The sequence below is a fragment of the Allorhizobium ampelinum S4 genome, from assembly GCF_000016285.1.
GTDB classification, from domain to species: domain Bacteria; phylum Pseudomonadota; class Alphaproteobacteria; order Rhizobiales; family Rhizobiaceae; genus Allorhizobium; species Allorhizobium ampelinum.
In genome coordinates, this window is record NC_011988.1 from 992,672 (window position 1) to 1,042,500 (window position 49,829).

General features: G+C 57.9%; 46 protein-coding genes (2 of these 46 running past the window's edge). 15 read left to right on the plus strand and 31 right to left on the minus strand.

Going from position 1 to position 49,829, the window contains the following annotated elements; all coding sequences use genetic code 11:
* The 3 genes from AVI_RS21510 to AVI_RS21520 all read left to right on the plus strand — a co-directional run.
* A protein-coding gene (locus tag AVI_RS21510) for an ornithine cyclodeaminase (protein WP_012654246.1) crosses the window boundary here: on the plus strand, positions 1-544 show its 3' portion. Its footprint begins 512 nt before the window's first position; only the last 544 of its 1,056 coding nucleotides appear in the window; its start codon lies beyond the left edge, outside the window; the stop codon is at positions 542-544.
* Between the two features lie 86 nt (positions 545-630).
* On the plus strand, positions 631-789 hold the full coding sequence (locus AVI_RS29745) for a YqaE/Pmp3 family membrane protein (RefSeq protein WP_012654247.1): 159 nt from the start codon (positions 631-633) through the stop codon (positions 787-789).
* Positions 790-921: 132 nt separating this feature from the next.
* Positions 922-2,037: a glycoside hydrolase family 88/105 protein gene (locus tag AVI_RS21520; RefSeq protein WP_012654248.1), complete on the plus strand. Its 1,116-nt coding sequence runs from the start codon at positions 922-924 to the stop codon at positions 2,035-2,037.
* Positions 2,038-2,059: 22 nt separating this feature from the next.
* On the opposite strand, the gene AVI_RS21525 is transcribed toward AVI_RS21520, so the two are convergent.
* From AVI_RS21525 to exbB, 3 genes are read right to left on the minus strand one after another with little or no spacing between them, the layout of a single operon-like run.
* Positions 2,060-3,013, minus strand: coding sequence for an energy transducer TonB (locus AVI_RS21525; RefSeq protein WP_012654249.1), 954 nt, complete (start codon positions 3,011-3,013; stop codon positions 2,060-2,062).
* The gene (gene exbD / locus AVI_RS21530; RefSeq protein WP_012654250.1) at positions 3,010-3,477 is read right to left on the minus strand and encodes a TonB system transport protein ExbD; all 468 of its coding nucleotides are present in this window, start codon (positions 3,475-3,477) and stop codon (positions 3,010-3,012) included. The genes AVI_RS21525 and exbD overlap by 4 nt, the downstream gene beginning before the upstream one ends.
* Positions 3,478-3,481: 4 nt before the next feature.
* The gene (gene exbB / locus AVI_RS21535; protein ID WP_012654251.1) at positions 3,482-4,507 is read right to left on the minus strand and encodes a tonB-system energizer ExbB; all 1,026 of its coding nucleotides are present in this window, start codon (positions 4,505-4,507) and stop codon (positions 3,482-3,484) included.
* Between the two features lie 423 nt (positions 4,508-4,930).
* Here exbB and AVI_RS29750 point away from each other — a divergent pair, with 423 nt between their 5' ends.
* The gene (locus AVI_RS29750) at positions 4,931-5,095 is read left to right on the plus strand and encodes a DUF1328 domain-containing protein (protein WP_041698999.1); all 165 of its coding nucleotides are present in this window, start codon (positions 4,931-4,933) and stop codon (positions 5,093-5,095) included.
* 179 nt (positions 5,096-5,274) lie between these two features.
* Here AVI_RS29750 and AVI_RS21545 read toward each other — a convergent pair whose 3' ends face one another.
* A complete protein-coding gene (locus AVI_RS21545; protein WP_012654253.1) occupies positions 5,275-6,048 on the minus strand; it encodes a Crp/Fnr family transcriptional regulator in 774 nt (257 codons plus the stop codon).
* 141 nt (positions 6,049-6,189) lie between these two features.
* Here AVI_RS21545 and AVI_RS21550 point away from each other — a divergent pair, with 141 nt between their 5' ends.
* The gene (locus tag AVI_RS21550; RefSeq protein WP_012654254.1) at positions 6,190-6,618 is read left to right on the plus strand and encodes a response regulator; all 429 of its coding nucleotides are present in this window, start codon (positions 6,190-6,192) and stop codon (positions 6,616-6,618) included.
* A gap of 52 nt (positions 6,619-6,670) precedes the next feature.
* Here AVI_RS21550 and AVI_RS21555 read toward each other — a convergent pair whose 3' ends face one another.
* Both AVI_RS21555 and AVI_RS30340 read right to left on the minus strand, forming a co-directional pair.
* Positions 6,671-7,237: an RNA polymerase sigma factor gene (locus AVI_RS21555; RefSeq protein WP_012654255.1), complete on the minus strand. Its 567-nt coding sequence runs from the start codon at positions 7,235-7,237 to the stop codon at positions 6,671-6,673.
* Positions 7,234-7,449 (minus strand): NepR family anti-sigma factor, encoded by a 216-nt coding sequence (locus AVI_RS30340; protein WP_070167055.1) that lies wholly within the window; start codon positions 7,447-7,449, stop codon positions 7,234-7,236. The genes AVI_RS21555 and AVI_RS30340 overlap by 4 nt, the downstream gene beginning before the upstream one ends.
* A 419-nt stretch (positions 7,450-7,868) precedes the next feature.
* On the opposite strand from AVI_RS30340, the gene AVI_RS29755 reads away from it, so the two are divergent.
* Positions 7,869-8,033 carry a DUF1328 domain-containing protein gene (locus AVI_RS29755; RefSeq protein ID WP_012654256.1) on the plus strand — a complete coding sequence of 55 codons (165 nt, stop codon included), beginning with the start codon at positions 7,869-7,871 and terminating at the stop codon, positions 8,031-8,033.
* 142 nt (positions 8,034-8,175) lie between these two features.
* Here AVI_RS29755 and AVI_RS21570 read toward each other — a convergent pair whose 3' ends face one another.
* The 4 genes from AVI_RS21570 to AVI_RS21585 all read right to left on the minus strand — a co-directional run bounded on the left by AVI_RS21570 (position 8,176) and on the right by AVI_RS21585 (position 11,942).
* On the minus strand, positions 8,176-8,490 hold the full coding sequence (locus tag AVI_RS21570) for a hypothetical protein (RefSeq protein WP_071208028.1): 315 nt from the start codon (positions 8,488-8,490) through the stop codon (positions 8,176-8,178).
* A gap of 162 nt (positions 8,491-8,652) precedes the next feature.
* Positions 8,653-9,720, minus strand: coding sequence for a zinc-binding metallopeptidase family protein (locus AVI_RS21575; RefSeq protein WP_012654258.1), 1,068 nt, complete (start codon positions 9,718-9,720; stop codon positions 8,653-8,655).
* Between the two features lie 254 nt (positions 9,721-9,974).
* Entirely contained in the window at positions 9,975-10,970 is a 996-nt protein-coding gene (locus AVI_RS21580) for a sensor histidine kinase (protein WP_012654259.1), read from the minus strand.
* 177 nt (positions 10,971-11,147) lie between these two features.
* Positions 11,148-11,942 (minus strand): response regulator, encoded by a 795-nt coding sequence (locus AVI_RS21585; protein ID WP_012654260.1) that lies wholly within the window; start codon positions 11,940-11,942, stop codon positions 11,148-11,150.
* A gap of 751 nt (positions 11,943-12,693) precedes the next feature.
* On the opposite strand from AVI_RS21585, the gene AVI_RS21590 reads away from it, so the two are divergent.
* Positions 12,694-12,888: a NepR family anti-sigma factor gene (locus tag AVI_RS21590; protein ID WP_049777363.1), complete on the plus strand. Its 195-nt coding sequence runs from the start codon at positions 12,694-12,696 to the stop codon at positions 12,886-12,888.
* 135 nt (positions 12,889-13,023) lie between these two features.
* On the opposite strand, the gene AVI_RS21595 is transcribed toward AVI_RS21590, so the two are convergent.
* The 3 genes from AVI_RS21595 to AVI_RS21605 form a co-directional block, all read right to left on the minus strand.
* On the minus strand, positions 13,024-13,536 hold the full coding sequence (locus AVI_RS21595) for a Dps family protein (protein ID WP_012654262.1): 513 nt from the start codon (positions 13,534-13,536) through the stop codon (positions 13,024-13,026).
* Between the two features lie 110 nt (positions 13,537-13,646).
* The gene (locus tag AVI_RS21600; protein ID WP_012654263.1) at positions 13,647-14,081 is read right to left on the minus strand and encodes a hypothetical protein; all 435 of its coding nucleotides are present in this window, start codon (positions 14,079-14,081) and stop codon (positions 13,647-13,649) included.
* 3 nt (positions 14,082-14,084) lie between these two features.
* Positions 14,085-14,384: an ElaB/YgaM/YqjD family protein gene (locus AVI_RS21605; protein WP_012654264.1), complete on the minus strand. Its 300-nt coding sequence runs from the start codon at positions 14,382-14,384 to the stop codon at positions 14,085-14,087.
* Positions 14,385-14,670: 286 nt separating this feature from the next.
* Here AVI_RS21605 and AVI_RS21615 point away from each other — a divergent pair, with 286 nt between their 5' ends.
* Entirely contained in the window at positions 14,671-14,868 is a 198-nt protein-coding gene (locus AVI_RS21615) for a CsbD family protein (protein ID WP_012654265.1), read from the plus strand.
* 96 nt (positions 14,869-14,964) lie between these two features.
* Here AVI_RS21615 and AVI_RS21620 read toward each other — a convergent pair whose 3' ends face one another.
* Positions 14,965-16,581 carry a cisplatin damage response ATP-dependent DNA ligase gene (locus tag AVI_RS21620; protein WP_041698642.1) on the minus strand — a complete coding sequence of 539 codons (1,617 nt, stop codon included), beginning with the start codon at positions 16,579-16,581 and terminating at the stop codon, positions 14,965-14,967.
* Entirely contained in the window at positions 16,581-17,591 is a 1,011-nt protein-coding gene (locus tag AVI_RS21625) for a ligase-associated DNA damage response exonuclease (protein WP_041699007.1), read from the minus strand. Before AVI_RS21625 ends, AVI_RS21620 begins: the two co-directional genes overlap by 1 nt.
* Positions 17,592-17,740: 149 nt before the next feature.
* Here AVI_RS21625 and AVI_RS21630 point away from each other — a divergent pair, with 149 nt between their 5' ends.
* The gene (locus tag AVI_RS21630; RefSeq protein ID WP_012654268.1) at positions 17,741-17,977 is read left to right on the plus strand and encodes an Lrp/AsnC ligand binding domain-containing protein; all 237 of its coding nucleotides are present in this window, start codon (positions 17,741-17,743) and stop codon (positions 17,975-17,977) included.
* 22 nt (positions 17,978-17,999) lie between these two features.
* Here the strand turns inward: AVI_RS21630 and AVI_RS21635 are convergent, their stop codons facing one another.
* Both AVI_RS21635 and purU read right to left on the minus strand, forming a co-directional pair.
* On the minus strand, positions 18,000-20,924 hold the full coding sequence (locus tag AVI_RS21635; protein ID WP_012654269.1) for an aminotransferase: 2,925 nt from the start codon (positions 20,922-20,924) through the stop codon (positions 18,000-18,002).
* Between the two features lie 278 nt (positions 20,925-21,202).
* Positions 21,203-22,087, minus strand: coding sequence for a formyltetrahydrofolate deformylase (gene purU, locus AVI_RS21640; RefSeq protein WP_012654270.1), 885 nt, complete (start codon positions 22,085-22,087; stop codon positions 21,203-21,205).
* A gap of 414 nt (positions 22,088-22,501) precedes the next feature.
* Between purU and AVI_RS21645 the strand changes: the two genes are divergently transcribed.
* Positions 22,502-23,539 carry a glycoside hydrolase family 5 protein gene (locus tag AVI_RS21645; protein ID WP_234895301.1) on the plus strand — a complete coding sequence of 346 codons (1,038 nt, stop codon included), beginning with the start codon at positions 22,502-22,504 and terminating at the stop codon, positions 23,537-23,539.
* On the opposite strand, the gene AVI_RS21650 is transcribed toward AVI_RS21645, so the two are convergent.
* The gene (locus AVI_RS21650) at positions 23,482-24,792 is read right to left on the minus strand and encodes a hypothetical protein (RefSeq protein WP_049777364.1); all 1,311 of its coding nucleotides are present in this window, start codon (positions 24,790-24,792) and stop codon (positions 23,482-23,484) included. The genes AVI_RS21645 and AVI_RS21650 overlap by 58 nt on opposite strands.
* Positions 24,789-26,996 carry a GumC family protein gene (locus AVI_RS21655; protein WP_187152394.1) on the minus strand — a complete coding sequence of 736 codons (2,208 nt, stop codon included), beginning with the start codon at positions 26,994-26,996 and terminating at the stop codon, positions 24,789-24,791. The genes AVI_RS21650 and AVI_RS21655 overlap by 4 nt, the downstream gene beginning before the upstream one ends.
* Positions 26,997-27,269: 273 nt before the next feature.
* Here AVI_RS21655 and AVI_RS21660 point away from each other — a divergent pair, with 273 nt between their 5' ends.
* The 4 genes from AVI_RS21660 to AVI_RS21675 all read left to right on the plus strand — a co-directional run bounded on the left by AVI_RS21660 (position 27,270) and on the right by AVI_RS21675 (position 33,255).
* Positions 27,270-28,463, plus strand: coding sequence for a glycosyltransferase family 4 protein (locus tag AVI_RS21660; RefSeq protein WP_012654274.1), 1,194 nt, complete (start codon positions 27,270-27,272; stop codon positions 28,461-28,463).
* Positions 28,460-29,611: a GumK N-terminal domain-containing glycosyltransferase gene (locus AVI_RS21665; RefSeq protein ID WP_012654275.1), complete on the plus strand. Its 1,152-nt coding sequence runs from the start codon at positions 28,460-28,462 to the stop codon at positions 29,609-29,611. The genes AVI_RS21660 and AVI_RS21665 overlap by 4 nt, the downstream gene beginning before the upstream one ends.
* 54 nt (positions 29,612-29,665) lie before the next feature.
* Positions 29,666-31,186 carry a lipopolysaccharide biosynthesis protein gene (locus tag AVI_RS21670; protein WP_012654276.1) on the plus strand — a complete coding sequence of 507 codons (1,521 nt, stop codon included), beginning with the start codon at positions 29,666-29,668 and terminating at the stop codon, positions 31,184-31,186.
* Positions 31,187-31,344: 158 nt separating this feature from the next.
* Positions 31,345-33,255 (plus strand): alpha/beta fold hydrolase, encoded by a 1,911-nt coding sequence (locus AVI_RS21675; RefSeq protein WP_012654277.1) that lies wholly within the window; start codon positions 31,345-31,347, stop codon positions 33,253-33,255.
* Here the strand turns inward: AVI_RS21675 and AVI_RS21680 are convergent.
* The 7 genes from AVI_RS21680 to epmA all read right to left on the minus strand — a co-directional run bounded on the left by AVI_RS21680 (position 33,235) and on the right by epmA (position 41,432).
* On the minus strand, positions 33,235-35,697 hold the full coding sequence (locus AVI_RS21680) for a glycosyl hydrolase 2 galactose-binding domain-containing protein (RefSeq protein WP_012654278.1): 2,463 nt from the start codon (positions 35,695-35,697) through the stop codon (positions 33,235-33,237). The genes AVI_RS21675 and AVI_RS21680 overlap by 21 nt on opposite strands.
* Before the next feature lie 54 nt (positions 35,698-35,751).
* A complete protein-coding gene (locus AVI_RS21685; RefSeq protein WP_012654279.1) occupies positions 35,752-36,714 on the minus strand; it encodes a DUF1839 family protein in 963 nt (320 codons plus the stop codon).
* 2 nt (positions 36,715-36,716) lie between these two features.
* Positions 36,717-37,625, minus strand: a complete 909-nt coding sequence (locus tag AVI_RS21690) for an amino acid--[acyl-carrier-protein] ligase (protein WP_012654280.1) — start codon at positions 37,623-37,625, stop codon at positions 36,717-36,719.
* Between the two features lie 4 nt (positions 37,626-37,629).
* Positions 37,630-38,829, minus strand: coding sequence for an acyl-CoA dehydrogenase family protein (locus tag AVI_RS21695; protein ID WP_012654281.1), 1,200 nt, complete (start codon positions 38,827-38,829; stop codon positions 37,630-37,632).
* Positions 38,829-39,080, minus strand: coding sequence for an acyl carrier protein (locus tag AVI_RS21700; protein WP_012654282.1), 252 nt, complete (start codon positions 39,078-39,080; stop codon positions 38,829-38,831). The genes AVI_RS21695 and AVI_RS21700 overlap by 1 nt, the downstream gene beginning before the upstream one ends.
* Positions 39,081-39,312: 232 nt before the next feature.
* Positions 39,313-40,362 carry a lysine-2,3-aminomutase-like protein gene (locus AVI_RS21705; RefSeq protein WP_012654283.1) on the minus strand — a complete coding sequence of 350 codons (1,050 nt, stop codon included), beginning with the start codon at positions 40,360-40,362 and terminating at the stop codon, positions 39,313-39,315.
* The gene (epmA, locus tag AVI_RS21710; RefSeq protein ID WP_012654284.1) at positions 40,359-41,432 is read right to left on the minus strand and encodes an EF-P lysine aminoacylase EpmA; all 1,074 of its coding nucleotides are present in this window, start codon (positions 41,430-41,432) and stop codon (positions 40,359-40,361) included. Before epmA ends, AVI_RS21705 begins: the two co-directional genes overlap by 4 nt.
* A gap of 162 nt (positions 41,433-41,594) precedes the next feature.
* Between epmA and efp the strand changes: the two genes are divergently transcribed.
* Positions 41,595-42,164, plus strand: a complete 570-nt coding sequence (gene efp / locus AVI_RS21715) for an elongation factor P (protein ID WP_012654285.1) — start codon at positions 41,595-41,597, stop codon at positions 42,162-42,164.
* 220 nt (positions 42,165-42,384) lie between these two features.
* Here the strand turns inward: efp and AVI_RS21720 are convergent, their stop codons facing one another.
* From AVI_RS21720 to AVI_RS21740, 5 genes are all read right to left on the minus strand, one after another.
* Positions 42,385-43,836, minus strand: a complete 1,452-nt coding sequence (locus AVI_RS21720; RefSeq protein ID WP_012654286.1) for an efflux transporter outer membrane subunit — start codon at positions 43,834-43,836, stop codon at positions 42,385-42,387.
* Positions 43,837-43,946: 110 nt separating this feature from the next.
* Complete coding sequence (locus AVI_RS21725) at positions 43,947-47,081, minus strand: efflux RND transporter permease subunit (protein WP_012654287.1); 3,135 nt, start codon at positions 47,079-47,081, stop codon at positions 43,947-43,949.
* 44 nt (positions 47,082-47,125) lie between these two features.
* Entirely contained in the window at positions 47,126-48,361 is a 1,236-nt protein-coding gene (locus AVI_RS21730) for an efflux RND transporter periplasmic adaptor subunit (protein WP_012654288.1), read from the minus strand.
* 172 nt (positions 48,362-48,533) lie between these two features.
* Entirely contained in the window at positions 48,534-49,202 is a 669-nt protein-coding gene (locus AVI_RS21735; RefSeq protein WP_012654289.1) for a TetR/AcrR family transcriptional regulator, read from the minus strand.
* Between the two features lie 5 nt (positions 49,203-49,207).
* Positions 49,208-49,829 carry the 3' portion of a phosphoribosylaminoimidazolesuccinocarboxamide synthase gene (locus AVI_RS21740; RefSeq protein WP_012654290.1) on the minus strand. It continues 329 nt past the right edge of the window, so only the last 622 of its 951 coding nucleotides appear in the window; the start codon falls outside the window, past its right edge; the stop codon is at positions 49,208-49,210.

The following is a 49,829-nucleotide window of genomic DNA, read 5'->3' on the forward strand; positions in this document are numbered from 1 at the left end:
TCGCAGCGCCAGCGACAAATGCCTGCGCAACCTTGAGGGAAGCGGATTGGCGATAACGCTGTGCCATTCCTCGCAGGAGGCGGTCGAGGGCGCGGATATCATCACCACCGTCACCGCCGACAAGCAATGCGCCACCATTCTCACCGACAACATGGTCGGCCCCGGTGTTCATATCAACGCCGTGGGTGGGGATTGCCCCGGCAAAACCGAATTGCACCGCGATATCCTCCATCGCGCCGATATTTTCGTCGAATATCCTCCTCAGACCCGGATCGAGGGGGAGATCCAGCAAATGGCTCCCGATCATCCCGTCACAGAACTGTGGCAGGTCATGACCGGCACGGCCAAGGGACGTAGCGATTCGCGCCAGATCACCTTGTTCGATTCGGTCGGCTTTGCCATCGAGGATTTTTCGGCCCTGCGCTATGTGCGCAGCAAGCTGGCCGCGACCGGGCTTTTCACCGAATTGGACCTGCTGGCCGACCCCGATGAGCCCCGCGATCTCTATGGCATGGTGCTGCGCAGCAAGGCTTCTGTCGGTTGATGACTAAAATTTCATGATCGACGGTATGGATCCTTTTGCCTTGATCCCCATTTCTGCATGGAGTCAAGTTTTACAAAGGATCTATCATGGACGTCGTTCGCATTCTGTTTGCCATTCTTCTGCCCCCGGTCGGCGTTTTTCTCCAGGTCGGTATCGGTCTGCAATTCTGGTTGAATATTCTTCTGACATTGTGCGGCTATATCCCCGGCATCATCCATGCCATCTGGGTGATTCTGCGCAGGTAGCATCCTGAAGTGACGCATTGACGGTTACCGGCTGGCGACATGGCGATTGACAATGGGGCCAAGCCGGATGACCTTGGCGCCCGTGGCAACGGTTGGAGGACCGAAGCCTGTATCGCTTGGGAGGCCTGCCGTATGACTGTCGATCTGGTCGAGTATTTCGACGCCTATGCCCGTGATTATCAGCCTTATAAGGGTGGCAGTTGGTGCTATGAGGACGGTTGTCTCTATGCTGGGCTGATCGCCCTACATGAGGCGACCGGTGATACCAGATGGTCGGCGCATCTGAAGCGGCTGGTCGATGACCAGCTGGATGATCAGGGCCAGATGCGTGATTACGTGCTGACCGAGTATAATATCGACAATATCCTGCCGGGCCGGGCGCTGATTTTCCTGCTGAAAACGACCGGTGACAATCGTTACCAGGTTGCGGCAGACCGGCTTGCCCGGCAATTGCAAAGCCATCCGCGTCTTGGCGCCGGACCTTATTGGCACAAGCTGCGCTATCCCCATCAAGTCTGGTTGGATGGGCTCTATATGGGCCTCGCCTTCAAGGCCGAATACGGAAAGTTGGCTGGCGAGGAGTCTATGGTCCGCGATGCGCTCGAGGAATTGCTGGTGACGCTCGAGCTAACCTCGGATGGTGTGAGCGGGCTTTATCGCCACGGCTACGACGAGGAACGGCTGCAAGCCTGGGCCGATCCGCAAACCGGCCTGTCGCCCGCCCATTGGGCACGGGCGATCGGCTGGCTGGCGATGGCCATGGTCGATCTCTATGGCCTGGTGCCAGAGGGAGCGGATAAGTCGATGCTGGCCGAAAAGCTTGGTGAACTTCTCACCCGGCTTTCACACTTGCGCACCGGGGATGGCCGCTGGTTGCAGGTCATCGATCAGCCCGATCTTACCGGCAATTATCCTGAAAGCTCCGCGACGGCGATGTTCGCCTATGCCTCTCTGAAGGCAGCGCGGCTCGGGATCGCGGGAGCAACGGCAGAGGTCGGGTCAGAGGCATTGGAGAGCCTTCACCGTCATGCGCTTGGTCCCAATGCCTCTGGCCGGATCGTGATGAAGCAGATTTGCTGTGTGGCCGGACTGGGCGGGTTTGGCGGCGTCTACCGGGATGGAACGCCTGCCTATTACCTGTCCGAAGCGTTGAACGACGACGATATCAAGGGTGTTGGCCCATTGATGATGGCTGAAGCGGAGCGTCTGCGTTGCGCGACACACTCCGCATCTCCCGCACTGGCCTGACGGGAGCTGCCTTTTTCGGTTGTTATTTGAGATTGAAGCGGAACGGCACCGTAATCGTCTTGCTGACACCTGGCGGAGGTGCTGGCACCGGCGACGAACGTTTTATGGCATCGACCGTTGCCTGATCCAGATTTGGAAACCCTGAAGACCGGGAAATCGACACCGAGAGAACATTGCCGCTGTCATCGATCTGGAAGCGGGCATAGGCCGTGCCTTCCTCCTTGTTGGCGCGGGCTTCGCTTGGATAGCGCTTGCGTCGCTCAAGATAGGCCGCCAACCGTGCCTGCCATTTTTGCGGGCTGACGCTCGATGAAAACAGACCAGAACTGGTGGTGGAGGCTGCCGTCCTGTCCGATTGCGTCACCTCTGCCTGGGCCTCGCGCTGGGCTTTCTGGGCCTGCGGCTGCGGGGTGGCTTTCGGTTGCTTCTTTTTAACCGGCGTCGTGTCTGCGGTCTCCACCGGCTTTTGCACAGGGCGAGTTACGGGCAGCGGCACTTCCACATTTTCCAGTTCCTTGGTTACCTGTTCCTCGACCGTCGGTTCTTCCACCGGTTTTGGCTCGGGTTCCGGTGGTGGTTCGGGCTGTACTTCCGCGACTTCGGGTGGCGGAGGTGGCGTTTCCTCAACTTTTTCAGGTGGTGTCGGTTCCGGGGGCTGCACCTCGGGCGGCTGTGGAACGGGTGGCGGTTCGACCGGCTGTGGTGGCTTCTCAACCGCCTCGGATTTTACCTCTTCGGCATCCTGCTGATCGGGCGTGATCTGGTTTTCTTCGACCTTGGTAGCGACCGGCTCGGGAGCCAGTTCGATCATGATGGCAGCAGGCGGAGCACCGTCGGCCAACGGTTCTTCCGGCTGTTGCAGCATCAGCGCCACGGCACCGGCATGGGCGGCAAACACCAGGGTTCCGGCTGTACACCAGAGCAGCCAATCGAGGGCGGAACTGCGCCGCCCCGTCGGGTCCGCTTGCCTGCTCATTGGCCGTTGGTATCCTCTGCGGGCGGCGTAATGCTGGTCGCCTGCGGCAATGTTTCGACGCCGACCAGGGCAATCTTCAGATAGCCAGCGTCGCGCAGCAGGTTCATCACCGTCATGAATTCGCCGTAGCCGACATTCTTATCGGCGCGCAGGAAAATCCGCGTGTCTTTATTGCCCTTGGAGACCTGTTCCAGCACAGTCGGCAGCCTGTCGCGGCTGACTGTGTCATTGCCAAGCGCCAAGCTGAGATCCTGTTTCAGGGTGAGATAGACCGGTTCGTCCGGTCGTTTGGCCGGTGCGGCGCTGGAGGCGGGGAGGTCGACATTGACATCCACAGTCGCCAGCGGCGCCGCCACCATGAAAATGATCAGCAGAACCAGCATGACATCAATGAAGGGCGTGACATTGATCTCGTGGTTTTCAACCAGATCGTCGCTCGAATTTTCGCGGATACCTCCAGCCATCGGATTACTCCGTCACCACCTTGAGGCGGGCGGCGCGCACATCGGCCGGCACCTTGCGGAAATCGAGATCCCGGCTGACCAGCCGTTCCACCGCTGTTGCCGCATCCAGCAATTGCTGGCGATAGCCGGTCACCGCGCGGGCAAACACGTTATAGATCACCACGGCGGGAATGGCGGCAACCAGGCCGATGGCCGTGGCCAGCAGCGCCTCGGCAATACCAGGCGCGACGACGGCAAGATTGGTGGTCTGCGATTGCGAAATACCAATGAAGGAATTCATGATGCCCCAGACGGTGCCGAACAGACCGACAAAGGGGCCGATGGAGCCGATGGTGGCAAGAATGCCGGTTCCGGCTGTCATGCGGCGTCCGGCGCGCGATTCGATCCGCGACAGAGCCGAGCTTACTCGTTCCTTGACGCCGTCATTGCCAGCATAATCGAGCGCAGGCTCTGATAGTTTCAACTCGCGTGCAGCGATCAGCAGCATGTCCGGCACGGTGCCACGCCGTTTCTGCAATGCGCCTGCCGCTTGCGAGAGGGATCGCGCCTCTTGCAACACAGCCAGACCGCGCCGCAGCCTCGCCTTTGAGCCGGAGAGCTGAAGAGTTTTGACAAGGAGGATGGTCCAGGTTGCAACGGAGGCAAGGCCAAGGGCAATCATCACTGACTTCACGACCCAATCGGCGGCCATGAACATGCCAACAGGGGAAAGATCGTGGGGAATATCGGAGCGCTGGACTGCGGCGGCGGGAGCGTCCACTGCGACGCCTTCTGTGGGGGAGGGTGCTGGAGCTGGCGTGCCGTTATCCGCTGGTGGGGCTGTCAAATTGGTGGGTGCCGCAGGCGTCTCTTGTACCGGCGTTTGCGCAGGCATGGCTGTGGCTGGTTCGCTTGTGGTTTGCGCGGGTGCCGTCCCTTGCTGGGCCAAGGCGGCGGACGAACTCATCAGCGTGCCGGTTATCAGCAGACCCGAGCCAATAACCACGGTCATGCTCACGCGAGCGAGCGAAGAGGAGCGACGATACGCCATCAAACAACCTTCCGATCCAAATCCATTGCCAGCATGTCCCGCGCATGGCGGGGCAGTGCCTTTAATTGTTTGTCGATATTAAAGTTGAGTTATGTTTTCAAGTATAATCTTGCCAAGGATGCATTTTCCCTGAGCTTGCCCCAGAGCTTGCCAGGGAAAAGTGGTTTCCGGTTTTCCCGGTCAGGCAAGCTCACACAGAAGATCAGAGATGCTGCCTGGTTCAGAATGAAGCGGGCAGTCTCTCGGGCTTGCCAAGGGAAAAGTGGCTCCCGGTTTTCCCGATCAACGGGCATGGAGCATGGCGGATTGTTGCCTGCGAAGACCATGGAAAATTGCCCATGCCGGGTGTCGCTCATTGCCAATGACGGAACATTTTCAGTCGCTTGCCGTTCTCCTGCCGATAATTCTTTCAAGGAGCCTGTCATGCTGCACTGGATTTTGATTTTTCTGCTGATTGCTGCCGTTGCCAGCCTTCTGGGCTTTCGGGGCGTGGCGGGCGCTTCTGCCGGTATTGCGAAAATCCTGATCTTTATCGTGTTGGTAATCTTCATCATCGCCTTGGTCAGCGGCATTGTCATCGTCGCATAAAATACAGGTATTACAATAGACTTGCCTTATCCTGCGTCCTTCGGCGTGGGAGAAGATGCCCGTTCCTTGCCCCCCAAGGCGGGCGAAGCCGAAGTCCGCCGGATCTCCAGCTGACGGACTTCGGTTTCTTTATGAGAAACGGCAGATAGTGTATCGATTGATCTCAACAAAAATGCCGCTCATATAAATGGACGGCGCATGACGCCATCGGGCGTCCAGTTTGCGGCAGCCTGAAGACCGGCGCTGTCGAGGATCTCGCACCCACGGTCCAGCCAGCGGATCAGGCCACGGGCAGTCAGCTTTTTCAATGTTTTGTTGGTGTGAACGATCGAAAGGCCGAGCGTGTCGGCGACGTGGACCTGGGTGATCGGCAAATAGGGTTTCTCCGCGTCGATGAGCCCAGCCACCCGGCCGCGATCATCCAGGAAAGCCAGCAGATAGGCAGCGCGTTCCAGTGCGGTGCGCCGGCCAATGCTGATCAGATGATCGTCCAGCATGCTTTCTTCGCGTGACGCAATCCAGGTCAGGTCGTAGCCAAGGCCTGGATGTTTTTCGAAAAGAGAAAAAAGCCGCTCTCGCTCAAAGACGCAGAGCCGCATGGGTGTCAGCGCTTCGACGGAATGGGCCATTTCATCGAAAACCGCGCCCTGCAAACCGATCATATCACCCGGAACCACGTAATTCAGAATCTGCCGGCGACCATCCTCCAGAATTTTATAGCGAAACCCCCAGCCGGTCAGGGTTGTGTAAAGATGGGCGCTATGGCTGCCTTCAACAAGGATTGTCGTCCCTGCGTCAGCATGAAATTCACCCTTTCGGAACGCGCGAACGAACTCAAGTTCGCCGGGTGTAAACTCCCGGAAATGATCGTTGAGGCGGATGGGGCAGACCAGACAGGCCGTGTGAATTCCGTTCTTGAGCCGTTCTCCATGTCTTGCCGGTTCCTCTGGCATTCCGCCTCCTTATTTGCTTTTATTTTCAGTAAAGTATCAGGTGGAGCAAATGTTCCTGATTGAGGAGGGGTGACATGTCTTTTTTAAATGACCCGAAGCGATGAAGCACCGATAAGGGCTTTTAAGCAAAAAGGTTAATCAATGACTGAAAAGCCGCTGCATGTACTCGTTGCTGAAAAGCAGGCCTTGATCGCGATCGAGATCGAGGTCGTGCTCACGGAAGTGGCAGGCGGCAAAATCACCGTTTGCCTCCCTCGCGATATGCCATTGAGATTGAGCGAAACCCGCTATGATGTGGTGCTGATCGATGCGACCATCATGCCGGAGCAGAACCGCACGCGGTTCGATCTTATTCGAAGTCATGATGCCGGAGTGGTGTTTCTGACCTCCTTCGACGAGGTGCCGGGGTTTAACCAGCCGGAACCGGGCTTTGCGCTCCTGACGAAGCCGTTTGACGAGCAACGGCTCCTGGCTGCGGTGTTCGAAGCGGCGGCCAATCGAGATCCGATGGGCACAGGTTCAGAGACAAAGATCAAGGGGAATGGCGCCGATCAGGGGCCGAACAGATGACAAGCAGATCTCTCCCAATCGGCGCGACCCGCGCGCCGATTGGGAGATGTTGTTATACCGCGAATGCGCGTTTCGTTACCGCAGCGTCATGGGCGTCGGGTCCGAAATCACCTTCTCCGCTCACACCAAGAATCTCCTGCAGGCGGTTTCGCGCCCGGTTGATCCGGCTCTTGATGGTGCCGACGGCGCAACCGCAAATTTCCGCCGCTTCCTCATAGGCGAAACCGGAGGCACCGACCAGAATAATGGCTTCGCGCTGGTCGCTCGGCAGTTGATCGAGCGCCTTTTTGAAGTCCTGAAGGTCGAGCGAACCGTATTGCTGAGGATGAACAGCCAGCTGTGAGGTGAAAATGCCGTCTGGGTCCGAGACCTCGCGGCCGCGCTTGCGCATTTGCGAATAGAATTCATTGCGCAGAATGGTGAACAACCAGGCTTTCATATTGGTGCCTGGTTCGAAATGATCCTGCTTTGCCCAGGCTTTCATGATCGTATCCTGGACAAGATCATCCGCGACGTGATGGCGTCCGGCAAGCGAGACGGCAAACGCACGTAGATTGGGCAGGGCAGCCAGCATATCTCTCTTGAAGCCGCGATCATCCGATTGCTTTTCAAGGGTCATCGAGCAGTGTCCTTCCTGTCGCACTGTTTCCCCGCATTTTGTTCGGCGGCATCCAGACGCTCAAGCAAGTCCATGAAACGGTCCGGAATTCCTTCTTCCTGGACGGAATCATAGAATTGCCGGAGCTTGCTGCTGATCGTGCCGTGTGCCTCAGCCGGGATTCCCCCGGTTCCATCCTCTCCTGCGTCACGATGATTATGCTGGTTGTTCATGATGTCTCTGACGGTTGATTTTAATGTGAGACTTAACGGACCATATCTGAGAAGGTTCCGCTTCTCCCCGCATATTTTTTCTCCGGGTTCGTCTCTAGCGTCAGACATGAGGCAAGGAGGAAATTATGCTGAAAATATAACGTGTTAAATTGAAATGTCGCATATCGAGAACAAGATGTCGAGTGACAGCATTTCATCAAATTAAGGTGAAATGATAACGGTCCTCAATTGCCGGCTGTCGGCGACAGCGATCTATGGGCCCAGCTCGGTGTGCTGCGCTTTGGGCGGGCAAGAAATTATCGAGAAGATCCAGACTGTCGCTAACCGGTTTGCGACAAAAAGTAACGTCTTGACGAGGTGGATGGAACTTTGGCCCCAGATTTTCGTTTCTAAATCAGTTGATAACGGAGTTCAAATCCATGCTGTATTATTCTCTCGTCTTTCTCGTCGTCGCTCTTATCGCCGCCGCATTGGGTTTTGGTGGTATTGCTGGCGCTTCGGCCGGTATTGCAAAGATCCTGTTCTTTGTCTTCATCGTGCTCTTCCTGATTTCGCTGGTGAGCCGTCTGTTCAGGCGCGCCTGATCCCTGCGAACTGGTAACAACGACAGGGCCCGGCAAATTGCCGGGCCCTATTGCGTTTTATCACCGGATGGAAAGCACAGTGAGTTTGAAAAAGCTCACACTGCCCTCGGGTGTCCAGGGGATTATGGATATCTGGAAGACTTTAGAAGCGGTTATTGTCCAAGGCCACAGCCTGCACTTGTTTTTGAGAACCGCCCTGGCTTTTCAACGCTTGCAGTTCGCGCGCCCCCATGATGGAGCGAATGCCGGTTTTTCCTGCAAGCAGGCTGGGTGCGACGGGAACACAATCCCCATACATCTTCAGGGCATAACCTTCCAGACGACGCAATTTCTCCGGCAGATCTGCCCGGCACAGGTTTGCATCGGCATAGTCGATCACGGCGACAGGCCGGTCTATGCAATCCGTTCGTTCGGGATGACAAGCAACAATCACCATTATTGCCGCAAAGCTCATCATGGCCAATCTCCTTACCCTTGAAAAGGGTAACGGCCTGGCTATTCGCTTGTTCCTGATGGGGCTGGCGGGAGAAGGGCAACACGGGCATGCTGTCGCTAAAATATCACAGTGATCAGCTGCGCGTACCCGGGGAACCCGATGGTTCCCCGGTGCAGGTCGATTTCAGAAGCCGGCTTTATGCGTGGCCCCATGAATGAGGTCGTGGATATATTGAAGTTTCACCAAGACGGGTTCCGACAGCACGAAGGGATAGAGATCCGGCTGGCCCATGCTGCGGTTGATACTGTTGACGGCGACAGTCAGCGGGACCCATGCATCGATCAGGGCTCTGACGCCATCCACTCTATAGGGGTCGAAATCGACTTTGACGGTCAGATTTTGTTCATCGATGATCGGACGGGTGCGCAGGCCGAACGCGTAGGCCGTTTCCAGGGCATCGACAATATGGATGTAGTGAGCCCAGGTTTCGGCGAAATCTTCCCAGGGGTGGCTGGCGGCATAGGCGCTGATGAAGCTGCCCTCCCAACCCGGAACCGGTCCATTGGCATAATGCCGTTGCAGGGCTTCGCCATAATCTTCTTCGTCATTGCCGAAAATTGCCCGGCATTGCTCGAGTTGGTTGCCGTCGCGCACCAGGACATTCCAGTAGTAATGACCGACTTCGTGGCGGAAATGGCCGATCAGGGTTCGAAACGGTTCGCCCAGCGCGACACGCCTTGCTTCGCGCTCCGCATCGGAACCCTCGGCGATATTCAGGGTGATCAGGCCGGAATCATGGCCGGTCATGACGGGCTGGCCGCCGGTGCGGGCTGAATCGTCTTCCAGGAACTCGAAGGCCAGCCCGTCTGTCGTCGCATCAGTGCGCGTGACCAACGGCAGGCCGAAGCGCTGGAGTGAATAAAACAGCACATGCTTGGCATTCTCGATCTTGCGCCAGTTTTCGAGATTGTCGCTGCTGGAGAGATCAGGAATAACCAGATTATGGCGGCAGGCGAGGCAAAATTCCTCACCATCCTCCACCAGCCAATTGCAGGCATCATGGCGCGCATTGGCGCAGAGCCGGATAAAACCCTGCTGCGGCACGCCATCGATCAGCGCGGCATTGCTGGAATCAATGGCGATAAACCCGTTATCGGATGGGCGAAAACCCAACAGGGAATGGCAGGACAGGCATTGGGTGTTATCGAAGAACACCATGTTTCTGCAATTGGAACAATTAAAGAGGCGCATCAGGGCTCCATGGCTCGCTCCTGCACAGTCGCTCGCAAACCGGAATAGTGTTGCGACAGGATTATGCAGCAGGTTTGAATTGTCTCGCAAGTGGACTTGCATCGTTTCCGACGCACCGTATTGCGGCGGGGTGCAGTGTCGCGGCGTGTAAACGCATTCGCATACACAAAATCCGCACTCACGAAAGCCCGCACCCACAAAAGATTGGCGAGAGGAATAGGTTCCCTGCTCAGGGACCGTAGCGTGAAATACAGTTATTCATGCAGCTCGACTGGAAATGTCAGCTCATAATAGACGCTGTCCTTATCGAACCGGTGGACGACATGGCCGTTGACGGAAGCGGGCACAACACGTTCGAGCACCGTGCTACCAAATCGTCCCCTGGCGCGTTCCAGATCTTCGCCAGACAGTGTTTCAATCGGCTCGTTCCAGGTCACCCGGATTTCCTCGCCATTGCGTGTCCATTGCTGATGACAGGCGACCTCTATTTTCTTGCGTTGGCTGATGAAGTCGCCGTGGCTGACCGCGTTGACGATCAGTTCATGCAGGGCGAGCCCGATATGCAGGGATGCATTGGGTGACAGCAGAACATTATCACCGGACACCTGAACGAGATTTGCCGTTTCCGGCACGTATTTTTCCAATTGCTGGCGGACCAGATCCTGAAAATAAGCGCCGCGCCAACTGGAATCGGTAATCAGGTCCTGCGACATCGACAGTGCATGCAGCCTACCGCGAAACTTGCCCAGAAACTGGTCGAGCGTTCCGGAATAACGAGCCGTCTGAAAAGCAATACTTTGAATGATCGCCAGCAGGTTTTTCGAACGGTGGCTGACCTCACGCAACAGCGCGCGCAATAGGCGTTCGCGGCGCTTTTCTTCGGTCCGGTCCACCAGGATCGTCATCATGCAGACCTCTTCCGGGCTGATGCGGATCATCCGGCAGCGAAATTCAAACACCGTATCGTCGCCCGGTTCGACATTCAGTTCCGCACCCTGGTCCGCCTCCACCAGCCCGGCTTTCAACTCCCGCAACTGGGCGCCGATTTCGGGTCCGAAAATCGAATCGTCACTGGGTTCTTCGCCATGGGCAAGCGGCCAACGCTGGGGCAGGGATGTAATGCAGATATAGCGCCCGTCCATGTCCTGAAGGGTCAGGCTTGCGCCAATATCCAGCAGGGCCGTGATAAAGAACTCACGCAAGGGCCTGTCAGCACGCTGCGGTTCGAACCATGTCAACCGATTTACCAAGTGCTTCTCTCCAGCGGCGGTAGCCCTTTTTCAAGGGCGCGCGGCATCCATGCGCCTGCATAGTTTCACCAACATCGCAATGACGATCCGTTTTATCCGGCGCCTCGTGCTTCGACGCTATCTCTTCATTGACTGCGATGCCAAACCGAACCGGTCCAAAATCGCATGGTCAAGCCGTCAGGCATCCTGTTTGGCATGTTCGTTGAAGAACAGTGCCTGGCTGATCAGTGCCTTGACCATATCGGGATTGAACGGCTTGGTGACGAGAAAAGCAGGTTCCGGCCGCTCGCCGGTCAGCAAACGTTCCGGGAAGGCGGTAATGAAGATCACCGGTACGGTATCCACCTTCAGGATATCGTTGATGGCGTCGATGCCGGAGCTTCCATCGGCTAGCTGGATGTCGGCAAGCACCATTTTCGGGTTGGTTCGGCCATAAAGCTCAACGGCTTCCTTGTGGGTCCGGGCAATGCCGGTGACGCGATGACCGAGATCTTCCACCATCTGCTCAATATCGAGCGCGATCAGCGGTTCGTCTTCGATGATCATGATGTCGGTTGCCACCTGGCGGGAGATTTCCACGGCGGCCTGGTTGAACAGACCCCGGAAGTCGCTGTCGCTGACGCCGAGCACTTCCGCAGCTTCCTCATAGGTAAAGCCTTCGACTGAGATCAGCAGGAACGCGTGGCGCTCACGCGGAGGAACGGCCAACAGATTAGAAGCGGCCCGTTTTTCCCAGGCAAAAGGCGAGGTCATTGGCCGGATTTCGACATGGGTCGAGCCAAAAATCGTGACAAACAGTTTATAAAGTGAAACCCGATCACTGCTGGCTTCGGGATAGACCGAAAGATCGGCGATCAGAGCCTCCAGAACAGCGGCGACATAGGCGTCGCCCGATGTCTGCGAGCCCGTGACAGCTCGGGCATATCGCCTCAAATAAGGAATATGAGCAGCGACGCGGGTGGTAAGGGACATTCAGCTTCTCCAGTTTGCACGAATGCAGCATAAACTCGCTAGCAAACGCGGGGATCCAAAAAAAGTTCCAAATTTCGTCCGGCTATTTGCCCGATCCGTGCGGGGTGCCGGTCGATATCGATCCATTCTATCCACTTCATGCCCTGCACTTATATTACGGTGCAAAGAGACCGATGTGTCCCCGCCTCGAAGAGATCGCAATATATCAAATCTGTCAAAGGCTTGAGATATTTGCAAAGGGTATGACGAGCGATCTTCGATGATTTTCGTCTTTATGGGCAAGGCAAACCACTGTCGCGAGACTGGGAAAAGAATGGGCAGGCGTTAAAATCAGATGATGCTCACGAGCTTATGCCAGTGGACCGGTGAAGTTCAAGACGCAAATCCTGCGGCAATCCTTTCCTGCCAAAATCATTGAAGGCTTTTCGGTCACTAGGGATAAAAGGGTTTTGATTCGACCAACAACCCCTGGATTTCTAGAATTGCTATAGATATCCACAGTGGTTTAAACAAGCAGCGATATTCATTCTGATGTTCAGGGTCAATGCATCGGATGCCGTTGATTTATATGTTCGAATGTTCGGATCTCTATTTGACAAAGATCAAGAAATCCATGCCCGACATTATGCTATTATCTTGTTTGTAACTGTCTTGGATACAAAAAACCAGGATTGCTCTTGCTGCGATCTATTTCTTGATAGAATGCATATCATATAACAAGCTCCCTCTCCAGGCCGCAGGCATTGACATCATGTCCGAAAAAAAGTCCTCGAAATCCGTCAAAGCACCGGCAAAGCAGAGCCAGGCCAATGCCATGATCGCGGCGCGTTTGAAAACCTATTACGATGAGCTTGTCGAGGAGGGGACCCCGGATCACTTTCTGGACCTGCTGGAGAGGCTCGATGCTGCCGAGCAGGCGGCGAAGTCCAAGTCGGATAAAGCCTGAAACCGGTGTTCACGACACACGAGGTGACGGGAAATATAGAAAAAGCGTCATGTGTTTTGCAAATCACATGACGCTTTTGTTGTTCAAACCGGTCTTTTCGGTGAAACTGGCTCCGGCATTTTTCTGAAAATGCTCTTATGAAGCGATAATCGCCCGCAACATCCACAATGCTTTTTCGTGGAAGGTCAGGCGCGCTGTCAGCATGTCTGATGTAACCAGATCGCCAGCTTCGTCGGCAGCCTCGCCGACCTCGCGCATCTGGCGCACGGCAGCCTCGTGGTCTGCGATCAGATCTTTGACCATGTCGATGGCGGCGTGATGCTGGGTCTCGCCAGTCTTTGGCGCGAAATTGCTGCTGCTTTGCAGGTTGACTGGGGCAAGATGCCCGAGGGCACGAATACGCTCGGCAATAATGTCGACAGCGGCAAACAGCGTGTTGTAATGCTCTTCCGTCAGTTCGTGGATCGGCTTGAACAGCGGGCCAACCACGTTCCAGTGATAGACCTGGGTCTTGATTGTCAGCGCATAAGTGGCTGCCAGGATTTTGGAGAGATCCTTGGAGGCCTGCTCGCGGTATTTGTCTTCGAGACCGATGCTGATTTTTTCGTCGCGGGCTCTGGGCTTCAATACTTCTGCAACTTTGGCCATGGATTTGGTCCTTTCGGTTAAAAACAAGGCGACAAAGAACACCGCCGAAACAGGGCTCCGTCGTCTGTTGAGGTTATGACTGCACTTAACAACTGTTATTGGATTTGCCGTTACTTACGGCCGATCCCTTGGCTGCGCGCAAACAGATAGGCCAGCATGCCGACCGCCGCGACCCCGACGATGGGGTTGACCTTCAGCATTCCGGGCAAGCGTCCCATCAGGCCCATGGTCAATGGATCGGTCGCTGCCAGCGTCGCGGTTTGAAGAAATGCTCGCCTGCGCGCCTCACGGCGATTGATGATGGAGACGACCGCTAGCGTGATCAGACCGATCAACACCGCAATACCTGCAATCACCAGCCCGGCCGGACCTGCACCGATTTCAGCTGCCAGGAAGATCCAGCCGGACACGATGGCTGCGACGATGGCAATCAGAAAGCAAAACCCGGCAATAGCGCCAGCGATGGCGTTGCGCCGAGCCTTGTCGATTCTTGGCTTCACGCCTTCTGCGGCCACCAGTGTCAGACGTGTGAGCAAACCGAACATTGATTAGCGCCGCGACAGCAGAGCGAAAATGAAGCCGAGACCGGCGGCAATCGCGACCGACTGCAAAGGCTTTGCCCGAATTTTATCTTCCAGATCCTGTTCCAGCGCGGAAACGCTGCTGCGTGCGGAGCTGATCGCATCCGATGCCTTGTCGCCGACCTGATGCAAGGTTGCACTGCCGAGGGAGGCGAGCGTGCTCGTTAGCGAGGCAACGTCCTGCTTGAGCTGCTCGATCTGTGCTTCGAGTTCCTTAGACCGTGCTTCTGCTTCCAAATCGTTGACGGCTTCATTGATATCGACCATGGACGAACTCCTTCTGGATTTTAAGGCTGCGCAAACCGTTATCCCGTCTGCGGCTCGAACTCTATCAACAAACGTTGCTCAGGCCCAAGGGTTCCATTTTTCAACTATTTTCGGATCACCTATCTTGCATGGGATGATTGTGTTGACCCCTGTGCAAGCGCGCCCGATCGTCATAATCGGAACCTTCCAGGTTGCATGACGTTAATCTCATGCTACCATGCTCGGACCGCTGATATTTGACGGCGGCACGGGCTTCTTGAAATCGCCAATCGCAGAGGAGACCGCGATGAACTGGAACCGTGTTGAAGGCAATTGGGAACAATTCAAGGGCAAGGCCCAGGCTCAATGGGGCAAGCTGACCGGCGACGACCTGAATGTTATTGCTGGTAATCGCAAACAATTGAGCGGCAAATTGCAGGAACTCTATGGAAAAGGCCAGGATGAGGCCGACCGAGAGATCGACGATTGGGTCAAACGCCACTAATATACCCTAACCGCAGTCTGGCGACATGATGTCGTCTTGCGGGTGCGGCGCTGGAAACCATGATGGTTCTGGCGCCGCTTTTTTATGACGTTATGGTCATGCTGGCAGCATATGCAGCAGCGTTTCCAGGCGGTCAGCATCACGCGGAAGTTTGTCGCTCCGCAGCCGCGAAATCCGGGGAAAGCGCATGGCGACGCCGGATTTGTGCCGGGTGGACCGGTTCAGCCCTTCAAACGCCACCTCCACCACAAACCCATGATCCGGCTCGGCGCGGATTGAGCGCACGGGTCCGAACCGGTCGATGGTATTGTTGCGCACATATTTATCGAGAATTTCCAGCTCCTGATCGGTAAAGCCGAAATAGGCCTTGCCCACCGGCACCAGTTGGCTGCCGCCTTCCGGCATCTGCATCCAGACCCCGAAGGTAAAATCGGAATAATAGCTGGAGCGCTTGCCATGGCCGCGCTGGGCATACATCAGCACCGCATCCACATTCAGCGGCTGCTTTTTCCACTTGAACCACGGCCCTTTGGCGCGCCCCGCCTGGTAGATGCTGTCGCGGCGCTTGATCATTACCCCTTCGATGACCGGATCGGGCGGGGCGTGCCGCAGCGCGTCCAACTCATCCCAGTTGGAAAACGAGATCAGCGGCGAGAGATCGAATCGGGTGGCGGGGGCTTTTTCGACAATCTCTGCAAGTAACCCCCGGCGTACCTCATAGCCGAGGTTTCGCACATCCTGGTCGCCGGTAAACAGCAGATCATAGGCGCGGATGAAGGCCGGATAATCGCTGAGCATTTTCGTCGTGACGCTTTTGCGGTTCAGCCGTTGCTGAAGATCGGAAAAGCTGCGGGTCGGCTGGTTGGAGCGGGCGGTGCCGCCGACCAGCAATTCGCCATCGATCACCCCATCGAAATTCGCTGCCGCGACAATATCGGGAAAAGCCCCGGAAATGTCGTCGCCGGAGCGGGAATAGAGGCGGCAGGTGTCTCCATGGCGCGAAAGCTGCACCCGGATACCGTCCCATTTCCACTCGGCGGCGAAATCGGCGGGATCGAGACCATCCAGATCACCATTGCCGACCGGAGTGGACAGCATGACCGAATGAAAGATTGCCGGTGTCGCCAGCACAGGCTTGTCTGCGCCGCCCTCAAGCCAGGCAAACAGGCTCTCATAGGGTGGCTCCAGCCCGTGCCACAGCGTCTCGATCTCACCGACATCCTTGCCTGACATCTCGGAAAGCGCCTGTTTGGCAAGCCTTGCCGACACCCCGATTCGCAAGCCGCCGGTCGCCAGTTTGAGAAAGGCAAAGCGGCCGGACGTGTCGAGCTGGTCGAGCAGGTCGCGCACGGCTCCCCGCACCTGGGTGCGGCCAAGTGATTGCATGAGGGCGACGACCTCGCCAAGGCTTGGTTCGGCTATTTCGGCCTTTTCACCGCGGTCCTGATCCCAGACCAGCGAAATGGTTTCGGCGAGATCGCCGACATAATCATAGGAATAACCGAAGAGAACTGGGTCCATCCGCTCCAGCACGAGTTCTTTCAGGAGGGCTGGTTTGACCGTCTTCAGATCGAGCGTTCCGGCCAGAACGCCCAGCGCATAGCCCCGGTCCGGGTCCGGGACGCTGGCGAAGTAATCGGCCAACAGCTTGAGCTTGCCATTGCGGCTCGGGGTCAGGACGAGGCGGTCGAGAAGCGTAGCAAAGGCGCGCATCAATCGCCCTCGTCTTCATAGCCGACCAGATGCAGCGGCTTGGCGGCGATACCGTTCAACTCGCACCAGCGCACCAAAGCCTCTTCGCGTCCATGCGTGACCCAGACGGCACCGGGTTGCAATTCGCTAATCGTCTCGATCAGTTCCGGCCAGTCGCAATGATCGGAGATCACCAGTGGCAATTCGACGCCACGCTGCTTGGCCCTTTGCCGCACCATCATCCAGCCAGAAGCGAAAATCGGCAATGGGTCGTGAAAGCGTCGCGCCCAGCGATCGGCAAAAGCCGAAGGAGGCCCAATGACGATGGCGCCTTCGAAATGGTTGGAGCCGCCGCTTTCCACCGTTGCGGGGTGCAACTCTCCCAGCTCTATGCCCTGGCTCTGGTAATAGTCGCAGAGCTTGGCGAGCGCACCATGAATATAGATCGGTCTGTCATAGCCCGCCTGGCGGATCAGCGAGATCACCCGCTGCGCCTTGCCCAGCGCATAGGCCCCGACAAGATGGCTGCGCTGCGGAAACTGTTCCAGCGACCGCAAAAGCTTGCCGATTTCCAGCGCCGGATCGGGATGGTGAAAGACCGGCAGCGCAAAGGTTGCCTCAGTGATGAACACATCGCAAGGCACCGGCACGAAGGCCGCACAGGTGGCATCGGGCCGACGCTTGTAGTCGCCGGAAACGACAATGCGGGTGCCCTCCCGCTCGATAGAAATCTGCGCCGACCCCAGAACATGTCCGGCTGGATGAAAACCGACGGCGACGCCGTCCAGCGTGACGGTTTCCCCAAAATCGACCGCCTGCGAAGACCCGGCAAAGTCCGCGCCGTAGCGCAACGCCATGATGTCAAGCGTCTGCCGCGTGGCCAGCACTTTATCATGGCCAGCGCGGGCATGGTCGGAATGGCCATGAGTAATCAGCGCCCGTGCCACCGGCCTTACCGGATCGACATAGAAATCGCCGATCGGGCAATAGAGACCGGCAGGAGTGGGATAAAGCAGGGCCTCGGGCTTGATCATGATGCTAAAATAGGGCGGGAGGTGCAAGAAGTGTAGGGGATTGCAGGATGACACCCCACTTGCATTTGCGGTATCGAATAGAAAAAGTGTAGGCACTACCTGCGCGGCCTACAGATCTTTTGACCACTATATCAGGACCAATTTCCATGAAGCCTATTTTCGTTCAGCTGCAATGTGTTCCCGGCAAGACCTATGAGGTGGCCGATGCGATCTATAAGGCGGAGATCGTCTCAGAACTTTATTCCACCTCGGGCGAATATGATCTGCTGATGAAGGTCTATATCGAGGATGGGCAGGACGTTGGCAAATTCGTCAACGAACAGATTTCGGCCGTACCCGGCGTGGTCCGTTCGCTGACGACAATGACGTTTACCGCTTTCTAAGCGTCATCAGGCGAAGCCTGTGCTACCAGCCTTCGGTCAGGACCTTGTCCAGCATGGCGACGAAGAAGCTGGCGCTTTCATAGGTCAGGCAGAGCGGCGGCTTGATCTTCAGGACGTTGAGATGGTCGCCGGTCGGCTGCATGATGATGCCGAGGTCGAGCAGCCGTTCGCAGATCGCGGCGGTTTCTTGAGCCGCCGGTTCCAGCGTATGGCGGTCGCGGACCAGTTCGAGGCCAAGATAAAGCCCCATGCCGTGTACGGCACCGGCCAGGGGATGGATGGCAACCAGATCCTCCAGTTTTTCACGCAGGAAATCGCCGACATCGCGGGCGTTGTCCTGCAAGTTTTCGTCACGCATGATGTCCAGCACCGTCATGCCGATCACTGAACTGACCGGGCTGCCGCCGGAGGACGAGAAAAAGTAGCCGTCCTGCTCAAAGGCATCGGCAATCGCCTTCGTGGTGATGACGGCGCCGAGCGGTTGGCCATTGCCCATGCCCTTGGCGATGGTGATGATATCAGGGATGACGCCCTGCTGCTCGAAACCCCAGAAATGATGGCCGAGACGGCCATAGCCGACCTGAACTTCATCGGCGATGCACAGCCCGCCGCGCGCCCGGATCAAGGGATAGACGCCCTGGAGATAGCCGGGTGGCAAGGCGATGCCTCCCGCATTGCCAAACAGGCTTTCGGCGATGAAACCGGCGAGGCCCTCACCTCCAGCATCGATGTCCTCCAGCGTCTTTTCCACCTCAGCGACATAGGCGGCAGCGCTATCCGGCCCTCTATGCGGGCCGCGATAGCTGTTGGGGGCGGTGACGGGCCATACCCAGTCCGGCCGGGTTTCCAGGGCGCGCGGATTATCGGCAATCGAGGTGGAGACCGCGTCGCTCGCCATGGTCCAGCCGTGATAGGCTTCCTTCAGGCTGACCATGTTGCGTTTTCCGCTGGCCGCCCAGGCCAGCCGGATGGCGAGGTCCACGGCTTCCGAGCCGCTATTGACCAGAAAAACTGTGTCCAGTCCTTCCGGCGCAAGGCTCGCCAACCGCTCAGAAAACTCGGCGACGGCGCGGTAATGAAAGCGGGAATTGGTGTTGAGACGCGACCACTGCGTCCAGGCCGCATGGGCAAGACGGGGATGGCCATGGCCGACGGTGGCGACATTGTTGACCATATCAAGATAGGCGCGGCCCGCCATGTCGAACAGGTGTTCGCCAAAACCACGCTCGATCTGTGGCGGATGGGCATAATAGTGCTTTTGCGGGCTGGCGAAATGCTGGCTGCGGGTCGCAAGCAGGGCTTCGCTGCCTGGCAACGGCGCATCCAGATCGACGCCGAACAGCGCAGCCGGCGACAGGCAGACGCGCCGCCAGGCATAGGCGTGATCGGGTCTGGCAAACAGCGGCGGCACGAGGTCAGGATCGCGGCAAAGCTGCAATCGCAGCCCGCCCACGGACCCTTCCGCGCCGGCAATCCGGCCAAGGGGCGTTCCTGCCTGCAATTCCGTACCGTCTTCAAACTGGCATTCGAGCCCATGGATATGCAGGGCCAGATCCTGTGCCATCAAAATGAAGTGCTGGCTGGTGCGCTTCAGCACGCAATCGAAGGGAACCACGGCCTCGGTTCCTGCTGGCAGGCAAGCATCGACATGCAGCGCAAAGGTTGCTGGCATGCGCGGCGACAAAAGCCTGGTATAGGACAGGCGGCATTCACCGTAGCGGGTCGCGGCAACGCCGGTATCGGCGGCGGCCTTGGCCAGCAGCTTCCAGTCGATCTGGGCATCCGCCCAGTCATCCTCAATCAGCGCGGGGCTGAGAGTGGACAGGTCGGTCAGATGCACGCTGAGCGGATCGATACCGGGCAAAAGCCGGCCAAGCACCGGGCGCTCTTCCGGTGGCTCCTGGCCAAGCGTGGCAAAGATCGCTGCTTCCATGACCGAGAAGGGCAGGGAGGTGGCGAGGGTGAAAATTTCCCGTTCATGTTCCAGATTGCCGGAGACATAATCATTGTCGGGATCGATCGACAATTGCTGTTCGCTGCTGGCCACCAGCACGGCGGCGCGCGCGACGATAAGGGGCCAAAGGGCTTTGATCTCGGCTTCATTCAACGGATAAAGCGCGTGAAAAGCCTGGATAACCGGCAGCACGCCAAAAGGATCACCATCGGCCTGGTGCAAGAGTGCCGCACACGTCACGGCAAGGTCACCCACCAGCCAGCCTGTCACCAGATCACCGAAATCGATCACGGCTTGCGGCAGAAGCCGACCGGCGGCATCAGGCGCGCCCATGATGTTGTCGCCGGTCAAGTCGTGATGCACAGCCTGAAGGCGCAGCTCGCCCAGCAACGGATTGATATGACGCATGGTGACGATCATCGCCTTGGCAACATCGTCACGGCGTTTTGGCTCGCTGACGGAGGCCAGCAGATGCAAGGTGACCGGTCCGGCACGCCGCAGGTCCCATTGCAGGTCCCGCTCCAGGCCGGGATGATCGAAATCGGTCAGTGCCAACGCCATGCGGGCGCAAAAGCTGCCGATGGCGCGCATGGTCGCAGGCGCAAGATAGCTTCGCTGGCTAAGGGATTCGCCGTCGATATAGGTCAGCAGGCGGGCGTAATAGCTTTCCTCACTGAGGGTCACGGCCACGATCTCTTCTCCGCTGAGGGAGGGGACCGGTTCCGGGGCTATCGGGGCATCGGGGATTTGTGCCAGATGCCTCAAGGCCGCATTCTGGGCTTCCAGTTCGATGCTCGCATACTCCTGGCGGCAGATTTTCAGCACGAAGCGGCGGTCGCCGGTATCCACGCGGAAATTGCGGTCCTGTTGGGAACCCAGCTCCTTGACGGTGCCTTCAAGGCCATACTGCTCTTTCAGCAGGGTCACTGCCGCCTCAAGCGTCACGTGAGGCCGCGCAAGCCCGGTGCGCTGAAAGAGAAGGGTGTTTGGCATGGACTGCCTCCTGCAGAATCAATCGGCTGAGAGCTGGGCCTGTCCGGTCTGAACTCCGGTCCGACCTGCATCATGCAAGCTCAGGTCTGTCTTCTTTTGGTTTCTCGCGTTGGAAAGCCGATAACCATGTTTCCTGACAAACTCTAGCAGAGAGAATCCGCGCGTCTATCGCCCATCTATAAAATAACATGGGGAACAAACGTTTGAGGTGTGGAAAGAGCGGGTTTCGCTTGTGAAGCGGTCCTGCTCGATCCTTGATGGCTGGCCTTGATGCCTGTCTATCCCATGCGTTCCGATGCATAGGAGCCGGGGCTGGCCGGAAAAACCACGCTCTTGTTGCCGTTGATGAAGGTGCGATGATGGATATGGGCATGGATGGCGCGGGCGAGAACCTGGCTTTCCACATCGCGGCCGATCGACACGTAATCCTCGGCGTTCTGGGCATGGGTGACGCGCGCGACATCCTGCTCGATGATCGGGCCTTCGTCGAGATCGGCGGTGACATAATGGGCGGTTGCCCCGATCAGCTTCACGCCGCGCTCGAAGGCCTGCTTGTAGGGATTGGCACCCTTGAAGCTCGGCAGGAAGGAATGGTGGATGTTGATGATCTTGCCCGACATCTTCTGGCACATCGCATCGGAGAGGACCTGCATATAACGGGCCAGCACGATCAGTTCGGTGCCGGTCTGCTGCACAAGCTCCATCAGCTGGGCTTCGGCCTGCGGCTTGTTGTCCTTCGTCACCTTGATGTGATGGAAGGGAATGTCATGATTGACCACGACCTTCTGGTAGTCGAAATGGTTGGAGACCACGCCGACGATATCGATCGGCAGGGCGCCGATTTTCCAGCGATACAGCAGGTCGTTCAGGCAATGGCCGAAGCGTGACACCATCAGCAGAACCTTGACCCGCTCTGTCGAATCGTAAAGCCCGATCTCCATCTGGAAATTATCGACAATGGGTGCAAGGCCTGCCTCGATCTTTTCGCGGCTTGCCCCCTGTTCGGAAATAAAGCTGACGCGCATGAAAAAACGGTCGGTATCGAGATCGTCGAATTGCGAGCTGTCGACGATATTGCATCCCATTTCCGCCAGATACCCGGAAAGGGCCGCGACAATGCCGCGCTTGGATGGACACGATACCGTCAGAACATAACTCGTCATCTCGTCTTCCTCTGATGTGGCCGGTTTGTACGGCCTCTTTCCGTTAAAGCGTCTTCCGCCTGAAGAAGCGGGTTGTTAGCCTTCTGATTTATGATGCATAATCCATTGTCAATCCCGATCAATTCAGGGGGCTTGGCTTCGACCTAGTAAACTATTTTTCTTTTAAGGAAAAGCGTCGAAGAGCCATGAGAATGAAACTGCCGGGTTTGCGGGGCAAAAGGTGGTCCGATTGCGTCTTCATGCGCCGCATTGTGTCGCAACATTATGGTAGGACGCCGAATGACAGCGCAAATAAGTCCAGTCGCTGTTTGCCAGCACAATAGCTGCCTGCGTGACAGAACGAAAAACGAGGATAAGCAAATGGCAGTGATGACGACAGACAGATGTGAGAGCGTGTTGAAAAGGACCATAACCATGTCTGTGGCTCTCACGCTTTCGGTGGCACCGGTCATCAGCGGACAAGCGTGGGCCGGTCAGGCCTGCATGCGAGGGGTCAATCTTTCTGGCGCGGAATTCGGTGAGATTGGCGGCGCCCCGGACAGGGCCTATACCTATCCCAGTGCCAAGACCATTGGCTATTTTGCCGAGAAAGGCTTCAATTCTGTAAGGCTTCCCTTCAAGTGGGAACGCCTGCAACCCAAACTCAACAGTGCTTTCGACGCTGACGAGCTGAAACGACTGGATACAGCCGTTGCACAGCTGAAGGAGGCGCATCTGCGGGTGGTGCTCGATCCGCATAATTTCGCGGTCTATCATCAAAAACAGATTAATGGCCCGGACGTGCCAGTGGAGGCCTTCGCGGATTTGTGGATGCGGCTGGCCGCTCACTATGCCAATGACCAGACCATCGTCTTCGGCTTGATGAATGAGCCGTATGACATGCCAGCCAGCCAATGGCTCCCGGCTGCGAATGCCGCCATTGCCGCCATTCGTCAAGTTGGCGCGAAAAACCTTATTCTCGTGCCGGGCGTGTCCTGGACAGGTGCCCATAGCTGGCAAAGCGATGGCTATGGGGGCGCCAATGGCGAGGTGATGCTGGGGGTGAAGGACCCCGGCAATAATTATGCCTATGAGGTTCACCAGTATTTCGACGCGGATTTTTCCGGCACCAAGGATGAATGCAGCCGGGCAGGCGACGCGGTGGCCGCCATAGAGACCTTCACGGATTGGCTGCGCAAGAATGACAAGCGTGGCTATCTCGGCGAATTCGGTGCGCCGGGCGGAGAATCATGCGTCAAGGGCATCAAGGACATGGTTGAAGTGGTCGAGAAGAACCCGGATCGCTGGGTCGGTTGGGCCTATTGGGTGGCCGGTGACTGGTGGCCGGAAACCGAAATGCTCAACATCCAGCCCGGCAAGTCCGGTGACAGGCCGCAACTGGCTGGTCTGACCCCTTATTTGCGCGATTTCTCGGCGGCCTCGGCGGATTGCCCATCCTTGCGGTCCCGGTAGGCCAAAATTTTGGTCCAGTCCACCGCATCGGCGGTGCCGATCAGAAACCACATCAGGGCGGCGGTCTTGATCGAATAGAAGGAGTTGCTGATCAGCATCAACAGCAGCAGATAGACCACCATCATGCCTCGGAAGGCCCAGGCCCTGGGGTCTTTCATCGGTGAGAGCACGAAAGCTGCCCAGAGCCCGACAAAGCCGAACAGGCCGAAATTGGTCAGCGTGTAGGAAATACCGGAATCGGCGGTAAAGGCATCGGTGGTCTTTGCGCCGAGCACCACCTGGAAATCCAGGCTGTTGAGAATGCCTGCCGTCACTTTCAACCGGCCTGACAGATCATTGGCACCGCCTTCGGCCCCGACGATCAGCCCATAGGCGGCAATCACCGCCAGCAGCAGGAACGGGGCGACCAGCCAGACAGTTTTCGGAATGAACCTGTACAGCGGCAGAAGCAGGGTAATGGCGACACAGGTGAAGAAGCCGAAGCGTGCATCGGCCAGAACAATGCTGGTCATGGCCAGCGCCATGACGATCAGCCGCCACGGCATGGCGGGTCGAAACAGCGCCCAGGCATAGAGGATGACGCCAAAATTGCCAGCCGAGACCGGTTCCAGAAACACCGAGGACACCCGGTGCTGGCCAAGAAAGGGCAGGAGGGTGCGCGGTTCCGGTCGCAGCCCGGAAATGAACAGACCCCGTGTCTGGCCAAAGCTTTCCTGAAGTGTCACGGTGCCGCGGGCGATGTAATAGCCGAGCACATTGAAATAATCGAGATAGCTTTCAAGCGCCAGATATTCGTAAAGCGCCACGGTGAGCACGATCAGGCCACAGGCGATCACCAACCGGTCCGCCAGCCCGACATGGGCAACCCTGCGGCCCATGAAGTAGAACCCGACCGGGATAAAGATGTCACGCAGTGCTTTCAGGTCCAGCGCGCCGCGCAAGGCAAAGATCATCAGCATATAGCTGACGAACAGCAGCAGGGTCAGGTAGAGGCCAGGCCGCCGGTCGACCGCCAAGAGGAAGGCAGCGCCCAGCATGGTCATTTCCCCCAGCATGACATGGGTGTCGCTGACGGGCATGATCCGGGTGTTGACGAAGCAGAGAAACAGATTGAGCACCAGCCCGCCGATGACAGCGAAGGAGGCAATCGCCGAGATCAGCCATTCGGGAAGAAACGCCTGATGTTGCGTCTCATCCTCCGTCAGGGACCGGTCGCCGGTGCCGGTCGGCCCGGTTTGCGCCGTCACCGTCATCCGGCGGTCTCGAGCACGATACGACCCACGACCCGTTCTGCGTCTTCGCCCAGCCGCATCAGCAGTTCATCCAGGGCGGCGGCCTCGTCTTGCGCCGTGGTCAAGACGAGAATGACATCGGCCTCGGCGGCAAGGGCAGTAAGATGCTGCTCGCCACCAGCACCGCTAGCATTGATTCCGGCGCCGCGGGCATTGATCCAAGCGCCGCAGGCATTAATCAAGGTGAAATCGGTTTCCGCCTGAAGGCTTTGCTCGACAAATCGCGAATAGGTCGGGCGACCGGAGGAGGCCGATGCTCCCGCTGCTGGCCGCGCTGGCTGGTTGCGGGGCAGGGCGATGCGCTCGTAGCGCAGGATGTGCGAGAGAGGTGCGTCTTCGAGATCGGGCTGCTGCAATGCCTGGGCAAGGCTTGGCCGGGCATTGGTTTTTCTGTGCGAGCGGATCGCTAAGCGGTGGTCCAGCATGGCACCATTGGCCAGCAGCACGCCGCGGTCCCGATCAGCCAGCTTCTGTGCCACATCGCCAATAAAGGCGCTGGCCACCGGCCTGCCCGCTGCAACAAACAGAACGGTCAGATCAGCATAGCCTTCACCGCATTCAATCAGAAAACCGGCTGTGCTGGCGACCGCATGGGACCAGGCGCCGCCTGCCGCCGGTTGTGATGCGGTTGCCGGGTTGGATGCGGGAACAAGAGGCGAGACCAGCCGACGGCCAAAGGCGGTGATAAAGCTGAACGGATTGCGGGACTTCTGTTTTTCAGGTTCCGTAGCGTCGGCAATCAGAGCGATATGTCTTGCTGACGCAATGGGCGGTGCTGGGGGTGGTTCGCCTTTGCCAGGAGGCGATGAGGTCGCCGTGGCAGGCGCGGCGATGCCTGCTTGCGGCGCGACATCCTTGCGCGACAGGAGTTCCAGCACCACCGCCAGCGTGCTGCCGAAGGCCAGACCAAACAGGATGGCGGCGGCAAGGATCATCACTTTGAGGGTCGTGACCGATTTCGCTGTCGCCACTGCCTCGGTGATAACCCGGGAATTGTTGATGGAGATCGTCTGTTCCTGGCTCAGCTCCTCGGCGCGGTTGAGGAAGGCCTTGTAAATGGTGCGGATGGCTTCCGCCTCGCTTTCCAGCTGGCGCAGGGTGATCTGCCGCGCCCCGCTGTCGAAACTGGTTTTCGTCAGGCTTTGCAGCTGGGTTTCCAGCGCCTTGCGGTTGGCAACCGCCCGGTCATAGTTGAGCTTCATCGACTGGCGCACCCGGTCCAGCTCCTGCTGGATGGCCTGGCGCATGCTGGCCACCTGCGAATTGATCGCCTTCAGTTGCGGATGGTTGCCGCCGAGATTGGCGGACGCTTCGGCCTGGCGGTCCTGTAGCTGGACATAGCGGTCGCGCAGCAGCCCGACAGTAGTGGATTGTACCGCTTCTGGGATATTGCCGTTTTCAACGGCAGCGACCGTGAGATTGCGGGTCTGCTGGTAAATGGCCTGCTGCTGTTCTTCCGCGCCGCGTGCTGCGATCAACTGCTGGTTCAGGCCTGCTAGTTGCTGGTCGATCACCAGTCCGGTGACGCCGGTGCTGGCCAGACCGTTGGCGGATCGGAATTCCTCGACCGCCCTTTCGGCCTTCAGCACCCGATCGCGCAATTCACTGGCCTGCGCCTGGAAGGCGGCGCTTGCCCGGCGCGCTGCGTCGGAGCGGGCTTCGTCCACCTGTTTCAGGTAGACGGTGGCAATCATATTGGCAATGTCGGCTGCCGTTTTGGCGATGCGGTGTTCGACCGTGATCGACATGATGAAGGACTGGCCTTCGCGCTCGACTTTCACATGCCGGACCAGCCCGCCGATGGTGGCAGCCATGACCTCAGCGGGGGATACGGCGCTGCTTGGCTTTCCCGCATAGAGATAGGAGTCTTTCGTCAGGTCGAGCCGGTTGACCACTTCCCCCAGCACGGCGCTGGACAGGACGACATAGATCTGGCTGTCGAGGCTGGCCGGGTCGCTTTGTACGGCGACTGTCGGCTGTCGGCTGTCGCTACTGGTGGCAGACAGGCCGCGCGGATCGAGCAGGATCTGGGTGGACGATACATAGACAGGCTTCAGGCTGAGCGCATAGAGCAGCGCCAGACCGGCAAACAGCGCGGCAAAAAACGCCAGGTAATACCAGCGCCGTCGCAAGATCCCGGGGATTTGAAAAATGTCGATGTCCATTTTCATGTCCAGGACCGGAAAACTCCAGCCGGTTGTCCTTCTGAGGGCATTGTCATACCGTTGCTCCGAGGCGGAAAGTCCGCTGGCGAACCGCTAAAATGGCAGGCCATGGTTAATGATACCTAACAATTTGGCCTGTTAATCACGATTCTTTACCGCGTTTGTGCAAGGATAGGACATTTATGCACAAGTTGCTTTACCAATGTTTCAAGGCATTCTAACCAAACGATCAGGAAATTGAGGTTCTTTCCGTTTAAACCCGGGGGTATTGGCATGATCATCGGCGCAAGGCGAGCGGTAAGGGAGGATAAATCCTCATCCGCACCTTTGATCGTCCAGGTGGTGCGGCAATATCCGCCGGGCCGGGGCGGATTGGAAGATGTGGTCTCCAGCCTGAGCCGGGAACTGTTGCAACGCGGGTTCCGGGTGCGGGTCGTGACGCTTGACCGGCTGTTTTCCGATCCCGGCAAAACCCTGCCAGCCCGTGAAGTGATTGATGGCGTCGAAGTGGTGCGTGTAGCTTATCGCGGCAGCAGCCGTTATCCGCTGGCATTTTCTGCCTTTCGCCATATCCGCGATGCCGATCTTGTCCATGTCCATGGGGTGGATTTCTTTTTCGACGCTCTGGCTATCGGTCGCTTCCTGCATGGCGCCCCCATGGTGGCGACCACCCATGGCGGTTTTTTCCATACCCGTAAGTTCGCCACGATCAAGCAGATGTGGTTCAGCAGCCTGACCCGGTTATCGGCGAGCGCATATCGGTCTGTGGTGTGCTGTAGCGCCTCGGATCTTGCTCTGTTCAAGGTCATCCAGCCCAGGCACTCGGTCTTGATTGAAAACGGCGTCGACACCAGCAAGTTTTCCGGACTGGCCTCGCGCCAGCCGGTGAAACGGATCGTGACGATTGGCCGTTTTTCGGTCAACAAGCGGCTTGATCATTTGTTGCAGGCCATGGCCGTGCTGGTGAAGCGCGATCCGCAGTGGCGGCTCGATATTGCCGGTTCGCCATCGGACCTGTCCGCGCAGGATGTCAGGGCGCTCATTGACATCAATGGTCTGGCTGATCATGTCGACCTGCATCTGCAACCCGATAATCGCCTTCTGGGTCAGTTGATGTCCAAGGCCTCGATCTTTGCCTCGGCTTCCGATTATGAAGGTTTCGGCCTGGTGGCCGTGGAGGCAATGAGCGCCGGTCTGGTGCCTGTCCTGCATGGAAACGATGCCTACCAGGCGCTGGCAGCCCAGCATTCCGGCATTGAGCTTGCCGATTTTGCCGATGCCGCGCGTGCGGCGACATCGATTGAAACGGCGTTCGCCCGGCTGGAAGCCCAGGGTGCCGATCTGCGCCACGCCCTTGCCGCTGATGTCAGCCGCTATTCCTGGGAAGGCGTGGCGGAGCGCTACATTGCCCTTTACCGGCGCGCCCTGCCTGCCATTCACCGTTGTGGGCATGAGGCTACGGCATGAGCAATGCCCAGGTGATGACTGATTTTAAGACGCGCCGTCATGTTCTGATCGTTACCGGGCAGCATTTCGCCGATGCGCCGCGCAAGGTCGATCTGCATTTCATGGCACACAGCCTGCTGTCGCGGGGCGACAAAGTGGATTTCCTGGTCTGGCGGCTGAGCCCAATCAGCCGGCTGCTGAAGGACGGACGTTACGCCTTTGCCCGCACCCATCGTCTCAACCGCTGGGAGGGTTTGAGCGATGGGCTTCGGCAATTCATCTGGTTTCAGTTTTTCCACCCCATGAACCTGAAACTTTCCTGGCTTAACCGCCTGGCCGATCCGCTGTTTTCCCGTATCGGGGCGTTTTTGCCGAAAACGGTCCGCGACGGGCTTTCGTCCTACACCCATATCCTGGTGGAAAGCGGTCCTTCGCCGCTGCTTGCCCCGGTGCTTCGTCAGCATGCGCCGAAGGCCCGGATCATCTACCATGCTGCCGACCGGCTTTCGACCATCGGCGTGCCGCCTGCCGTCTACCGGACGCTTGCCAAGACCATCGGGCTTTACGATAGCGTCCATGTGCTGGCGCAGGCGCTGCTGGCGGATTTTCCCAGCGATGCACCGCTGCTTTACCTGCCGCATGGCATTGATAAGGCAGCTTTCGATGCCGCCAAGCAAAACCCCTATCAGACCGGCGCTTACCAAGGCAGCAAACATGCCGTCAGCGTTGGCGACATGCTGTTTGATGCCGATGCCATCGATGTCATGGCCGCCGCCAACCCGGATTGGACCTTTCATCTGTTCGGGGCCAAGGCATTGCCGCGCCGGGTGCTGCCCAATATCGTCGCCCATGGCGAACAGGCATTCGAGCGGATCGTGCCATTCATCAAATTCGCCGATCTCGGCATCGCGCCTTACCGGGATGGGGCAAGCGCCGATTATCTCAGCCAATCGAGCCTGAAGATGATCCAGTATAGCTATTGCCGCCTGCCGATTGTCGCGCCGCATTTTGCCGCCATGGGGCGGGGCCATGTCATGGGCTATGACCCCGCTGATCCGGCCTCGATCCGTGCGGCGTTTTCAGCCGCGGGGGCATTTGATCGTCAGACGATTGCAACGGATGGTGTTTTAAGCTGGGACGAGACGGTCGATGTCTTGTTTGCGGGGTGACGGAATGGATGGCAGCCTTGTGGACACGGAGAACACCAGGGACATGGTGAGCCAATGAGCAATGGAATAGTCGCAAATTCCGCGTTCAATGCGGCGGCAGGATTGACCCTGCTGGCGACAGGATTCATATGCTCGATCTTCACGGCACGGGTTCTTGGGCCGGAAGCCAATGGCATCATTGCCTTTTCCGTCTGGCTAGCCTCAACAGCGGCGCTGGTGGCGGAACTTGGCACCGGTGTGCTTTTATTGCGTCTTCTGCCGCAGTTGAAGGGGCAGGGCTATGGCGAAAGCGACCGTAAAGGTTTCGCTGCCTATCTGCTCTGGCCGGTGGTTGGCTCGACATTGCTGTTGCTGACGTTCTATTTCCTGTTTTTCTGGGTGGCGGAGGCCAGGCATTGGGCAGAAACCGCGCCTGAAGTGCTGGTGGTGACGGCGCTGTTGTTTGCCACGCAGGCCATCGGGATGTTTGCCAAGAATTACCTGATCGGCGAACAGCGGGTGGATATTTTCTTCCGTATGACCTTGACGGCCGGGCTGCTGCAACTGGTCGGTGTCATCGCGGGTACCTTGCTGTTCGGCGTGCCAGGAGCGCTGTTTGGCTATGTTCTGGCCTATATTTCCCAGTTTCTCTTCGCCGCCGCCCTGTTGCGCCACAAGGTGAAAAGCTGCGGCATCGGACTGAGTTACCTGCTCGGATCCTCCTTTGTGCTCTCACTGGAATTCATGGTGGATTCGATCTTCCTGAACCGGATCGAGCTGTTCTTCCTGCAACGCTATCAGGGCATTGAGACCGTCGGCTATTATTCCGTGGCCTTCTCGCTGACCAATCTCGCTTTGCAGGTGCCGATTCAGCTGTCCGGCAGTCTCGTGCCTTATTATGCCGAACATCTGCACCGCGCGCCGGGCGGACGGTTGCCTGTGGCGATGTTTGAAAGCGTGGTGCGAAGCCTGGCCTATTTCACGCTGCCGATGAGCCTGGGCCTGGCGGCGGTGTCGCATCGGCTGGTCACGCTGGTGTTTGGCGATGCCTTTGCCCCAAGCGCGCCGATGCTGACGCTGCTAGCGCTGTCTGTGCCAGTTGCCGTTGCCTGTCAGGTGGCGACACAATATCTGTTTGCCCTCGATAAAATCCGGCAGAGACTGTTTGTCGGGCTGGGCGGTGCGTTTATCATGCTGGTCGGGGATGTTTTGCTTGTGCCATCTTATGGCGGAGAAGGTGCGGCTTTCGTGCGGATCGTGGTGTTTACCGCTATGAGCCTGGCGATGCTGCGCTGGATGCGGTTCGAAGGGTCATTGGCGCCGCTGGGGTTCAGTCTTTTCAAGGTTACTGTAGCCGCTGGCTGTTGTGCGGCAGCGGCTTTGGCGGTGCAGGATGTCGTGCCAGGTGTCGGTGGCCTTGTCCTTGCCATTATCGGTGCCGTCAGCGTCTATTGCCTTGCGCTTCGGCTGTTGCGGGCCGTGCCGGAGGCGGATGTGGCGGTCATGGCAGGGCTGATCGCCCGTTTGCCAAACCGGCTGGCGGGGCCTTTGAATGTGGTTTTGAGGTTGCTGACCGTGACACCCAACCGGAGCTGAGGGGGGCTACGGCATGCTTTGTCCTGACGGTTGGAACAAGGTCTGCTGGTGTCCTTTATATATGCTCAATAATTTTCCCCTTAAATCCATGGAGATTTAAGGAATTATGCAGTAGCCGTTTTTGAGAGAGTGCCGTGGGGCAAGGAAAGGGCAGGTTGATGGAAGCGATAACCGAGCGGGTTGGCCCGGCATCTGGCCAGCGGCTTCAGCCGCACCAGCATGCTGTGGCCCAGCCGGTCAGCTTTGCTGGCACCTTCGGGCTCTATCAGCCGGCGGAGGGTGCCAAACAGGGTGTGGTGCGCAAATGCGCGGTGCTGTTTCTCCAGCCCTGGGGCTTTGAGGAAATGTGTACGCACAAGCTGTTCCGCATCATTGCGGAAGAACTGGCGTGCGAGGGCATCGCCAGTCTGCGCTTCGACTATCCCGGCACGGGCGACGCGCTGGATCCGCCGGACCGCAGTCGTGGCCTGTCGCTCTGGCAGGATACGATACGCTTGGCCCTTGACGTGCTTGCCCAAAAGACTGGTGGCCTGCCGGTGATTTTGCTGGGGCACGGGCTGGGCGCATCGCTTGGCGTGGGCATGGCGGCTGACCTCGAGGGCCTGGCGGGATTTGTCGCCATGGCACCCGTGGCCTCCGGCCGCGCCTATCTGAGGGAATTGCAGTTCTGGGCGCGGGTCATCGATGACGGATTGGGCCTGGCCGAACATTTGCGCCTCAGCGGGATGACGGCCATTGCCGGGCACGTGATGCCGGATGCAAAGGCCTCGGCCTTGAAGAATACCGATTTTTCCGCCGTGCAGCCGCATCGCTCCATCCCGCATCTGTTCGTCAACCGGGCGGATCGGCCCGGCGACGGGCAAATGGCAAAGCAGATTGAAGCGAAAGGCGCCCGCGTCGAGACCATCGACTATCCGGGCTATGATGCCATGGTCGGCAATCCTGCCATGGCCCGAATGCCCATGGTGGCGGCTGAACATGTCATCAGCTGGATCGTTCGCCGGGCGGCAGCGCTTGGCGAGCAGAAGCGTCCGTTGGCTATCGATCCTTCAGCAGTATCCGTACAGGACGAAGATCAGGCGCACCTGGATGGCGGGGATTTTCGCGAGACGGCCCTTCGGTTTGGCCGGGGCAAACGGCTTTACGGTATTTTGTGCGAGCCGACTGGACCCCGCAGTGGCGCAAGCGTTCTGTTGCTCAACACTGCGTATGACCGCAGTGCGGGATGGGGACGCTCGGGTGTCGCCATGGCGCGCAAGCTTGCAGGCGACGGTATTGCCTCCCTCCGCTTCGATGTTGCCAATGTCGGCGATAGCCCGCCGGTGCCGGGCCTGCCGGATCAGGTGCTTTACGCCGAAACCCAATATGACGATGTGGAAGCCGCGCTTGCCGTTCTCGAAGAGCGTTCACTGCTGCCCAGTGTGGTGGCCGGACGGTGCAGTGGCGGTTATCTCGGGTTTTCCTGCATGACCAAGGATCACCGCATTGCCGGAGCCTGCCTGGTCAATCCCTTCGTCTTCTATTGGGATAAGAGACGGCGGGTGGAAGATGGGCTAGCCGTGGTGCCGCGTTCGCTCGATACCTACAAGCATCGGCTGTTTCAGATGCAAACCTTGCGACGTCTCTGGCGGGGGAAGGTGGATGTGAAGAACGCGACCCGCAATTTCGCTCTGGTTGGCGTGCGTCGTGTGTTGAACCGCCTTGGCCTCGCCCAGGTCTTCAGCCGCGATGTCCGGCTGGAACATCGGGCCGTGCGCGTTGCCTTTGCCGCTCTCGCAAAGCGAAAAACGCCGCTGGTGCTGCTCTATAGCGAGCAAGACGTTGGTCTTGACCATTTCTATCAGCATTTCGGCTCGCAGGGCCGCAAGTTGGAACGCTATCCCAATGTCCGCACCGACATTCTGGCGGAGACGGATCATAATTTTTCTCCCGCCGCTGCCCAGCAGCGCTATTTCGAGGAAATCAAGGCGCTGGCACTGGCGGTCCAGGCGTCGAAATTGCCTGCCCAGCAGATCAAAGCCGGTTTATCCGCAGGCAAAGAACCCGTCTCAGAACCGGAAGCGTCGTGAGGCCGAGCCGCTGAGGATTTCGCCACTGGGTTTGTCCTGGTTGGGTTTGTCCGATGTTAGAAGTCTGACCCGTCGGGCAAAACCTGGCGCCAGATGAAAGAAATCGTCAGTGCTGCGGCCGTTTTCCAGGGCGATATGGACGGATTGGGCCAGCCGGTCCGTTTCCAGCATCAGCCACCAGCCATCTTTTTCCTGAGATAATGTGGCACGGATCTCTGCGTCATGCATGGCCTGGGCGCGTCCCTGTGGGAAGTGAAAGGACTGGCTGACGATTTCGCCGCTTGCAGGCTCGCTCAGGGTCGCCACCGTGACGTCATGGGCGGGCGGCCCGAAGCGGAAGGCATAGGTCGTGTCGAAAAACGCTCCGAACAGATCGGTGGCATGCAGTGTTATGCTGCTGCGTGGCGTCAAGGTGACCGCGCGCCTTGCTGCCACGACCGGCTGTTTACCGTCGCGCAGGCAGGTGAGATCCAGGGTCAGAGTCTGTTCCCGCACCGTGTCATTGCAAAGATGCACATCAAGCCCATTGGTGCCTTCGTCGGTCATGGTGATGCGGACGGGGTTGAAGGCGCGCCGCGCTGCGTACCAGACGGGTTTCGGCGTACCGGTCGCATCCACCAGTCCCCAGCCGGGACCGATGGTCAGGTCCTGAAAAGTCCAGATCAGCGCGCCATTGCAGGATGAGCCGGGACGTCGCCATTCCGCATAGGTTTCCTCCAACACCTCTCCGCTGACCGCTCGCGACAGATGCAGGTAACGCGCCGGATTTTCCCGGCGCGGCCTGGCCGGATCGACATCGTAGAGCAGGGCGAGATAATGGTCACGAATATCCTCGAAATCCCAGGAGGCACCCCGGTCTCGCGGCACACGCGCCTTCCAGCGGGGATCATGAACCGCTGACACGGACAAATGCCTGTCCAGCGTCTGTTGCTGGGGGACATGGGCAAAGGCCAGGCATTCGGCGGCAAAGCGGACATGGGCGCGGCGGGCATCCTCAAGCGGGCGGCAATAGGCACCAACGCCGTAATAATGGGTGATGCCGGTATCCGGGCTGAAGGGCATTGCGCCACCCATCGGCGAGTTTTCCACATAGGGCAGATGCGGTGCAAAGCGCGCGCAGAGCTGGGGCAGAAGGCTGGTGAAGACAGGGCCTTTCCAGTTGGTCTCCGGCAGGCCCAGCATGGCGCCCTGCTGATAAACTTCGCTGCCGCCGCACAGGATTGCCAGTGAGGGAGACGCCTGTACAGTGCTTAAAAGTTGCTCCACTTCCCGGCGGATATGGTCGGAAAATGCCTCGTCGGCAGCGGGATAATCGAAATTGGCCAGCATGATATCCTGCCAGACCATGAGCCCCAGCCGGTCGCAGAGCCTGAAGAAATCGGCGCTTTCATAGGTCATGGTGCCGCCGATGCGGATCATGTTCATGCCGGCATCCGCGGCCATGCTCAGCCAGGACGCATAATCCTCGGCGGTGCCGGGCAGGCGGGTTATGTCGGCATTGGTCCAGACGGCACCTCGGCAGAAGATTTTCACGCCATTGACGAAGATCGCGAAATCCTTGCCATCCGCGCCCCGGTCGATCCGGACGCGGCGAAAGCCGGTGAGACCAAGCGAATGCGTCTTTCCATCCAGCGTCAGGCGAATGTCGTGCAGCACCGGCTCGCCATGGGTGCGCGGCCACCAGGGAGCGACGGTGGGAAGACGAAGCTGGCCCGCAACATGGCCGTCGGCATCGGCTTTGAGGGCGAGCGTCTCGCCTGCGCATGTCACGGACATGGTTGATACCGCGCCTATCAATTGGAACGCAAAGTCAAGCAGGCCGGTGCCGTCTTCATCAAGATCGGAGTGCAGCGCGAGGTCGGTTATAGTGCTTGCGCCCGGGCGGATCAGGCTGATTGGCCGATACGGCCCGACCGCATGAATATCAGGGCACCAGCCGGGCATATGGCCAAGGGCGGTTGTGCGCACCAGCCGCAGGCCCTGGTCGCTCATCATCTGCGGGCGCCAGCGGGCTCTTGGCCCGCGTCTTTCCAGATGAGGCCTTAGGGCGCGAAAGCAGATCGACACGTCGTCCGAGCCGGTCAGGATCACATCGACATCATGGGCCTCGAACATGCTATCCGATGACAGGATCAGCCTGTCGTTCAAATATACCTCGGCAATGGTCGCCAAGCCTTCGAAGCGCAGCACGGCCGGGCCCGGTTGTTCGCCGGTCAGGGGGCGGAGATACCATATGTCCTTGCCATGCAGCGGGCTTGGATGATCCGGGTCGAACAGGCCCGCCTTGGTCAGCGCCTGGGCGACGGTGTCTGGAACGGGCGCCTGAAGGCGGGCGCTGGGGCGGTGCAATGCTTTCGGGCTGTCATAGGTGCCTGGCTCGCAGACCAGCAAGGTCCAACCGGCTTCCAGCGGGCGGATGTCGGCATCGAGATAGGTGATCATCGGCACTGCGTCCCTCATAACGGCAAGATGGCGCCTGCATGACCAGATCTGGCCTTATGCCATCTTGTCGGCAAGCCCCGTCATCAGCCTGTCCCATGCGTCAATGGCGGGGTCAAGTGCTGCTTTCAGCGGATCGAATTTCTTGCGGGTGACGGCACGGGCCAGTTGGAACTGAACCGTTTTTGCCAGTTCCGAAATCCGCAATGCTTCGGCAATTTCGTTCGTATAGCGATCGTCTGCGGCGAGCCATTTCAGGTGGCTGGCCAAAAGCTCGAAATTCGCCCCGAATTGCCGCAGCGTGTTGAAGGCATAGGTATGAAAATAACCGAAGGGCCGCTCCGCGATGGCTTCCACCTGGGCCGGAAACACCTCTGCAAATCCTGCAAAGGGATTGCCTTGCGGGCGGCGGGCAAAGTGAAAGGCGAAAAGCCGCTTGGCGACGGCGCGCAGATGCGTCTCATCTGGCCGGGTTTCGGGGAATTTGGCAAATTCGGTATAGGGAAGGAATGGTGCGGTCTCTGGTGCTGCTAATTGCCAAATTCCGTCGAAATCCTCGGCCTCCAGCCGGAAAAATCCGCCGTTGTGGAAATAATCCATTGATCGGCCCGCCAGATCCAGCCGGTTGACGCCGACCGTGGTCTTGCCATGGTGCTGGCGATAGCCGACACCTGCCGTATCTGGCATGAAGTAGCTGTCCATTTCGACAAGGCACAACCGGCCACGGCTGATCTGCTGGGCCACATGCGCCTCAGCCCGGTCGAAAATCGCCAGTTCCGTGACACGAATGCCGTAGAGCGCTTCGAGATCTTCCAGTGGCACCTTGAAGAAGGTGAATTGGTCGCCCTCGAAATCCTGGGTCAGGGTAAAGCCCAGCATGGCCTCCGGTGGCAGGCCCAGCACGCACAGGACCTCGATCCACAGATCGACATAGCAATTGGTTTCCGGCCACATACGCTCGGCTGAGTGCAGCAGATGGGGAGTATAGCGGGCCGGATCGAGCGGCAGGACCGTGGTCATCGTCAGCCCCAGAGTGCGGTGCGCACCGATTGCGGCCAGGCCTTGACGTCCAGCCCGTGGTGATGGAACAGCGCCAGCGCGATCCGCTCCAGACCGAAGCCAACGCAAGCGGTATGGGCAACCGAACCGTCTTCCAGGTTCAAGCCCCATTTGCTGCCGAAAGCATCCTGATGATAGTTGAAGCTCATGCAGGCGGTGGGCTTGGCGACTGAGGTGATCGGGATCAGCAATTCGAATTTCAGGTTCTGGTCGCGCTGGTTATTGGCGAGCATCTTGCCCGCGCGTCCAAAGAACGGATCGTTGGCAATGTCGATTTCGACAGGCAATGCCACCTCTTCCATCATCTTCAGGCCGCGATCCATCCAGGTCTGGCGAAAATCGGTGACATGGCTCTCTGAGCCCATGCAGACATATTCGCGCATGCGAAACAGCTGCTGGCGGGCCGGATCGGTTGAGGGTTCATGGCGGAAACAGTAGGATTGCAAGTCAAATAGTGCGCCGGAGGCGGCAATCGGGCCACGCTTGGCAATGGTCGGATAGAGCGGATAGCAAGCGGCGGGCGTCAACACGATATCTGTCGCTTTCTGGTCCTTCGTCCAGTCATCGTCGGCATCCATGCATTTCAGCAGGCTGACATGATCGAGTTCGTTGCCGCAGAAGCTGTGCACGGTGCCGGCCAGTTGCGGAAAGCTCTTCATATAGCCGCTGGTCTCGAAATAGGCTCGGTTCATGCCTGGCGGAAAGCGCAGAGCTTCGGCGCCATCCGCTCCACCAAACCGGTCGATCAACCGCTCGAAAGCGGCGATAACATCTTCAAACTGGCCGCTGCGGCCATAAAGCCCGTCCACGCCAGTATCGATCAGCAGGCCGGCCTCGAACAGCCGGTCGAGAAAATTGGTTTGACTATCCATTTGCTTACCCCAGCAGACGTGTGTCGAGTTTATGAACCAGCAACATATTGGATGTGTTGCCAAGAATACGGTCATTGGAAATCATCAGCCGGGCCGAATGCGCATCACGCAGGTGGCGGCCAAGGCTGTAGGGCGTGCCATTCTTGTAGCCCATGATGCCGCAGATCAGCATGGCCTGGTTGATGATGTCGATGATCGTCTCGGACGAGGCAATCTTGACATTGTTCATCGTCACCGAAAAGCCGAAGGAAGACAGCTTGTCGCCATCGTATTTTGCCTCTTCATAGGCTTTCAGCGCGGCAACGACATTGGAGCGGACCAACTGCAACAGATTGGCGGCTTGCGCCAGATGCAAGGCACCAGGCGGCATCTGACCCTGGCTCTTGCGGGCGGCGGCACGCACGAAACTCTGCGCTCTCGCCACGGCATCGACAGCGATGCCGTACCAGACGCCGCTCCACAGAATATGGGAGGCGGCCAGCATCGACTGGGCGGCAATGTCGGCGAAAGGCTTCGGCAGGATCTGGACGGCCGGCGCTTCGCCCTTGAACAGGAAGCCATCGGACCGGGTGCCGCGCATGCCGAGCGTGTCCCAGTCCACGGTCTTGTCCAGGCTATATTGGCCCTTGAGAAATACTGTCATCACCTGGTCGGACGGGGCAGCATCCTTATGGGCGCGCGAGGTGATCAGGATCGCATCGGCCTCTGCTCCATAGGAAATCACCGTGGCGTCTTTTTCCAGTCGGCAGGTGTCGCCGTCGATCTCGATGGCGCAGATGGAATTGCGCATATTGCCGCCAATGCCGCCTTCAGTCGTGGCGGAGCCGAGCAGCAATTGTGCATCAGCGACCCGTGCCATGAAGCTGCGCTGCCAGGAATTGTCCTGGGCATGTTCCACGAGGCTGGAACATTTGATGTGATGCATGGCGAAAATCATCGCGCTGGAGGCGCAGGCCTGGCCAAGCGTGGTGCAGATCTCCGCAATTGCGGCAAATCCGGCATTTTCACCGCCAAGCTCCGCGGGGATCTGGATGCCGAGCAGGCGCTCCGCCTTCAATGCATCCACGGTCTCGCGCGGAAACCGGCCCTGGCGATCGACATCCTCGGCATAGTGTGCCGCAATGGCGGCAACGCGCGCCGCGCGGGCAGCAAGATCACCTTGGGGAAGCGATATTTCAAGGGCGTGAGTGGCCGGAACGGTCATCAGGCGACCTTCCGATCCTCCAGGATCTGGCGCACCGTGCGTTCGATGGCCTCGATGCTGGCAAAGGATTTGCGATTGAGCAAGTGGTCGGGAAATTCGATGTCGAAGGCTTCCTCGATACCGAGCATCAGCTGCACGGAAGCAAAGGAAGACAGTCCCAGTGCGTAAAGATCGGCATCTGCCGCGATCTCTGTAACGGCAACCTGTAAGCCACCGACTTTGCCCAGAATAGTCCGAATGGTCTCGTTCATCTCAACCCCTCATAGGAAATCTGTCTGATCAGGAGAATTGGAATAGATCAGAAATCGTAATATTAGGCTAATATGAATATTTCAATTCTTTTGACCCTGTCTGAAATTCTAACAGGATCGTTGAGATTTCAAATCTTTAAGGTTGCATCTTCTCGGCTTTTTTTGGGATTATCTCATTTTTTAAAAAGTTGTATTTTTATAGTATAAATACCTTTAGTTGCATATGTGATTTCTACCGATCACGATAAATGTGGTGATGTCCATGGAAGTCCGTGACCAGATAATGATCGCCTTCCTTGCTGATCTGGCTCGCATCGATCGGCGCCTTGCCGTGGCCGCCGGGAATATCCAGCACGTAAGTTGGCTGACAGAGACCGGACAGATGCCCGTGCAGGGCTGAGACGATGGCTTGGCCTTCTGCTATGCTGAGACGAAAATGGCCGGTGCCGGGCGCCAGATCCGGGTGATGCAGGTAATAAGGCCGGATACGCATGTCGACAAAACTGCGCATCAGGTCTGCCAGCACGCCAGCATCGTCATTGACACCCTTCAGCAGCACCGTTTGACTTAAAAGCGCAAAACCGGCTTGCAGAAGCTTTGCGCTCGCCGCCCTGGCTTGTGGCGTCAGCTCGCGCGGATGGTTGGCGTGAATGGCGATATAGGTGGTCTTGCCGCTTGCCTGCAAGGCGTCGATCAGATCCTTGTCGATACGGGCCGGATCGGCGACAGGAACACGGCTGTGAAACCGGATGATCCGGACATGATCGATGGTGCCCAATTGCTGCAAGATCGACCGCAGCCGGCGTGGCGACAGAACCAGCGGATCGCCGCCGGTAAAGATCACTTCCCAAATATCCTTGTGGTCACGGATATAGGTTATGGCCGCGTCCAGCGCCGGGCCAGAGAGCAGACCATCACCGTCCGGCCCGACCATTTCACGGCGAAAGCAGAAACGGCAATAGACCGGGCAGCTATGCACCACCTTCAACAGAACCCGGTCGGGATAGCGATGCACAATGCCCTCCACCGGGCTATGGGCATGGTCACCGATCGGATCGGCCCGCTCCACGGGTTGATGCACCAATTCGCCAGCCTGCGGCACGAATTGCGCGGCAATCGGGTCTGTGGGGTCGTTTGGGTCGATCAGCGCCAGCATGGCCGGAGTAATGGCAATGGCGTAGCGGGCAGCCACCGCGTCCAATTCCGGACCCGTTTCGGCAGCAACAAGTCCGGTCTCGACCAGTTCCCTGACAGTTTTCACTGTTTTGACGGACGCGGTCACGGCTGTGGCTCCGCCACCGGCGTCCACAACACTTGATCGATTCGCTGTGCACCGGTCGCCAGCAGCACCAGCCGGTCGAAACCGAGCGCAATGCCAGAGGCTTCGGGCATGATGGCCAGCGCCTCCAGAAAATCCTCGTCCAGCGGATAGGTCTCGCCATAGACCCGCTGCTTTTCCGCCATTTCCAGCATGAAGCGACGGCGTTGCTCCTGCGGATCGGTCAGTTCGCCAAAGGCATTGGCCAGCTCGACACCGCAGGCATAAAGTTCAAACCGTTCGGCGACGCGCGAATCGTCGGTCGCAGGCCGGGCAAGGGCGGCTTCCGCCACGGGATAGCGATCGAGAATGGTGGGTCGGTCAAAGCCCAGATGCGGTTCGACTTTTTCAACGATCACCCGGCTGAATAGATCGGCCCAGCCATCATCTCCGGCGACGCGCATGCCCACCTGCCGTAGCTGTGCGGCCAGATGGTCGCGGTCGGTTTCGCCACCGGCAAACACGCTGCCCAGAAGATCGATGCCCGCATGGCGCTCGAAAGCGTCCGCAACGCTAAGCCGCTCAAACGGTGCAAAGGGATCGCAAACGCCGCCGCGGAAGGTAAATTGCCGAGTTCCGGTGGTTTCGGCGGCAAGGGCCAGGATGGCGGCGCAATCGGCCATCAGTCGCTCATAGGTTTCCCCGGCGCGATACCATTCCAGCATGGTAAATTCCGGGTGGTGCAGGGGGCCGCGCTCCCGGTTGCGGTAGACATGGGCAAAGCAGGCAATGCGAGATTCGCCGGCGGCCAGCAGTTTCTTGCAGGCAAATTCCGGTGATGTATGCAGGTAAAGAGGATGCGATTGGCCATCATTGCCAATAGCGCTTGTTGCGAAGGCGTGCAGATGCGCCTCATTGCCGGGCGACACTTGCAAGGTTGCCGCGTCGACCTCCAGGAAGTCGTTACGGCTGAAATAGAGCCGCAGGGCGGCCTGGATGGCATTGCGGCCAAGCAGGAAGGGGCGGCGGTCGGCATGGACCCGCGGTGTCCACCAAGGGGAGGCGGAGGGGCGCTTTTCGCTCATTCCAGTCATTGCACTCTTAATCTTTCGTCATTGGCCGGCAATTCGGCTGCAACACGGGCTGGCTATTTCGGCAAATTTGGGTTAGGTGCGCCCCATGCAACGTCACAGCATGTCAAAGGGGCGCCGGGTCGTCCTTTACGATGTGTGTTTGAGAGATACAAGGAATTCCGAATGGTCAAGGTCATCGCCTCTTCGGTCCGCAAGGGCAATGTTCTCGAAGTCGACGGCAAGCTCTATGTCGTGCTTACCGCGCAAAACTTCCATCCCGGCAAAGGCACGCCGGTGACCCAGATCGACATGCGCCGCATCGTTGACGGTGTGAAAGTGTCGGAACGCTGGCGCACGACCGAGCAGGTGGAGCGCGCTTTCGTTGAAGACGTCAACCACCAGTTCCTCTACGAGGATGGTGAAGGCTTCCACTTCATGAACCCGGAAAACTACGACCAGATCGTCGTAGATGTCGAGACCATGGGTGACCAGAAGGCCTATCTCCAGGAAGGCATGACCTGCGTTATCTCGATGTATGAAGGTGTTGCGCTGGCGCTTGACCTGCCACGCCACGTGACCCTGGAAATCATGGAGACCGAACCGGTCGTCAAAGGCCAGACGGCGTCTTCGTCCTATAAGCCTGCGATGCTTTCCAACGGCATCCGCACCCTCGTACCGCCGCATATCAATGCCGGAACCCGCGTGGTGATTGCCACTGAAGACAATTCCTATGTTGAGCGTGCCAAGGACTGATGTCCGGCGCTCCGGCCGTTCGAACTGTCGTTTCTGGCTGATGTTTGATTAAGGAAAAGCCCGGTTCGTTTTCGCGAGCCGGGCTTTTTGCTGTTATGCGGGAACTTTAAAGACGCTTGGATTCAGTGCTGCCAGCAATACGCAATGCAAACAAAGTGACCATCAATAAAAAACGCCCGGCGATCAGGATCGCCGGGCGTTTGCATAAAAAGTCTGGTGTTTACTTGGCTTTGGCAAGCGCTGGCGGGATATCCGCAGGCTTGACATTGGCTTCAATAGCCTGGGCCTTGCCATTGAAATTATAACCACCGCCAATGGCCACATTCAGTGTCACATAGTCATTGGCCATTTGCTGGATCGACTCGGCAAGGCTGGCCTGAGCGGTGGTCAACTCACGCTGCGCATCCAGGACATCGAGCAGGGACGACGCGCCGTCCTTATAGGATGCGGTCGAAAGTTCGAGCGCTTCCTTATAGGACTTTACATAGGCGCGATTGGCTGCAACGGCGCGAGCATCGCGGTTATAGGCAGCAAGCGCGCTTTCAACGTCTTCGACGCCGTTCAGCACAGTCTGCTTCCAGGCTAGGTATTTTTCACGAGCGACCGACTGGGCGTTCTTAACATTGGCACGCAGCGTACCACCATCGAAAATCGGCAGGTTGAGCGACGGGCCGAATGACCAGGTATTGGCTGTGCCATGAGTGTTCGAATGAACATAGGACGGCGAAATCGAGCCGCTGAGCGTGATCGAAGGCAGCAACTGCGCCTGTGCATTGCCGATGTCGTAAACGGCGGCGGCCAGATCGCGTTCGGCCTTGCGAATGTCAGGACGGTTGCGGATCAGATCAGCCGGAATTCCCGACAGAACCACACGACGGGCAACCGGCTGAGGAGCATGCTTCTTCAGATCGTTGATGAGCGTCGAGGCCGGAAGGCCAAGAAGCGTCGAGATGTGATAGGCATTGCTATAGAAATTGGCTTCGAAACCGGGAATATCCGCCAGCTGCGAGTTGACCAGACCTTCGGACTGCACGACATCAAGGCGCGAAGCTGCACCGGCCTCAAGCTGCAGCTTGGTCAGCGCAAGGGTTTCGCGGCGAGATTTGACGGCTTCGTTGGCGATTGCGATTCGAGCCTGATAGTAGCGGGCATCGATATAGGCTGTTGCCAGATCGGAAAGATAGGTCAGGCGAGAGGTATCGACGCTGGCATAGGCGGCATCAAGCGATGCAGTAGCGCTCTGCTTGGCGCGGCGATATTGACCCCAGAGATCGAGAAGCCAGGACGCGGAAAGCTCGCCTTTGGATTCCCAGGCCCGAGGCTGAGAATTATAGCCGCCATTGGTCTGGCTGCCGCTTTCGCTTGCCGTACCTGTCAGGCTAGGCAGGCCGCCGGCAGATGAGGTGACGACGGTCGCGCGCGCCTGCTCGATCCGCTCCAGTGCCTGCAGAACATCGAGATTCTGGTTGACGCCCTGGTTGATCAGCGTGTTGAGGCGCGCATCGTTGAACGCCGTCCACCACTGAACTGTGGTCGTGTCTTGCGCAGACTTCGTGCCGCCCTCAGTAAACTTGGCAGGAAGTGCGGTTTGTGGCGGGCTGTGCTCGGGCCCCATCACGCAACCTGACAGAAGCAGCATTGCAAAGGGCGCAGCTAAGCGTACGGAGACCATCTATTCTATCCCTGTTTCAATCCGAAGGCGCGCCGAGCAAGCAATGGGCCGCGACCGCCACAATCTCGAAAATGCCGCGCTTTTATTGGGCGCGGCAACTGTTTCTTAACCTATCGTTTCTGCTCAGCTTGTAACAGCTCTTCTTTGGCTTTTGCACGGTTTGAAGCACGTCTGACAATGACAAAAAAGGATGGAACAAAGAAAATTCCGAGCAGTGTTGCAGAAAGCATACCACCGAGTACGCCGATGCCGATTGCATTCTGCGCTGCAGAGCCCGCGCCAGTGGCAATTGCCAGCGGAACGACACCAAGAATGAAGGCGAGTGATGTCATGATGATCGGCCGAAGACGGAGTCTTGCCGCCTCCAGGGTCGCATCCATCAGGCTCAATCCGTGTTCCTGCCTCTCCTTGGCGAACTCGACAATCAGAATGGCGTTCTTTGCCGCCAGACCGATTGTGGTGAGCAGCCCGACCTTGAAGTAGACGTCGTTGTCCTGCCCCATCAAAGTTGCTGCCGCAACGGCGCCAAGAACACCGATCGGCACGGCCATGATCACCGAGAAGGGGATCGACCAGCTTTCGTAGAGTGCCGACAGGCATAGGAAGACGATCAACACCGACAAGGCGTAGAGCAAGGGCGCCTGCGAGCCTGACAGTCTTTCCTGATAGGAGATGCCCTGCCAAGCGACGGTGTAGCCGCCTTCCATCTTGGAAACCAGACGTTCTACTTCATTCATTGCGTCGCCAGAGCTCACGCCGGGTGCCGCAGAACCGTCGAGCGAGAAGGCGGTGACAGCGTTGAAAGCCGAAATCGAAGGAAGCCCGTTGACCCATTTTGCGTCCGTGAACGATGAGAAGGGGACCATCTCATTGCTCGAATTGCGGGCATCCCAATATTTTATGTCCTCGGCCTGCATGCGGTAGGGTGCATCGGCCTGGACATAGACCTTCTTGATCTTGTTGTTCAGCGTGAAGTCATTGACATTGGTGCCGGCGAAAATGGTCGTCAGCATTGAGTTGGCGTCGGAAATCGTCACGCCCATGGCGCTCAGTTTTTCCTGGTCGAGAATAAGCTTGACCTGACTTTCCTCATCGCGGTCGTTCGGACGCATGGCGGTGATAACGCCGCTGCTATTGGCCTGAGCCAGCAGTTGTTTCGCAGCGATCGACAGTGCTTCCGAGCCGTGGTTCCCGTTATCGACGAGATACAAGGAAAAACCGCTGGAATTGCCCATGCCCTGAATGGCCGGTGGCAGAATCGGAAAGACCTGCGCTTCACGAATGGTCATGAAATAACCCATCGCTCGCTGGACGATGGCACTTGCGGCCATATCCGGCTTCTTGCGCAGGTCGAAATCCTTCAGCTTGGCGAAAACCAGGCCATAGTTCTGGCCGCTCCCGTTGAAGCTGAAACCATTGACGGCGAAAACCGAATCGACAACGCTGCTTTCCTTGTCGAGCAGGTAATCTTCAACTTTTTTCATCACTTCGCCGGTCTGCGCCGAGGTCGAGCCATTTGGAAGCTGGACGATCGTCATCAGCACGCCCTGGTCTTCCTGCGGAAGGAAGGAGGAGGGCAGGCGCAGGAACAGCCAGGCGCAACCGCCGACCAGTACCGCGAATATCAACAGAAGCCGGAGCGGGCGCCTCAGCAGATGACCAATGGACCAGACATAGCCATTGGTCGTGCGGTCGAAATTGCGATTGAACCACGCGGCTGGACCGGTCGTCTTCCTATGACTCTTGTCTATCGGTTTCAGTATCGTCGCGCAAAGCGCAGGTGTCAGGACCAGTGCGACAACTGCTGAAAGCAGCATCGCCGAAATGATGGTGACCGAAAACTGACGATAGATAATGCCGGTCGAGCCACCGAAAAACGCCATGGGAACGAACACGGCCGTCAGCACCAGGGCGATGCCGACGATGGCGCCAGTGATTTCACCCATGGATTTCTGGGTCGCCTCCAGGGGGGGCAGGCCCTCTTCGGTCATGATGCGTTCGACATTTTCCACCACGACGATGGCATCATCGACGAGAAGGCCGATGGCAAGCACCATGGCGAACATGGTCAGTGTGTTGATCGAATATCCCGTCAGCGCTAGAATGCCAAACGTACCAAGCAAAACGACGGGCACGGCGATCATCGGAATGAATGTCGCCCGCAGGTTCTGTAGGAAGATCAACAAGACAAAGAAGACGAGGACGATGGCTTCAATCAGCGTATGAACGACCTTTTCGATCGAAAGTGATACGAAAGGCGTTGTGTCGTAAGGATAGATGATGCTGACGTTCTGAGGCAATGCCGGAGCGATCTGCGCCAGCTTGGCCTTCACACGCGACGCCGTATCGAGAGCATTCGCTCCCGTTGCAAGATTAACCGCGAAGCCGGATGCCGCCTGACGGTTCGACCGCGAGGTGGATGTATAGCTCTCTTGGCCGATTTCAACACGGGCCACGTCGCTCAAACGGACATTGGCACCGCTGGTATCGACTTTCAGAATGATCCGCTCAAAGTCCGACACCGTGGTCAGCTGGCTTTGGGCTGTCATCGTGACGTTGATCTGCTGTCCCTCGACAGCGGGAAGACCGCCAACCGAGCCAACCGAAATCTGGGTATTCTGTGCTTCAATGGCTGAGGTGACATCCGCAGGTGTCAGCTGAAACTTGCGCAATTTGAACGGATCAAGCCAGATGCGCATGGCAAAAGCGGAGCCGAAGGCATTGATATTGCCGACACCTTCAAGGCGTTTCACCTGGTCTTCAATCTGGGCGGAAAAAATATCGCCGAGGTCCGCCGATGTGCGCTTGCCATCCGTGGACACAAGGGCACCGACCAACAGAATACTGGAAGTCGATTTCGTCACTTCGATGCCGAGATTCTGCACCACGGACGGTAATTGCGATTCCACCAGTTGCAGCTTGTTCTGGACTTGGACCTGAGCCATGTCCGGATCGATGCTGTTGTCGAAGGTCAACGTGATGGATGACGATCCAGACGTCGAAGAAGAGGTCATATATGTCAGGCCATCCAGCCCCGTCATTCCGTCTTCAATGATCTGAGTAACGGTCTTCTTGACGGTATCGGCGCTGGCACCTGTATAAGTGGCGCTGATTTTTACGGATGGTGGTGCGATTTCCGGGTATTGCGAAATCGACAGGCTGGTGATAGCCAACCCGCCGCCAAGCATGATCACGATCGCGATCACCCAGGCGAAAATCGGTCGCCGTATGAAGAATTTTGACATGAGTTAATTCCTGATCACGATGTTGCAGGAGATGTCCTTTGACATCATGATTTCGGTGCTTCCGTTGCAGTCTTGCCTGCTGCTGGCGCAATAACAAAGCCCTTAGAGTCGATCTCCGATGGGACCGGCTTGACCGTGGCGTTGTCGGTGATCGACTGGAAGCCATCGAGGATCAACTGGTCGCCTTCCTTGATGCCGTCATTGACCAGCCAGTTGTTGCCAGACAGCTTGCTGCTGCGGAATGTCCGGGTCTCAACTTTGTTGTCTGCGTTTACGAATTTGGCGGTCAGGTCGCCATTGGCATTGCGGCTGGCGGCGCGTTGAGGAATGAGATAACCGTCTTCTTCGCCAACGGTGATCGTAGCGCGGACATACATGCCGGGCAGGATGAGATTGTCAGGATTATCGAACAATGCACGAATGGTCACCGTTCCGGTTGAGGTGCTGACCGCCATTTCGGACATGTCGATCTTGCCGACATGCGGATATTCAGTTCCATCCTCCATCGTCAGCCGGATATCGGTCGTCTCGGCATCCGCCTTGTTGCCGTTGCGCTTGAGATTGCTGGCGGCGATGGCGGCGCGCAGGCGCAGAAGATTAACGCTGGATTCGTTCAGGGAGATATAGATCGGATCGATCTGCCGCAGAGTCATCAACGATTCTGTCTGGCTGGCCGTGACCACGTTGCCGATCGAATAATTGGTTGCCGATGTGACACCATCGAAAGGCGCCTTTACGGATGTCAGATCCAGATTGATCTGCGCGGTTTGAAGAGAAGCGCGCGATTCAGACACGGATGCCTTTGCCTGGAGCAGCGTCGTTTGGGCATCTTCATATTCTTTTTGCGATGCACCGGTATTGGCCAGACGCTCATAGCGCTGAAGATTTGCCTGGGCAGCTGGTACGCTCGCCTCAGACTTTTCCAAGGTCGCCTTGGCTTCATCCAATGAAGCCCTATAGGTATCCTCGTCGATCTTATAGAGCAGATCGCCAGCCTTGACGAAGCTGCCTTCCTTGAAGGCTATTTCCTTGATCACGCCGCCGACCCGCGGACGAATGTCAGCGGATTGGAAAGCTTCTGCACGGCCCGACAATATGGTCGTCAGCGGTGCGGTGGATTTTTTAATCGCGAGAACGCTGACTGGGCTTGGCGGTCTTTCACCGCCGGGACCCCCTGGCCCTCCCGGGCCGCCGGCTTGCTTTTTCCCGTCATCGCTGCATCCGCTCAGCGCAATCGCCGCCACGAGAATAATGGATGACAGGGTGAGATGTCTGGCCATGCGCAGATCCTAATTTCCGAGATAGTCTTGTTCTGACAGTTTCAGTAAAAGAAAATGATCACAAGACAATAACATTCCGTAACCGCTCTATCGGCCGATGTTTTTTGCGCGATGGCATCAAGGACACGGCTTGCCTACAAACGGCGTATCTCGTGACGTAAATTAACAACCGTCACTTTGCAAGTGGATTTTGCAGTGCGGTAGTCACCAGGCCAATCAGATCCCGGCAACGAATATGGAGAATCTCGGGCTTTTCCCGCGTGATTGAAAGTGGATGGATAACCCCTTCCAAAGCGGTGGCAATGACGGATGCAGTATGATGCGGATCGGTGACGAAAAAGTCGCCCGTCGCCACGCCTTCAAGGACGATGGTTTCGAAAATCGCGCAAATCTTTTCCCTGTAGAGATCGGCGGCGGTGAGTTCCAGATCGGTGGTCAGCACGATCATTTTGAACAGGTGCGGATTGTCGCAAACGTCCTGCAGCAGTTTGGTCAGGAGCTGCTCGGCCATCTGCAGCAACTTCATCTGAGGTGAAGGAAGCAGTTCCAGGTCAGCGAGCCCGGCCATTAGTTTTTCGAGATGGGCTGTCGCGATCGCATCGACCAGCGCGGTTTTGGAATGAAAATGCTTGAATACATTGGCCGGAGACATTTCCAGCTCTGCTGCGATATCCGCCATCGCCACCTGTTGGTACCCGCGCTGGCGAAACAGCTCCTCCGCCGCCCGCAGGATTTCCTGGCGCGTTTCGGCCGCCGGACGACGTGACCTGCGGGGGCGGCATGGTTCCCGCTTGCCAGCGCTTCGTCCGGTGGGCTTGCCTGTGGTTTTTGGCGCTGTCATGATCGTTAGCGCCGGTCGAGATAGGAGAAGAGATTTGCTTTCACGCGATCAAAGGGCGTTTCACCGGAATCATCAGCCTGGAACGTCAATCCTGTAATGGCCTCATAGGCCTGGATATACACTTTAGAGGTTGCCTCGACCAAGTCCTGTGGAATTTCTGGAATGTCGTCCTTATACGGATCGCATCGTTCCGCCACCCATGACCGTACGAAGTCCTTGTCGAAGCTTGCCGGCCGGGTTCCCTGGGCGAAGGCCTGTTCATAAGTCTCAGCAATCCAGTAACGGCTACTGTCTGGCGTGTGAATTTCATCAGCCAGAAGGATGTTACCGGCCTCGTCTGTGCCGAATTCATATTTGGTATCGACGAGAATAAGGCCGCGCTCGGCCGCCTTCTGTTGGCCGCGAGCGAAAAGAGCCAGCGCGTATTGGGAAAGCTGCTGCCATTGATCAGGCGTCAACAGGCCGTTATCGATAATTTCTGCGGGTGTGAGCGGTGCATCGTGACCACCGTCGAATTCCTTGCTGGTCGGTGTGATGATCGCCTGCGGCAGTTTCTGATTGTCACGCATGCCGTCCGGCAATGTCATGCCATACATCGTTCGCTGCCCCTTCTTATAAAGCGTCAGG

Coding starts and splice junctions, on each gene's coding strand:
- AVI_RS29745 (WP_012654247.1), top strand. CDS start 631: ATGGACGTCGTTCGCATTCTGTTTGCCATTCTTCTGCCCCCGGTCGGC.
- AVI_RS21520 (WP_012654248.1), top strand. CDS start 922: ATGACTGTCGATCTGGTCGAGTATTTCGACGCCTATGCCCGTGATTAT.
- AVI_RS21525 (WP_012654249.1), bottom strand. CDS start 3,013: ATGAGCAGGCAAGCGGACCCGACGGGGCGGCGCAGTTCCGCCCTCGAT.
- exbD (WP_012654250.1), bottom strand. CDS start 3,477: ATGGCTGGAGGTATCCGCGAAAATTCGAGCGACGATCTGGTTGAAAAC.
- exbB (WP_012654251.1), bottom strand. CDS start 4,507: ATGGCGTATCGTCGCTCCTCTTCGCTCGCTCGCGTGAGCATGACCGTG.
- AVI_RS29750 (WP_041698999.1), top strand. CDS start 4,931: ATGCTGCACTGGATTTTGATTTTTCTGCTGATTGCTGCCGTTGCCAGC.
- AVI_RS21545 (WP_012654253.1), bottom strand. CDS start 6,048: ATGCCAGAGGAACCGGCAAGACATGGAGAACGGCTCAAGAACGGAATT.
- AVI_RS21550 (WP_012654254.1), top strand. CDS start 6,190: ATGACTGAAAAGCCGCTGCATGTACTCGTTGCTGAAAAGCAGGCCTTG.
- AVI_RS21555 (WP_012654255.1), bottom strand. CDS start 7,237: ATGACCCTTGAAAAGCAATCGGATGATCGCGGCTTCAAGAGAGATATG.
- AVI_RS30340 (WP_070167055.1), bottom strand. CDS start 7,449: ATGAACAACCAGCATAATCATCGTGACGCAGGAGAGGATGGAACCGGG.
- AVI_RS29755 (WP_012654256.1), top strand. CDS start 7,869: ATGCTGTATTATTCTCTCGTCTTTCTCGTCGTCGCTCTTATCGCCGCC.
- AVI_RS21570 (WP_071208028.1), bottom strand. CDS start 8,490: ATGATGAGCTTTGCGGCAATAATGGTGATTGTTGCTTGTCATCCCGAA.
- AVI_RS21575 (WP_012654258.1), bottom strand. CDS start 9,720: ATGCGCCTCTTTAATTGTTCCAATTGCAGAAACATGGTGTTCTTCGAT.
- AVI_RS21585 (WP_012654260.1), bottom strand. CDS start 11,942: ATGTCCCTTACCACCCGCGTCGCTGCTCATATTCCTTATTTGAGGCGA.
- AVI_RS21590 (WP_049777363.1), top strand. CDS start 12,694: ATGTCCGAAAAAAAGTCCTCGAAATCCGTCAAAGCACCGGCAAAGCAG.
- AVI_RS21595 (WP_012654262.1), bottom strand. CDS start 13,536: ATGGCCAAAGTTGCAGAAGTATTGAAGCCCAGAGCCCGCGACGAAAAA.
- AVI_RS21600 (WP_012654263.1), bottom strand. CDS start 14,081: ATGTTCGGTTTGCTCACACGTCTGACACTGGTGGCCGCAGAAGGCGTG.
- AVI_RS21605 (WP_012654264.1), bottom strand. CDS start 14,384: ATGGTCGATATCAATGAAGCCGTCAACGATTTGGAAGCAGAAGCACGG.
- AVI_RS21615 (WP_012654265.1), top strand. CDS start 14,671: ATGAACTGGAACCGTGTTGAAGGCAATTGGGAACAATTCAAGGGCAAG.
- AVI_RS21620 (WP_041698642.1), bottom strand. CDS start 16,581: ATGCGCGCCTTTGCTACGCTTCTCGACCGCCTCGTCCTGACCCCGAGC.
- AVI_RS21630 (WP_012654268.1), top strand. CDS start 17,741: ATGAAGCCTATTTTCGTTCAGCTGCAATGTGTTCCCGGCAAGACCTAT.
- AVI_RS21635 (WP_012654269.1), bottom strand. CDS start 20,924: ATGCCAAACACCCTTCTCTTTCAGCGCACCGGGCTTGCGCGGCCTCAC.
- purU (WP_012654270.1), bottom strand. CDS start 22,087: ATGACGAGTTATGTTCTGACGGTATCGTGTCCATCCAAGCGCGGCATT.
- AVI_RS21645 (WP_234895301.1), top strand. CDS start 22,502: ATGTCTGTGGCTCTCACGCTTTCGGTGGCACCGGTCATCAGCGGACAA.
- AVI_RS21650 (WP_049777364.1), bottom strand. CDS start 24,792: ATGACGGTGACGGCGCAAACCGGGCCGACCGGCACCGGCGACCGGTCC.
- AVI_RS21655 (WP_187152394.1), bottom strand. CDS start 26,996: ATGGACATCGACATTTTTCAAATCCCCGGGATCTTGCGACGGCGCTGG.
- AVI_RS21660 (WP_012654274.1), top strand. CDS start 27,270: ATGATCATCGGCGCAAGGCGAGCGGTAAGGGAGGATAAATCCTCATCC.
- AVI_RS21665 (WP_012654275.1), top strand. CDS start 28,460: ATGAGCAATGCCCAGGTGATGACTGATTTTAAGACGCGCCGTCATGTT.
- AVI_RS21670 (WP_012654276.1), top strand. CDS start 29,666: ATGAGCAATGGAATAGTCGCAAATTCCGCGTTCAATGCGGCGGCAGGA.
- AVI_RS21675 (WP_012654277.1), top strand. CDS start 31,345: ATGGAAGCGATAACCGAGCGGGTTGGCCCGGCATCTGGCCAGCGGCTT.
- AVI_RS21680 (WP_012654278.1), bottom strand. CDS start 35,697: ATGATCACCTATCTCGATGCCGACATCCGCCCGCTGGAAGCCGGTTGG.
- AVI_RS21685 (WP_012654279.1), bottom strand. CDS start 36,714: ATGACCACGGTCCTGCCGCTCGATCCGGCCCGCTATACTCCCCATCTG.
- AVI_RS21690 (WP_012654280.1), bottom strand. CDS start 37,625: ATGGATAGTCAAACCAATTTTCTCGACCGGCTGTTCGAGGCCGGCCTG.
- AVI_RS21695 (WP_012654281.1), bottom strand. CDS start 38,829: ATGACCGTTCCGGCCACTCACGCCCTTGAAATATCGCTTCCCCAAGGT.
- AVI_RS21700 (WP_012654282.1), bottom strand. CDS start 39,080: ATGAACGAGACCATTCGGACTATTCTGGGCAAAGTCGGTGGCTTACAG.
- epmA (WP_012654284.1), bottom strand. CDS start 41,432: ATGACTGGAATGAGCGAAAAGCGCCCCTCCGCCTCCCCTTGGTGGACA.
- efp (WP_012654285.1), top strand. CDS start 41,595: ATGGTCAAGGTCATCGCCTCTTCGGTCCGCAAGGGCAATGTTCTCGAA.
- AVI_RS21720 (WP_012654286.1), bottom strand. CDS start 43,836: ATGGTCTCCGTACGCTTAGCTGCGCCCTTTGCAATGCTGCTTCTGTCA.
- AVI_RS21725 (WP_012654287.1), bottom strand. CDS start 47,081: ATGTCAAAATTCTTCATACGGCGACCGATTTTCGCCTGGGTGATCGCG.
- AVI_RS21730 (WP_012654288.1), bottom strand. CDS start 48,361: ATGGCCAGACATCTCACCCTGTCATCCATTATTCTCGTGGCGGCGATT.
- AVI_RS21735 (WP_012654289.1), bottom strand. CDS start 49,202: ATGACAGCGCCAAAAACCACAGGCAAGCCCACCGGACGAAGCGCTGGC.